At 72.1% G+C, this 56,168-nt stretch carries 52 protein-coding genes and 1 tRNA gene (1 of these 53 running past the window's edge); 32 read left to right on the forward strand and 21 right to left on the reverse strand.

The features are described from left to right. Positions 1-252 precede the first annotated feature (252 nt). Positions 253-819, reverse strand: a complete 567-nt coding sequence (gene dcd / locus LB823_RS13055) for a dCTP deaminase (RefSeq protein ID WP_224647672.1) — start codon at positions 817-819, stop codon at positions 253-255. Between the two features lie 80 nt (positions 820-899). Between dcd and LB823_RS13060 the strand changes: the two genes are divergently transcribed. The 3 genes from LB823_RS13060 to LB823_RS13070 all read left to right on the forward strand — a co-directional run bounded on the left by LB823_RS13060 (position 900) and on the right by LB823_RS13070 (position 1,845). Beyond that, positions 900-1,484: a hypothetical protein gene (locus tag LB823_RS13060; RefSeq protein ID WP_224647673.1), complete on the forward strand. Its 585-nt coding sequence runs from the start codon at positions 900-902 to the stop codon at positions 1,482-1,484. 75 nt (positions 1,485-1,559) lie between these two features. Beyond that, positions 1,560-1,633, forward strand: a tRNA-Gly gene (locus LB823_RS13065). Between the two features lie 29 nt (positions 1,634-1,662). Next, positions 1,663-1,845 carry a hypothetical protein gene (locus LB823_RS13070; RefSeq protein WP_224647674.1) on the forward strand — a complete coding sequence of 61 codons (183 nt, stop codon included), beginning with the start codon at positions 1,663-1,665 and terminating at the stop codon, positions 1,843-1,845. Positions 1,846-2,232: 387 nt separating this feature from the next. Here the strand turns inward: LB823_RS13070 and LB823_RS13075 are convergent, their stop codons facing one another. Further along, positions 2,233-3,093 (reverse strand): hypothetical protein, encoded by an 861-nt coding sequence (locus LB823_RS13075; RefSeq protein WP_224647675.1) that lies wholly within the window; start codon positions 3,091-3,093, stop codon positions 2,233-2,235. A gap of 20 nt (positions 3,094-3,113) precedes the next feature. After that, on the reverse strand, positions 3,114-3,485 hold the full coding sequence (locus LB823_RS13080; RefSeq protein ID WP_224647676.1) for a PLD nuclease N-terminal domain-containing protein: 372 nt from the start codon (positions 3,483-3,485) through the stop codon (positions 3,114-3,116). A 78-nt stretch (positions 3,486-3,563) separates the two neighbouring features. Between LB823_RS13080 and LB823_RS13085 the strand changes: the two genes are divergently transcribed. Both LB823_RS13085 and LB823_RS13090 read left to right on the forward strand, forming a co-directional pair. Further along, positions 3,564-3,887, forward strand: coding sequence for a hypothetical protein (locus LB823_RS13085; protein WP_224647677.1), 324 nt, complete (start codon positions 3,564-3,566; stop codon positions 3,885-3,887). Next, complete coding sequence (locus tag LB823_RS13090) at positions 3,884-4,663, forward strand: S-methyl-5'-thioadenosine phosphorylase (protein ID WP_374201318.1); 780 nt, start codon at positions 3,884-3,886, stop codon at positions 4,661-4,663. The genes LB823_RS13085 and LB823_RS13090 overlap by 4 nt, the downstream gene beginning before the upstream one ends. A 3-nt stretch (positions 4,664-4,666) precedes the next feature. Here the strand turns inward: LB823_RS13090 and LB823_RS13095 are convergent, their stop codons facing one another. The 4 genes from LB823_RS13095 to LB823_RS13110 form a co-directional block, all read right to left on the reverse strand. Continuing rightward, positions 4,667-5,005, reverse strand: coding sequence for a hypothetical protein (locus LB823_RS13095; protein ID WP_224647678.1), 339 nt, complete (start codon positions 5,003-5,005; stop codon positions 4,667-4,669). A gap of 72 nt (positions 5,006-5,077) precedes the next feature. Beyond that, the gene (locus LB823_RS13100; RefSeq protein ID WP_224647679.1) at positions 5,078-5,569 is read right to left on the reverse strand and encodes an SRPBCC family protein; all 492 of its coding nucleotides are present in this window, start codon (positions 5,567-5,569) and stop codon (positions 5,078-5,080) included. Positions 5,570-5,594: 25 nt separating this feature from the next. Beyond that, entirely contained in the window at positions 5,595-6,980 is a 1,386-nt protein-coding gene (locus LB823_RS13105; protein ID WP_224647680.1) for an aspartate aminotransferase family protein, read from the reverse strand. 149 nt (positions 6,981-7,129) lie between these two features. Beyond that, the gene (locus tag LB823_RS13110) at positions 7,130-7,864 is read right to left on the reverse strand and encodes an IclR family transcriptional regulator (protein WP_224647681.1); all 735 of its coding nucleotides are present in this window, start codon (positions 7,862-7,864) and stop codon (positions 7,130-7,132) included. A gap of 172 nt (positions 7,865-8,036) precedes the next feature. Between LB823_RS13110 and LB823_RS13115 the strand changes: the two genes are divergently transcribed. The 10 genes from LB823_RS13115 to LB823_RS13160 are packed head-to-tail and all read left to right on the forward strand — an operon-like array spanning position 8,037 to position 17,239. After that, complete coding sequence (locus tag LB823_RS13115; protein WP_224647682.1) at positions 8,037-9,071, forward strand: NrtA/SsuA/CpmA family ABC transporter substrate-binding protein; 1,035 nt, start codon at positions 8,037-8,039, stop codon at positions 9,069-9,071. A gap of 1 nt (position 9,072) precedes the next feature. Beyond that, a complete protein-coding gene (locus LB823_RS13120) occupies positions 9,073-9,921 on the forward strand; it encodes an ABC transporter permease (protein ID WP_224647683.1) in 849 nt (282 codons plus the stop codon). Next, positions 9,918-10,739, forward strand: coding sequence for an ABC transporter ATP-binding protein (locus LB823_RS13125; protein WP_224647684.1), 822 nt, complete (start codon positions 9,918-9,920; stop codon positions 10,737-10,739). Before LB823_RS13120 ends, LB823_RS13125 begins: the two co-directional genes overlap by 4 nt. Then, positions 10,736-11,764: an ABC transporter substrate-binding protein gene (locus tag LB823_RS13130; RefSeq protein ID WP_224647685.1), complete on the forward strand. Its 1,029-nt coding sequence runs from the start codon at positions 10,736-10,738 to the stop codon at positions 11,762-11,764. The genes LB823_RS13125 and LB823_RS13130 overlap by 4 nt, the downstream gene beginning before the upstream one ends. Further along, on the forward strand, positions 11,761-12,804 hold the full coding sequence (locus tag LB823_RS13135) for an LLM class flavin-dependent oxidoreductase (protein WP_224647686.1): 1,044 nt from the start codon (positions 11,761-11,763) through the stop codon (positions 12,802-12,804). The genes LB823_RS13130 and LB823_RS13135 overlap by 4 nt, the downstream gene beginning before the upstream one ends. Further along, positions 12,801-13,964 carry an LLM class flavin-dependent oxidoreductase gene (locus tag LB823_RS13140; protein ID WP_224647687.1) on the forward strand — a complete coding sequence of 388 codons (1,164 nt, stop codon included), beginning with the start codon at positions 12,801-12,803 and terminating at the stop codon, positions 13,962-13,964. The genes LB823_RS13135 and LB823_RS13140 overlap by 4 nt, the downstream gene beginning before the upstream one ends. Before the next feature lie 20 nt (positions 13,965-13,984). Continuing rightward, complete coding sequence (locus LB823_RS13145) at positions 13,985-14,689, forward strand: class II aldolase/adducin family protein (protein ID WP_374201319.1); 705 nt, start codon at positions 13,985-13,987, stop codon at positions 14,687-14,689. Between the two features lie 25 nt (positions 14,690-14,714). After that, on the forward strand, positions 14,715-15,653 hold the full coding sequence (locus tag LB823_RS13150; RefSeq protein ID WP_224647689.1) for an ABC transporter substrate-binding protein: 939 nt from the start codon (positions 14,715-14,717) through the stop codon (positions 15,651-15,653). 9 nt (positions 15,654-15,662) lie between these two features. Continuing rightward, positions 15,663-16,922 carry a glutaminase A gene (glsA, locus tag LB823_RS13155; RefSeq protein ID WP_224647690.1) on the forward strand — a complete coding sequence of 420 codons (1,260 nt, stop codon included), beginning with the start codon at positions 15,663-15,665 and terminating at the stop codon, positions 16,920-16,922. 2 nt (positions 16,923-16,924) lie between these two features. Beyond that, positions 16,925-17,239 (forward strand): cupin, encoded by a 315-nt coding sequence (locus LB823_RS13160; protein WP_224647691.1) that lies wholly within the window; start codon positions 16,925-16,927, stop codon positions 17,237-17,239. Positions 17,240-17,258: 19 nt separating this feature from the next. Here LB823_RS13160 and LB823_RS13165 read toward each other — a convergent pair whose 3' ends face one another. From LB823_RS13165 to LB823_RS13175, 3 genes are all read right to left on the reverse strand, one after another. Continuing rightward, positions 17,259-18,800 carry a molybdopterin-dependent oxidoreductase gene (locus tag LB823_RS13165; RefSeq protein WP_224647692.1) on the reverse strand — a complete coding sequence of 514 codons (1,542 nt, stop codon included), beginning with the start codon at positions 18,798-18,800 and terminating at the stop codon, positions 17,259-17,261. 132 nt (positions 18,801-18,932) lie between these two features. Then, complete coding sequence (locus LB823_RS13170; protein ID WP_224647693.1) at positions 18,933-20,576, reverse strand: long-chain fatty acid--CoA ligase; 1,644 nt, start codon at positions 20,574-20,576, stop codon at positions 18,933-18,935. A 45-nt stretch (positions 20,577-20,621) separates the two neighbouring features. Then, positions 20,622-21,392 carry an SDR family oxidoreductase gene (locus tag LB823_RS13175; RefSeq protein WP_224647694.1) on the reverse strand — a complete coding sequence of 257 codons (771 nt, stop codon included), beginning with the start codon at positions 21,390-21,392 and terminating at the stop codon, positions 20,622-20,624. Positions 21,393-21,554: 162 nt separating this feature from the next. Here LB823_RS13175 and LB823_RS13180 point away from each other — a divergent pair, with 162 nt between their 5' ends. Continuing rightward, on the forward strand, positions 21,555-23,012 hold the full coding sequence (locus tag LB823_RS13180; protein ID WP_224647695.1) for a sodium:alanine symporter family protein: 1,458 nt from the start codon (positions 21,555-21,557) through the stop codon (positions 23,010-23,012). Positions 23,013-23,037: 25 nt separating this feature from the next. Here the strand turns inward: LB823_RS13180 and LB823_RS13185 are convergent, their stop codons facing one another. Further along, positions 23,038-23,589 (reverse strand): TetR/AcrR family transcriptional regulator, encoded by a 552-nt coding sequence (locus LB823_RS13185; protein WP_374201320.1) that lies wholly within the window; start codon positions 23,587-23,589, stop codon positions 23,038-23,040. A gap of 93 nt (positions 23,590-23,682) precedes the next feature. Here LB823_RS13185 and LB823_RS13190 point away from each other — a divergent pair, with 93 nt between their 5' ends. Beyond that, positions 23,683-25,230, forward strand: a complete 1,548-nt coding sequence (locus tag LB823_RS13190) for an MFS transporter (RefSeq protein ID WP_224647697.1) — start codon at positions 23,683-23,685, stop codon at positions 25,228-25,230. 192 nt (positions 25,231-25,422) lie between these two features. On the opposite strand, the gene LB823_RS13195 is transcribed toward LB823_RS13190, so the two are convergent. Continuing rightward, complete coding sequence (locus LB823_RS13195; RefSeq protein ID WP_224647698.1) at positions 25,423-26,562, reverse strand: alpha/beta hydrolase; 1,140 nt, start codon at positions 26,560-26,562, stop codon at positions 25,423-25,425. Positions 26,563-27,013: 451 nt separating this feature from the next. Between LB823_RS13195 and LB823_RS13200 the strand changes: the two genes are divergently transcribed. The 6 genes from LB823_RS13200 (at position 27,014) to LB823_RS13225 (ending at position 34,419) form a co-directional block, all read left to right on the forward strand. Then, complete coding sequence (locus LB823_RS13200) at positions 27,014-27,784, forward strand: deoxyribonuclease IV (protein ID WP_224647699.1); 771 nt, start codon at positions 27,014-27,016, stop codon at positions 27,782-27,784. Beyond that, the gene (locus LB823_RS13205; protein WP_224647700.1) at positions 27,781-28,494 is read left to right on the forward strand and encodes a bifunctional 2-polyprenyl-6-hydroxyphenol methylase/3-demethylubiquinol 3-O-methyltransferase UbiG; all 714 of its coding nucleotides are present in this window, start codon (positions 27,781-27,783) and stop codon (positions 28,492-28,494) included. The genes LB823_RS13200 and LB823_RS13205 overlap by 4 nt, the downstream gene beginning before the upstream one ends. Positions 28,495-28,609: 115 nt before the next feature. Next, positions 28,610-30,442: an acyl-CoA dehydrogenase gene (locus LB823_RS13210; protein ID WP_224647701.1), complete on the forward strand. Its 1,833-nt coding sequence runs from the start codon at positions 28,610-28,612 to the stop codon at positions 30,440-30,442. Between the two features lie 177 nt (positions 30,443-30,619). After that, the gene (locus LB823_RS13215) at positions 30,620-31,288 is read left to right on the forward strand and encodes a hypothetical protein (RefSeq protein WP_224647702.1); all 669 of its coding nucleotides are present in this window, start codon (positions 30,620-30,622) and stop codon (positions 31,286-31,288) included. A 71-nt stretch (positions 31,289-31,359) separates the two neighbouring features. Further along, positions 31,360-33,318, forward strand: coding sequence for a YhgE/Pip domain-containing protein (locus LB823_RS13220; RefSeq protein ID WP_224647730.1), 1,959 nt, complete (start codon positions 31,360-31,362; stop codon positions 33,316-33,318). Between the two features lie 51 nt (positions 33,319-33,369). After that, the gene (locus LB823_RS13225; RefSeq protein ID WP_224647703.1) at positions 33,370-34,419 is read left to right on the forward strand and encodes an acyltransferase; all 1,050 of its coding nucleotides are present in this window, start codon (positions 33,370-33,372) and stop codon (positions 34,417-34,419) included. A 331-nt stretch (positions 34,420-34,750) separates the two neighbouring features. On the opposite strand, the gene LB823_RS13230 is transcribed toward LB823_RS13225, so the two are convergent. The 3 genes from LB823_RS13230 to LB823_RS13240 form a co-directional block, all read right to left on the reverse strand. Then, entirely contained in the window at positions 34,751-35,251 is a 501-nt protein-coding gene (locus LB823_RS13230; RefSeq protein ID WP_224647704.1) for a hypothetical protein, read from the reverse strand. Then, positions 35,248-35,670: a CoA-binding protein gene (locus LB823_RS13235; protein ID WP_224647705.1), complete on the reverse strand. Its 423-nt coding sequence runs from the start codon at positions 35,668-35,670 to the stop codon at positions 35,248-35,250. Before LB823_RS13235 ends, LB823_RS13230 begins: the two co-directional genes overlap by 4 nt. 76 nt (positions 35,671-35,746) lie before the next feature. Beyond that, entirely contained in the window at positions 35,747-37,030 is a 1,284-nt protein-coding gene (locus tag LB823_RS13240) for an acetyl-CoA C-acetyltransferase (protein ID WP_224647706.1), read from the reverse strand. A 105-nt stretch (positions 37,031-37,135) separates the two neighbouring features. Between LB823_RS13240 and LB823_RS13245 the strand changes: the two genes are divergently transcribed. The 3 genes from LB823_RS13245 (at position 37,136) to LB823_RS13255 (ending at position 40,183) form a co-directional block, all read left to right on the forward strand. Beyond that, on the forward strand, positions 37,136-38,494 hold the full coding sequence (locus LB823_RS13245) for a 3-oxoacyl-ACP reductase (RefSeq protein WP_224647707.1): 1,359 nt from the start codon (positions 37,136-37,138) through the stop codon (positions 38,492-38,494). 2 nt (positions 38,495-38,496) lie between these two features. Further along, entirely contained in the window at positions 38,497-39,387 is an 891-nt protein-coding gene (locus tag LB823_RS13250) for a MaoC/PaaZ C-terminal domain-containing protein (RefSeq protein ID WP_224647708.1), read from the forward strand. Between the two features lie 229 nt (positions 39,388-39,616). Beyond that, positions 39,617-40,183, forward strand: a complete 567-nt coding sequence (locus LB823_RS13255) for a hypothetical protein (RefSeq protein ID WP_224647709.1) — start codon at positions 39,617-39,619, stop codon at positions 40,181-40,183. 152 nt (positions 40,184-40,335) lie between these two features. Here LB823_RS13255 and LB823_RS13260 read toward each other — a convergent pair whose 3' ends face one another. The 3 genes from LB823_RS13260 to LB823_RS13270 all read right to left on the reverse strand — a co-directional run bounded on the left by LB823_RS13260 (position 40,336) and on the right by LB823_RS13270 (position 43,126). Then, positions 40,336-40,932 carry a TetR/AcrR family transcriptional regulator gene (locus LB823_RS13260; protein ID WP_224647710.1) on the reverse strand — a complete coding sequence of 199 codons (597 nt, stop codon included), beginning with the start codon at positions 40,930-40,932 and terminating at the stop codon, positions 40,336-40,338. A 79-nt stretch (positions 40,933-41,011) separates the two neighbouring features. Continuing rightward, positions 41,012-42,175, reverse strand: a complete 1,164-nt coding sequence (locus LB823_RS13265) for a glycoside hydrolase family 3 N-terminal domain-containing protein (RefSeq protein ID WP_224647711.1) — start codon at positions 42,173-42,175, stop codon at positions 41,012-41,014. A 27-nt stretch (positions 42,176-42,202) separates the two neighbouring features. Beyond that, on the reverse strand, positions 42,203-43,126 hold the full coding sequence (locus tag LB823_RS13270; protein WP_224647712.1) for an SMP-30/gluconolactonase/LRE family protein: 924 nt from the start codon (positions 43,124-43,126) through the stop codon (positions 42,203-42,205). Between the two features lie 143 nt (positions 43,127-43,269). On the opposite strand from LB823_RS13270, the gene LB823_RS13275 reads away from it, so the two are divergent. The 3 genes from LB823_RS13275 to LB823_RS13285 are packed head-to-tail and all read left to right on the forward strand — an operon-like array spanning position 43,270 to position 48,248. Beyond that, on the forward strand, positions 43,270-43,770 hold the full coding sequence (locus LB823_RS13275; protein WP_068524678.1) for a universal stress protein: 501 nt from the start codon (positions 43,270-43,272) through the stop codon (positions 43,768-43,770). Between the two features lie 10 nt (positions 43,771-43,780). After that, positions 43,781-43,981, forward strand: coding sequence for a DUF2613 family protein (locus tag LB823_RS13280; protein WP_068740648.1), 201 nt, complete (start codon positions 43,781-43,783; stop codon positions 43,979-43,981). After that, on the forward strand, positions 43,968-48,248 hold the full coding sequence (locus tag LB823_RS13285) for an alpha-(1->3)-arabinofuranosyltransferase (protein WP_224647713.1): 4,281 nt from the start codon (positions 43,968-43,970) through the stop codon (positions 48,246-48,248). Before LB823_RS13280 ends, LB823_RS13285 begins: the two co-directional genes overlap by 14 nt. A gap of 346 nt (positions 48,249-48,594) precedes the next feature. On the opposite strand, the gene LB823_RS13290 is transcribed toward LB823_RS13285, so the two are convergent. Further along, positions 48,595-49,830 (reverse strand): acyltransferase, encoded by a 1,236-nt coding sequence (locus LB823_RS13290; protein WP_224647714.1) that lies wholly within the window; start codon positions 49,828-49,830, stop codon positions 48,595-48,597. A gap of 165 nt (positions 49,831-49,995) precedes the next feature. On the opposite strand from LB823_RS13290, the gene LB823_RS13295 reads away from it, so the two are divergent. Continuing rightward, the gene (locus LB823_RS13295; protein WP_224647715.1) at positions 49,996-51,339 is read left to right on the forward strand and encodes a DUF3068 domain-containing protein; all 1,344 of its coding nucleotides are present in this window, start codon (positions 49,996-49,998) and stop codon (positions 51,337-51,339) included. Here LB823_RS13295 and LB823_RS13300 read toward each other — a convergent pair. Next, complete coding sequence (locus tag LB823_RS13300) at positions 51,269-52,468, reverse strand: polysaccharide biosynthesis protein (protein ID WP_224647716.1); 1,200 nt, start codon at positions 52,466-52,468, stop codon at positions 51,269-51,271. The two genes, LB823_RS13295 and LB823_RS13300, sit on opposite strands and share 71 nt — an antisense overlap. Before the next feature lie 29 nt (positions 52,469-52,497). Here LB823_RS13300 and LB823_RS13305 point away from each other — a divergent pair, with 29 nt between their 5' ends. Beyond that, entirely contained in the window at positions 52,498-54,210 is a 1,713-nt protein-coding gene (locus tag LB823_RS13305) for a hypothetical protein (protein ID WP_224647717.1), read from the forward strand. A gap of 200 nt (positions 54,211-54,410) precedes the next feature. Continuing rightward, complete coding sequence (locus LB823_RS13310) at positions 54,411-55,826, forward strand: condensation domain-containing protein (protein WP_224647718.1); 1,416 nt, start codon at positions 54,411-54,413, stop codon at positions 55,824-55,826. Here the strand turns inward: LB823_RS13310 and LB823_RS13315 are convergent. Beyond that, a protein-coding gene (locus tag LB823_RS13315; RefSeq protein ID WP_224647719.1) for a hypothetical protein crosses the window boundary here: on the reverse strand, positions 55,813-56,168 show its 3' portion. It continues 334 nt past the right edge of the window; only the last 356 of its 690 coding nucleotides appear in the window; its start codon lies off the right edge, out of view — the gene reads right to left on this strand; its stop codon occupies positions 55,813-55,815. The two genes, LB823_RS13310 and LB823_RS13315, sit on opposite strands and share 14 nt — an antisense overlap.

Consider the following 56,168-nt stretch of genomic DNA (forward strand, 5'->3'; position numbering starts at 1 on the left):
TCGAAGAACGGGTCGCGCGTACCGGCAACATTAGCACGGGCACCGTCGGCCGCGACGGGCCATCACCACCGGTCGAAACTCTGCGCCGAGACGAAGAATCCGCGCCCGCCGGTGCTGCCGGATCCGCCCGCGCAGGACCCCCCGTCGCGCCGGGGCCGGCACTCCGCCGACTGAGACGAGCACGTCCGGTCATTCGTCCTCACGATCGTGAGAACGGATGACCGGACATTCGGCGGCGAGCCCGCCGGGCGATCAGCTCTGGAAGTTGAGGTACGCCTTCGAGGGCGTCGGGCCGCGCTGGCCCTGGTACTTCGAGCCCACGGCGGAGCTGCCGTAGGGGTTCTCGGCCGGGCTGGTGAGCCGGAACAGGCACAGCTGGCCGATCTTCATGCCCGGCCACAGCGTGATCGGCAGGTTCGCGACGTTCGACAGCTCCAGCGTGATGTGGCCGGAGAAGCCGGGATCGATGAAGCCCGCGGTCGAGTGCGTGAGCAGGCCGAGGCGGCCCAGCGAGGACTTGCCCTCGAGGCGTCCGGCTAGGTCGTCGGGGAGGCTGCAGACCTCCAGCGTGGAGCCGAGGACGAACTCGCCGGGGTGCAGCACGAACGGCTCGTCCGGGTCCGGTTCGACCAGGGTGGTCAGCTCGTCCTGCCGCTGCTTGGGGTCGATGTGGGTGTAGCGGGTGTTGTTGAACACCCGGAACAGGCCGTCGAGCCGCACGTCCACGCTGGACGGCTGCACCATCTGCGGGTCGAAGGGATCGATCCCCAGGCGGCCGGATTCCACATGGGCGCGGATGTCGCGATCGGAGAGCAGCACGGGTTCAGCGTAGGGCAGGCCACACGGACCGCGAGCGTTGCCACGGGTAACGATCTCCGTGCGCGGACCGACCACAGGGCATGAAGCCCGCACGGATCGTGCTCCCCGCCCTCCTGGCCGCCGTCCTCACCGCGTGCGGATCCGGGTCCTACGGTCCGCCGACAGGCACCGTTCCGCCGCCGGTCACGGCGCCCGAGACCGGCGTATCCGTGCCGGTCACGGCCTCGGACACCGTCTCTCCCACGGCCACGGCCCCGCCGGCGGGGATCGTCGCCGATGCGCCCGAGCTCTACCGGCCCGCCAACGGCCAGGGCGTGTACTTCTTCACCCCGAGCCGCAACATCGCCTGCGGCCTCGACGCCTCGACGGTGGGCTGCCAGGTCTTCAAAACCAGCGTCATCCCGCCCGGCGCCGACTGCGACCACGGCACGATGCCCCGCGACCAACTGTCGAAGGGCTACGTGTCGGACAAGGGCGGCGCGTTCACCCCGTCGTGCTTCAACCAGGGCCTGTTCTTCATGGTCGTTCCCGAGCAGAAGACCCTGCAGTACGGGCACAGCGTCACCGCAGGCGGCATGACCTGCGTGTCCGAGGCCCGGGGCGTGACCTGCCGGCGCGGCGAGCGCGGATTCTTCGTCTCGGCGCAGAGTTTCGACCGGTGGTGATGGCCCGTCGCGGCCGACGGTGCCCGTGCTAATGTTGCCGGTACGCGCGACCCGTTCTTCGACGGTGCCGCGTCTGCCGATGTAGTTCAATGGTAGAACTCCTGCTTCCCAAGCAGGTAGCGCGGGTTCGATTCCCGTCATCGGCTCCACGAACCCGCGGTATGTATGATCGCGAATCATGGATAACGCGATGCTGCGACTCAATGCTGCGGTACTGGTGGGGATGGTCGTACTAGGCCTCGGCGTCGCAGCCTGGAACACCGCACACGAGCTGACGTTCGTCTTCCTCGTTCTCGCCGGCTCTGTACTGCTCGGCTGCGAGCGCATCGCCGTCGCGATCAGGGCGCGCGACCGTGACTGAGTCCGCGGAGAAGCCCGCGTTCCGTGACTTATTGAGGGCGTTCCTTCGGCGTCCTGGCGTTCTACCGGCATTGATCGTGCTCGTGGGTCTGCTGATGCACGGCCTCATGGTCTGGCAGCCGTGGGCATCGCCTCAGGGCGACAAGGTCGTCACTTGGAAAGATCCGTACGGGAAGAACGACGACACGGTGACGTGTGTTTCGTACAAGGGCGCGGTCACCTGCAATTGGCGGTGACCCGGCGTGGCCGCGCGTCACGCACGTCGAGCGCGACCTCCGACGATGCACATCGACGGCGGCTCCGATGACGGCGCGGATTTGAACCCCGGATCGTCAGTCCTCGTACGGATTCCACTGTGCGCCAGTGCCACCGGTTCGCACGTGATCTCCTACGCCGTCACGCCGGTCTCACACCGCGCCACCTGATCGGCGTAGAGCTGCGCATTGGTGACGATGAGGAAGGGCAGGACGACGATCTGCCCGACCACCCACCCGACGGTCGCGAACAGCAGGCTGGCGAGACTCTGGGAGGCGAGGTCGTCCCCCGGGCCCTGGACCCCGGAGGCGAGCGAGAACGGCAGGCTCACGACGGTCGAGACCACACCCAGCAGCAGGTAGGTGCACAGCACCCGGCCGAGCAGCCGCCAGTACCCGCGACGCTGGAGGGCGAAGGCGCCCCACAGCGCGTCGACGGGCCGCAGCTTCTCGATCACCAGCATCGGACCCGCGATCACCAGCGTCGGCAGGACGGCGAGCACGGCGACTGCGGCGAGCGCGAACAGCACCATCGTGGTCAGGTGCGCGGATTCCGGACCGGCCCGGACGGCGAGCGCGATCGCGGCCGCAGCAGCGACGACGATCGGCACAAGGACCACCACCACATCGAGGACACCCAGCCCCACGGCGGCCATGAGGCGCGGCCGGGCCTGCCGCCAAGCGAGGCGGAGCGGGGTCCGCTCGCCCGCGAGGTGCCGGACCGCAACGATGGAGCCGATCGCCGTCACGGCGACGCTGACCACCATCCACACGATCATCACGAGGAACGTGCCCGCAGGGTAGAGGCCGAGCGCCACCGCCACCTGGAGGCTGTCGCGGTCGGCCGTGGGCATCCAGCGCGGGTCCCCGATGAGCGGCAGGCGGGCGAGTACGCCGAGCGCCGCGATCGTGCTGATGAGCACGACCGAGAGCCCCAGCGTCGCGCCGGGGTTCGCGCGGAGCACCGCGAGGGAGGAGCGGTAGATGCTGCCCAAGCCGCGCGGCTGGGCGGCGTTCAGTCCTTGTCCTCGGGTGATTCCGAGTGGTTGCGGGCGTCCATCTCCTTGGCCCGGCGCCGCTGCTGCTCGGCGCGCTCGCGGCACTGCCGCAGGAACTCGTCGTCGTCGTCCGCGTACTGCGCGATGTGCCGGCCCGGACGCTCGTACTCCGGGAAACCCGTGGCGCGCGACGGTGCGCCCCCACCCGCGGGGGCGCCGACCGGCCGGCCCAGCAGGAACCAGATGAGCGAGCCGGCGAGCGGGATCAGGATGACGACGATCAGCCAGCCGCCCTTGGGCAGATGACGCACGCGGTACTCGTCCGAGACGATCACGTCGATGAGCGCGGCGACCCACATCAGCATCACGATCGCACCGAAGTACGGCATCTTGAACCCCCACCCTTAGGAAAACGGATAGCCGATGCTACCGCGAACCCCACAGCCGAATCGACCTATTGTGGCAGCGTGAGTGATCTCAGCCGGCAGGCGACCCGCGTCCTCCGAATCGGCAAGCGTTCCGGCGCCGTTCGGGGGCATCTCGAACTGACCGATACACACCTGAGGTTCCGCCCCGCGGGGGTGGCGTCGAAGCTGCAGGGCACGCCCTTCTCCGTCCAGCTCAAGCACGTCGCGGCGGTCGGCATCGTCGAGGAGACGGTCGGCCTGCTCAAGCGCACCCGGCAGCGGCTGTGCGTGACGCTCGGCGACGGCTCCGAGCAGTTCTTCGAGGTCGGGCGACCCGACGAGGTCGCCGAGGCCATCCGCGTCCGGCTCGGAGGCCGCGCGTGATCGGCGTGATCGGCGGCACGGGCCTGTACCGCTTCCTGCCCGCCGGGAGCGAACAGCGCACCGTCGACACCCCGTACGGGCGGCCGAGCGCGCCGATCACCGTCGGCGAGGTCGCCGGTCGCCAGGTGGCCTTCCTGCCCCGGCACGGCCGGGGCCACGAGTTCTCGCCGCACACCGTGCCCTACCGGGCGAACCTGTGGGCGCTGCGCAGCCTCGGGGTGCGCAAGGTGCTCGCGCCGTGCGCAGTCGGGAGCCTCGACGGTGCCGCCGGCCCCGGCACCATCGCGATCCCCGAGCAGCTCGTGGACCGGACGTTCTCCCGCCCGTCCACGTACTTCGACGGTGGCGGGGTGCACGTGAGCTTCGCCGATCCGTACTGCCCCGTGCTGCGCGCCGCGGCCGCGGCGCACGCGGACCGCGCCGATTCGACGATGGTCGTCATCGAGGGCCCGCGGTTCTCCACCCGCGCCGAGAGCCGCTGGTACGCGGCGCAGGGCTGGGACCTGGTGAACATGACGGGCCTTCCCGAGGCGGCGTTGGCCCGCGAGCTGAAGCTCTGTTATGCCTCGATCGCGCTGGTCACCGACCTGGATGCCGGCATCGAGGCCGGCGAGGGTGTGCGCACCGAGGACGTGCTCGCGCAGTTCCGCGCGAATCTGCCGCGGCTGACCGACGTGCTGACGAAGACGATCGCCGCGACCGATCCCGCCGCACCCTGCGACTGCGCCGCGGGCGATCACGACCTGCCGCCCGGCCTGGACCCGATCCGGGTCTGAGGCTCAGCCGTCCGCAAGGATCTTCGCGCGGGCGGCGGCGCGTTCGTCGGCGTCGATGACGCCGCGTTCCGCGAGGTCGTCGATCTCCGCGAGCCGCTCCTCGATCGATCGCTCACCGCCCAGCGCGCGGCTCTGCAGCGCCTGCACCTGCAGGTCGGTCTCCAGCGTGAAGTAGTCCTCGCCCCGGCTGGCCGCGGCGTTGTAGTTGCTCAGCCAGATGACCCCACGCACGACGAGGCTGATCACGGCGATGATCGCGATCGCCCCGAAGAAATAGGGGAACGCCGCGTCGAGGAAGGCGAAGAATCCGTCCTGCTGCGATTGCTGACCACCCGGGTTCATACGCCGACAGTAGCGGAAAATGCAGAATCCGCACGACCCGATTCGGCTGTGCGGATTCTGCAGTGCTGGTGGCTACGCCGAGCCGAGGTACCGCTCGGTGTCGCGCTGCAGCCACTTCACGACGAGCCCTACCGGGAGCCCGCTGAGGCCGATCACGCGGTCGCCGCCGACCGGCTCGATGAGCAGCGTCCAGGTGAACGTCGAGCCGCCGTCGGGGTGCGCCTCCACGCGGTACTTCTCCGCGAGCCGCGCCAGGCCGGGGGCGGTGGCGGACTGCACGTAGAAGGCCTTCTCGCACAGCGTCTCCGACTCCTCCCAGGAGTAGAAGAGCTCGTCGGCGCTGATGCCCGGGCCGAGGTGCACGCGGCGGGTGGAGCCGGCGGCGAAGGGCCGCGGGCTGGTCCACTCGATCTTGCGGATCCCCTTGCACCAGTGCAGGGGACGGTCCGAGGTCAGTTCACCCCACACCCACGAGACGGGGCGCGCGGAGCGCACCGAGAACTCGTACACGCCGGGACGCCCGGCCTGCAGTTCGGCGGGGAGGACGGGCTTGAGAGCGGGCATGTCGGGCTCCTGGCTTCTTCGGGGGTCAGACGGTGTGCGCGTCCGCGACGTTCAGCGCCTCGTCGATGATGGCGAGGCCCTCGCGGGCCTCCTCGGCGGAGACGTTGCACGGCGGCACGACGTGGATGCGGTTGTAGTTGGCGAAGGGCAGCATGCCGCCCTTCTTCAGCGCGGCGACGGTCTCGTTCATCGCGGGGCTGCTGCCGCCGTAGGGCGCCAGCGGCTCGCGGGTCTCCTTGTCGCGGACCAGCTCGATCGCGAAGAAGACGCCCTCGCCGCGGACGTCGCCGACCGACGGGTGCTTCGCCTTGAAGCCCTCGAGGGTGGGCCGGATGATCTCGTCGCCGATCGTCGCGGCGTTCTCGACCATGCCCTCCTCTGCCATGGCGTTGATCGTCGCGACCGCGGAGGCGGTGGCGAGCGGGTGGCCCGAGTAGGTGAGGCCGCCGGGGTAGGGCTTGTCGGCGAAGGTCGCGGCGATCTCGGCGCCGATGGCGACGCCGCCGAGCGGCACGTAGCCGCTGTTCACGCCCTTGGCGAAGGTCAGCAGGTCGGGGACGACGGGGCCGGCGGCGGTGGCGGCGTGCTCGATGGCGAACCACTTGCCGGTGCGGCCGAAGCCTGCCATGACCTCGTCGGCGATCATGACGATCCCGTACTTGGTGCACAGCTCGCGGACGCCGGCGAGGTAGCCGGGCGGCGGGACCATGATGCCGGGGGTGCCGGGGATGGACTCGAGGATGATCGCAGCGATGGTGTTCGGGCCCTCGAGCACGATGGTGCGCTCCAGGTGCTCGAGCGCGCGCTGCGACTCCTGCTCCTCGGTCTCGGCGTAGAAGGACGACCGGTAGAGGAAGGGTCCGTCGAAGTGGGCGACGGACTCGCCGCCGAAGTCGCTGGCGAACCGGCGGGTGTCGCCGGTGACGTTGATCGCGAGCTCGGTGCCGCCGTGGTAGCTGCGGTAGCGGCTGAGCACCTTGCGGCGGCCGGTGTGCACGCGCGCCATGCGAATGGCGTGCTCCACGGCGTCGGCGCCGCCGTTGGTGAAGAAGACCTTGTCGAGATCGCCCGGGGTGCGCTCGGCGATGAGCCGCGCGGCCTCGCTGCGGGATTCGTTGACGTGCTGGGGCGCGATGGTGCAGATCTTCGCGGCCTGCTCCGCGATGGCCGCGACGACCTTCGGGTGCTGGTGGCCGATGTTGGTATTGACCATCTGCGAGCTGAAGTCGAGGAGCTTGCGCCCCTCGCCGTCCCAGACGTAGGAGCCCTCGGAGGCGAGGATCGTCATGGGAGTGATCTGCGCCTGCGCCGACCACGAGTGGAAGACATGGGCGCGGTCGAGCTCGTAGGCGCGGGCTCCTGCGGCGACGGCGTCGTCGAGAGTCCGGCCGTCGGGCAGCGTGTTCGTCATAGCTGTTCTCCAAGAAATGTCTGCGGCAATGCCGGCTGGCGATATCCGCGGGTATGCGCTGCTCACCTGGTCACGTCACGGTGACTGCAACGATACTCGCCGGATCCGCGGCTCTCTCGGGCCGGTGATCGGCCCCGGCGACGCCGGGGTCAGGCGAGCGCGTCGGCGATGTCGCGGGCCGTGGACCTGGCGAGTTCCACGTACATCGGCACGCGCTCGGGGGTCATCAGCTCCACCGGGCCGCGCAGGCCGAGGGCGAACCGGCAGGTGCCGTCCGCGCGCAGGACGGGGAGGCCGATGGTGCGGAATCCCGCGTCCAGCTCCTCGTCGTTGAAGGCGTAGCCGCGGTCCCGGGTCCGCTCCAATTCGGCGGCCAGCTCGTCCGGCCCGGTCACGGAACGGTCGGTGCCGCCCTCGTAGGGCAGGAGCTCCAAGAGGTCGTCGGCGGCGTCGCCCCAGACGAGCAGCGCCTTGCCCAGCGCGCTCGCGTGCACGGGGAGCCGGATCCCTTGCAGCCGATCGCCGTCCGCCTCGCGCCAGCGGCTCGTCGCCACCAGCACCGCGTCCCCGGCCTGCCGGATCGCGATGGACGCGTTCGCCCCCACGGTGGTGGCGAGGAGTTCGAGGTGCGGCTCCGCGCGGTAGGCCCCGTACTGCCGGTGCGCGAGCTGGCCGAACTCGGTGAGCGCGCCGCCCACGCGGTACCGGTTGCCGTCCTTGTCGAGGAAGCCGGCGGCGACGAGGCTCCCCATCAGGCGGTGCGTGGTGCTCACGGCGAGACCGCACCGTCGCGCGACCTCCGAGACACCCAGCGCGTCGCCGTCGCGGAAGCAGGCGAGGATCTCGAACGCCCGCGCGACGGTTTGCACCCCTGAATTCTCCACGCCGCCACCCTAGCGACGACCCGCTGAATTTTCCATAGAGCGGGAAACTTCTTGCTCGTCCGCCGGAAATCGGTGTCAAACATTCCGATCACCGGAAGGCAATGTCTACGCCTGCCGCCTCTCGCCGCCTAGATTCACCAGTCATCCGTTCCCCTTCGTGAGGAGTTCGACCATGACCGCCAACCGGTTCCGCGCCGGCGCCATCGCCCTCGGCATCACCGCCCTCGTGGCCGTCGGAACGACCGCGTGCGGCGGCTCGTCCCAGGAGCCCGCCGCCGGCGACTTCGTGCTCAAGGTGACCGCGCCGCAGAACGCCGGTGCGCTCGCCGTCGGCAAGCGCGACCACGTCTTCGACGACGCCCTCAAGCCGCTCGGCGCCCGCATCGAGTGGGTGGAGGCCCCGCCCGCGTTCAGCGCGAACCTCAAGCTGTTCAACGCCGGCCAGCTCGACGTCTCGGAGGGCGCGTACAGCCCCGTCGTCGGGGCGCTGTCGAAGAACGTGCCGGTCCGGATCGTCGCCGTGGCGCACAACGAGGACCGCAGCCGCAGCGGCATCATCGTCCGGCCCGACTCCGGCATCCGCTCCGTCGCCGATCTCCCCGGCAAGCGCGTCGCCGTCAACGCCGCCGCCAAGGGCGACTACATCACGCTGAAGGCGCTGCAGCAGGCCAAGATCCCCGTCGACCGCGTCGAGCGGGTCGCCCTGCAGCCCTCCGACGCGACGGCCGCCTTCTCGACCGGCAGGGTCGACGCGTGGGCGTCGTTCAACGACCCGTACGAGGAGGCCCGGGCCCGCGGCGGCGTCGAGATCGCCACCGAGGAGTCCATCGACTCGCGCGACCACACGATCCTCGCCTTCCGCACCGCGGTGCTGGACGCCCGGCCCGACGTGGCCGCCGCCTTCCTCACCGCGCTCCAGGGCCTCAAGGAGCGGCAGCGCACGGATCCGGCCGCCTTCCAGAACGTCTTCGACCAGGCCGGGCCCCGCGCCGTGACCGGCGACCGGCTCGCCCGCGCCATCGCCTCCGACAGGGTCGTCGGCGTGCCGCGCTACCCGACGGCCGAGGACGAGGCCGACCTGCAGTCGGTGATCGACCTGTTCGCCGACAACGCCGTCATCAGCCGCCGCGTCCCCGCCTCCGAGGTGCTGTACCCGCTGCGGAGCAAGGCGGCCGAATACAGCGCGGCCGCCGGCAAGGGGCGCTGACATGGCGGTCCTCGACCTCCGACGCCAGGCGTCGACGGTGCCCGACGCCCTGATCGTGCCCGACGTCCGCAGCAGCCGGCCGCGCTCGCGTGCGCAGTCGATCGCGCTGCGCCTGCTCGTCCCGGCGCTGCTCGTGCTCGCCTGGTGGGCCGGCTCCGCTTCGGGGCTGCTCCGGCCCGAGATCCTCGCCTCCCCCGGTCAGGTCGGCTCCGCGTTCCTCGAGCTGGCGCGGACCGGGCAGCTGCTGGACTTCAGCATCGCCTCCTTCCGGCGTGCCGGGGCGGGCGTCCTGCTCGGCGTCGGCGTGGGCCTGACGCTGGGCGTGATCTCCGGGCTGTCGGCCCTCGGCGAGGAGCTCGTGGATTCGACGATGCAGATCGTGCGCGCGGTGCCCTTCCTCGCCCTGGTGCCACTGTTCATCGCCTGGTTCGGCATCGACGACGTCTTCAAGGTCCTGCTCATCGCGGTCGCCACCGTCGCGCCGATGTACGCCTACACCTACCTCGGCGTCCGCAACATCGACCGCAAGACCGTCGAGGCGGCCCGCGAGTTCGGGCTCACCGGGCCGCGATTGGTGGCCGAGGTGGTGCTGCCCGCGGCGCTGCCCGCGATCCTCATGGCCCTGCGGATCTGCCTCGCGATCAGCATCACCGGCCTCATCGCGGCCGAGCAGGTGGGCACCAAGGAGGGCATCGGCTACCTGGTGACGCTGGCGCAGGAGTACAACCGCACCGACTACATGGTGCTGTGCGTCGTGCTCTACGGCGCCCTCGGCCTGATCTTCGACGCGATCGTCCGCGTCGCGGAGCGGTACGGGATGCCGTGGCGGCGACAGGTGGCGTTCCGATGAGCGCGCCTGCCTCCGAATCCGCGCTGCCCCCGCTCGCCGAGCGCGGCCCGTCGCCCGCCACCGCCGCCGATCGCCGCGCCGGCGAGCCCGTGGCCGTCCGGCTGACCGGGGTGCGGAAGAGCTTCGACGACAAGACCGTCCTCGACGACATCGACCTCACCGTGCACCGCGGCGAGTTCGTGGTGCTGCTCGGCCCCAGCGGCACCGGCAAGACCACGCTGCTGCGCCTGTTGAGCGGGCAGCTGGCGCCGGACGAGGGCACCGTCGAGGTCCCTCCCGCCCGCACGTCCGTCTACCAGGAGCCGCGGCTCATCCCGAACAAGCGGGTGCTGCGCAACGTCACCGTCGGCCAGCCCCGCGGCCGCGACACCGACGAGCGTGCGCTCGCCGCGCTCCGCGAGGTCAACCTCGGCGAGGAGGCCCGGCAGTGGCCCGCCACCCTGTCCGGCGGCGAGGCCCAGCGGGTCGCGCTGGCCCGGGCCCTGGTGCGCGAGCCCCGGCTGCTGCTTCTCGACGAGCCCTTCGCCGCACTGGACGCACTCACCCGGCTCCAGATGCAGGACCTGGTGGGCGATCTCGTCGCGCGGCACCGTCCCGCGGTCCTCATGGTCACCCACGACGTCGACGAGGCCGTCCGCCTCGCCGACCGGGTGATCGTGCTCCACGGCGGCGCCTTCGTGCTGGACGAGGACATCGACCTCGTCCGTCCCCGCGACCGCGCCGACCCCGCGGCGCTCGACTACCGAACCCGCCTGCTCTCCCACCTCGGGGTGGGGCGCGGGCACACACCGTCCCCTCGAGGAGAGGCCAGGCCATGACCAGCACGCTCACCGACACCCTCTGGTACACCCGCTGCCCCGTGCCCACCGCGAGCGGCGTCGCGCACGCCCGCGGCTGGCTCGCGGACGCCGCCGTCGACGCCGGGCTCACGCTGAGGGTGCTGCAGGACAGTGCCCCCGACGTCGCGGCGCGGCACTTCGACCACGACCTCCCCGGCCTGATCCGCGAGGGTGGCAACGTCCCCGCGCTCGCGGCCCGGGCGGAGGGCTCGCCGACCCGCCTCCTCGGACTCACCTGGATCGACGAGGCGCAGGCGATCGTCGTCCGGCCGGACTCCCCCATCGCCGACGCGGCGGACCTGCGGGGCGCCCGGCTCGCGCTGCCGACCTGGGCGGCGGACCGCGCCCGCAGCTTCCCGCGCGCGATGGCCCTGCACGGCTTCCGGAACGCACTCCGGCTCGCCGGCCTCGACGTCGCCGACGCCCGCCTCGTCGAGGTCCCCGCGGAGGGCGACCCGCAGGTCGTCGGCGCGGCCCGCTCCACCACGTGGGGCGTCGACCGGCTGATCGCCGGCGACGTGGACGCGGTGTACGTCAAGGGCGCCCGCGCCCGCGACGTGGTGCGCGAGCACGGGCTGCGCACCGTCGTCGACCTGGACGCGACCGCCGACCGCGCGGCGCGGGTGAACAACGGCACGCCCCGCCCGATCACCGTGCACCAGGCGCTGCTCGATGAGCGGCCCGACCTGGTCACGGACTTCCTCGTGCGCAGCCTCCGCGCCGCGGACTGGGCTGCGGAGCACCCCGGTGAGGCCCGCGCGGTGCTGCAGCGCGAGACCGGCTCCGCGTCCGAGGGCGCCGCCGCCGCGTACCCCGACCACGTGATCGCCGGCCTGCACCCCTCGCTCGACGAGGACCGGCTCGAGCTGCTCGGCCGCCAGCAGCAGTTCCTGCTGGCGCACGGTTTCCTCGCGGCCGACTTCGACCTGGAGTCCTGGGTCGCGCCGGAGCCACTGCTGCGCGCCCGGGCGATCATCGCGGAGCGCGCCGGGGTCACCCGATGACGGGCGTGGACTGGCGGCTCTCCGTCCGCGGCGACGCCCGCCGCGCGGGAACGCCGCCCGCCCGCACCGCCTTCCGCGACCTGCTCGACGCCGTCGACGCCGCCGAGCTGGCGGGGGTCGACGGGGTCCTGGTGCCCCGCGACCCCGCCGGGGACGAGTCCTGGGTGGTCGCCGGCGCCGCCCTGCGCGCGACCCGGCACCTGCGGGTGACGGCGGAGTTCGACCCCACCTTCGGCAGCCCGGTGTACGCCGCCAAGGTCTCCGCGACCCTGCAGCGGCTCTCCCGCGGCCGGTTCGGCTGGCGGCTGCAGGCCGAGCCCGACGCGGACGAGGCTCGCACCCGCGGCGACGTGCTCGCGAGCGCGGAGCGGTACCGCCGCGCCGCCGAGTTCCTCGAGGTCGCACGCGGCGTGTGGAACAGCGACCCGGTGGGCGGGAACGGCTTCGAGGGCACGGGATTCGAGTACGACGGCGACCACTTCCACGTGGCGGGCGGCGGCTTCCGCGGCATCCTTTCGGGGTTGCCCTTCCCCCGCGTGGAGATCGCCGGGGACGACGGTGCCGCCCTCGCCCTGTCCGCCCGCCTCGGTGACGTGCACGTCTTCACCGAGCGACGGGACGCGCCGCTCGAGGACCGGCTCATCGCCCTGCGCTCCGCCGCCGCGGCGACGGGACGCACGGTGGGCGTCGCGCTGGAGGTGCCCGTCATCGCCCGCGAGACCGACGACGAGGCCTGGCACCGCGCCGACCGGCTGACCCGCCAGGCCGGCGCGGAGCCCGACGCGGCGGACCGCCTCGACGCCGTGCGCTGGGCGGGCTTCCGGGCCGCCGGTTTCGGCGACGAGATCGGTCTTGTCGGCTCGTATTCGACGGTGGCGCACCGCCTGCGGGAGTACGCCGAGGCGGGCGTCGACACGGTGATCCTCACCGGCCGCCCGCACATCGAGGAGATCCACCGCGTCGGCGAGCACCTGCTGCACCTGACCGACCCGTCGGCGCGCCTGCTCCGCGCGCCCCGTCCCGAGGAGGCGAACGCGTGACCGTCGACTTCTACTGGCGCATCGGCATGGAGGGCGACCACGCCTCCCTGCGCGAGCCGCGCCGCTACAACCGGGGCGAGGCGCAGGGCATCGGCCCCGGCAACATCGCCCCGGCGATCCGCGGCGGCGAGCCCGACGGCTACGCCTACATCGACCACGCCGCGGCGGTGGTGCGCGCCTCCGAGCGGGCGGGCTTCGTCGGCGGCCTGCTGCCGAGCTTCCCCGTCACCGAGGATCCGTGGGCCTTCGCGTCGGCCCTGGCCGCCGAATCGGAGACCTACCGCTTCATGGTCGCCTTCCAGCCGGGCTTCCTGCATCCCGTGCAGGCGGCGCGGATGTCGGCGACCCTTCAGCGCGCCACCGGCGGCCGGCTCGTCTACAACATCATCAGCGGGGGCGGCGGCCGCCCGCAGCTGTGGTGGGGCGACAAGGTGGACCACGACGACCGGTACGCCCGCACCAGCGAGTTCCTCGACGTGCTGCGCGGAGTCTGGCGGGGCGAGCCCCTCCACCACGACGGCCGGTTCTACCGCACCGACGGTGCCGCGCTGCCGCCGCTGCTCGCGGAGCAGTCCTTCCCCGAGGTGTACTTCTCCGGCTCCTCCGGCGCGGCCGTCGAGGCCGCGGGGCGGCACGCCGACTACTACCTCTCCTGGCTGGAGCCCTACGCCGACCTCCGCGCCAAGTTCGACGGGGTGCGCGCGCACTCGGAGAAGCTCGGCCGCACACCGAAGTTCGCGGTCCGGATCGACGTCGTCGCCCGGCACACGGAGGAGGCCGCCTGGGCCGAGATCGAGAAGGGCTGGGCGTTCGTCGACCGCGGCGCCGCCGAACGCGCCGCGCAGGGCGACTCCGTGGGCGCCGCCCGGATCGCCGGCTGGGTGCCCACCACCATCACCGGCTACCGCGACCTCGAGGTGCAGCCCAACGTGTGGTGCGGCTTCAGCCTGATCCGCGGCGGCCCGGCCTTCGGCCTCGTCGGCAGCTACGAGCAGGTCGCCGAGCGGCTCGACGAGCTCCGCGAGCTCGGCGTCGACGCCTTCATCCTGGCCGGCAATCCGCACCTCGAGGAGGCCTACCGGGTCGGCGAAGAGGTCCTCCCCCTGCTCCGGAGCAGCATTCCCACCGATCTGCGCGCGCCCGCCCTGCGCGCCGGATGACCACCACCGAAAGGACCGTCATGACCACCGTGCTCCCCCTCGACGACACGGCGCTCGCCTTCGTCGACGCCACCGCCCGCGACGCGCAGAAGGCCTTCCGCGTCTTCCGCGAGACCGGCACCGTCTCCGCCAACGGCACCGTCAACTTCGTCGAGCGCATCCCCGGCACCGAGGCCGCGGTCGCTCTCAACGAGCCCGGCCCGTGGGCCGACGCCCCGATCGCCCGCCCCGTCGTCGCCACGTTCGACGGCGAGGTCCTGCAGGGCGAGGGCGGCGCGGGCTTCGTCACCGCCTACGCGGACCTGTTCCGCGCGCACCCCGAGATCACCTCGGTCGTGCACGTGCACACCCCGTGGCTCGGCGGGTTCGCGCAGACGCACCGTCCGCTCCCGATCCGCTACGCCGCGTCCCAGCGGCTCACCCTCTCGCGCTCGATCCCGCCGCACATCGACCGCACGATCGGCGCCGGCGAGTTCATCCTCGGCGAGCTGGAGCGGGACCCCCACCTGGCGGCGATCTTCGAGGCCAACGGCGGCGTCAACGTGATCGGCCGCGATGGCCTCCTGGCGCTCGCGAAGTTCGTGGTGCTGCTGGAGGAGGGCGCCCAGTACCAGGCCATCGGCGAGGCGGTCGGCGGTACGCAGGAGTTCGATCCCAGCAACCTCGTCGCGCAGTGGGGCCGCAGCGGCCTCCTCGACCGCGCCCGCGCGCACGGCCTCGTCTGACCCGGAAATCCAAGGAGCACACACCATGACGCTGCGCGTCGGATACTTCCCGCACAACAACTCCCTGTTCGTCCTGCGCCACCGCGGCATCCTCGAACGGTCGATCCCCGACGTCGAGTGGGTCGACCTGCGCGACCTCCCCGAGCCGCCGGCCGTCGACCCGCGGTCGGGCCTGCCGACGCTGCACTCGGACTGGCTCTTCGCCGACGGCGGCTACGACGTGATCGGCACCGGCTTCACGCCGCCGATCACGGCGCTCGGCGCCGGGCACGACGTGGTCTACCTGGGCATCTCGGGGCCGCGCGTCGAGAACGGGCGGATCGTCGCGCTGGCCGGCAGCGGGATCACCTCCCCCGCTGACCTGCGCGGCAAGCGCGTGGGCGTGGCGCACGGGTCGTGGCAGACCACCCTCGTGCTGTTCGCGCTCGACGACGCCGGGCTCACCTGGGCCGACATCGAGCCCGTCGACGTCGACGTGCACGCGGGCGGCGAGGCGCTACTGGCGGGCGACATCGACGCCTGGGTCGGAGCCTACCCCGGCCTCGCCGCCGTGGAGTCGCGGGCGGAGCTGGTGACGCTCGTGGACACCGCGTCGGTGTTCAGCCACCCGTCGCTGTGGTTCACCTCCCGCCGGCTCGCCGAGGAGAACCCGGAGGCTGTGCGCGCCGTCCTGGCCGCGCTCGCCGAGTCCGACGCCTGGGTCACCGCGAACCCGCGAGAGGCGGCCGCGTACTTCGCCGACGACGCCGCGGCGCGCGGATTGCCCGCGGATCTCGACGCCTGGGAGGCCGCGGTGCGCGGGCGCCCCTTCGGCGTCGGCCCCGTGACCGAGGACTTCCTCGACGAACAGCAGCGCGCCGCCGACCTGTTCGTCGCCGGTGGCCTGCTGCCCCGGCGGGTCGACGTGCGCGCCGCGGTGCTGCCCTGGATCGGCGAGGCGGCGGGGGCGGTCACCGTCGGATAGCTTGGCGGTATGAGCGAGACGAGCACGGACCAGCGCCCCGGCGGCCTCACCGGGTTCACCGACAACCCCGTCAACGCGGCGATGGCCCGCGTGCTCGACGACGTGCGCCGCGAGGAGCACCCGGGCGCCGTCGCCGACTACATCCCCCAGTTGGCGACGGCGGACCCGGAGGCCTTCGGCGTGGCGTCGGTGTCCGTCCACGGGCACAGCTACGGCGCCGGCGACTACCGCGTTCCCTTCACCATCCAGTCGATGAGCAAGCCCTTCGTGTACGCGCTGGCCCTCGAGGCGCTGGGGACCGAGGCGGTGCTGGAGCGGATCGGCGTCGAGCCCAGCGGCGAGGCCTTCAACGGCATCAGCTTCGACCCGTCGGGCCGGCCGGAGAACCCCCTCATCAACGCGGGCGCGATCGTCTCGACGTCGCTGATCCCGGGGGCCGACGGTGCCGAACGGTTCGCCGCGATCCGGGAGGGACTGTCGCGCTTCGCCGGCCGCGACCTGGAGCTGGACGAGGCGGTCTACCGGTCGGAGTCGGAGACGGGCTTCCGCAACCTCGCCCTGGCCGCGCTCGCCCGGTCGACGGACGCGCTGCGCGTCCCCATCGAGGACGCGCTCGACCCGTACTTCCGGCAGTGCTCTCTCCTGGTGGACGCGCACGACGTCGCGGTGATGGGCGGCACCCTCGCCAACGGCGGCGTCAACCCCGTCACCGGCGAGCGGGTGGTGAGTGCGGCGGTCGCGCAGCACACGCTCTCGGTGATGACGGGCTGCGGCATGTACGACCGCTCGGGCGCCTGGATGGTGTCCGTGGGCATCCCCGCCAAGTCCGGCGTGGGTGGCGGCATCGTCGCCGCGACGCCGGGCGAGTACGGCATCTGCGTGTTCAGCCCGCCGCTCGACGAGGCCGGCAACTCCAGCCGCGGCGTCGCGGTACTGCAGCGGATGAGCAGCGAGTTCGGGCTGCACCTGCTGAACCGGTCGATCACCCCGGTGAGCGCCGTCGCGTCCGTCACCACCGACCCGTCGACCGGCCGGACGGTGCTGCGCCTGCGCGGCGAGGTGGACTTCGTCGCCGTGGAGGAGGTCGTGCACGAGGCCCTGAGCCTGGGCCGCGCGCAGAGCGGCAGCACCATCGTCCTCGACCTCACGGACGTCACCCGGATCTCGACGGTGGCCGCCTACCTGCTGACCCAGCTCTCCTCCGACGTGGGCTACGGCGTGCGCGTGGTGATGGAGGACCCGTCCAGCCTGTGCGTCGCTGGACGCTGACCATGCGATTCATCGCGAGTGACGAATTCACCCCCGATCGGCCGTGGGATGCGCTGCCCCTCGCCACGATCTCCCCCGCGACCGTGCGCCTGCACTGGACCGACTCGGAGTACGTGTGGCACCGGAACGACGGAACGGAGGTGTTCATCGTCGTCGCCGGCGAGGTCGACATGCACTACCGCGACGACTGCGGCGACGAGCACGTGCGGCGGCTCGCCCCCGGGCTCGTCTGCGTGGCGGAGATCGGCGACGAGCACAAGGCTGTGCCCGTCAGCGCCGCCAGCATCGTCGTCGTCGAGCAGGAAGGCTCCATCTAGATAGACGGCGCCGAGCGCCTCAGCGGGCGACGACGCTGACGCGGTGCCATCCGGTGGCACCGTCGGGGGCGGGCGGCGCCTTCGCGTCGGTCTGGACCCTGCCCTCGGCGTCGGTGGCGCGCACCTCGAGGGTGTGCTCGCCGCGGTCGAGCGGGAGGGAGACGCTCCACTGCCGCCAGGTGTCCGGGCCGACGGTGTCGGCGAGGCGGGTGGGCACCCACGCGCCGGAGTCGGCGCGGACCTCGACGCCGCCGATGCCGGTGTGCTGCGCCCAGGCGACCCCCGCCACCGTAACCGCGCCGGCGGAGACGGGGCCGCGCGGCACGTCGATCCTCGACTGCACCTTGATCGGTCCGAGCGCCGACCAGCCCCGCGGAGTCCAGTAACCCTGATCCTCCGCGAAGGTCGTGACCTTGAGCGAGGTCACCCACTTGGTCGCCGACACATAGCCGTACAGGCCGGGGACCACGAGCCGGGCGGGGAAGCCGTGGATCACGGGCAGCGGCGCCCCGTTCATGCCGATCGCCAGCAGGGAGGCGCGGGCGGGGTCGCGCAGCACCTCCAAAGGGGTGCCCGCGGTGAAGCCGTCGCTGCTGCGCGAGAGCACCATGTCGGCGCCGGCTCGGGGCCGCGCCCGCTCCAGCAGGTTCCGGATCGGGTGGCCGAGCCAGAGCGCGTTACCGATGAGGTCGCCGCCCACCTCGTTGCTGACGCACGCGAGCGTGGCGTGGTGCTCCTCCAGCGGCAGCGCGAGCAGCTCGTCCCAGGTGAGGGTGAAGGGAGCGTCGACCATGCCGTGGACGCGGAGCGACCAGTCCGCGGGGTCGAGTTGCGGGATGCGCAGGGCGGTGTCGATGCGGTAGAAGTCCGCCGTGGGCGTGACGTAGGGAGTGAGCCCGGCGATCGGCGGGTCGGCCGGGGCCGGTGGTGCGAGGGTCCGCGGCGCGGGCAGGCGGAGCGTCTCGCGCGCCGCCTTCACCGCCGTCGCGCCCGCCGAGAGCAGGCGGGCCCCGGCGAGGGCCAGCACCGTCGTCCCCGCGGCTGCGCCGGCGACGAGGAGGAAGCCGCGCCGGTCCATCCCGGCGGCGTCCTCCGGGGCGTCGGGCGCGGGGCGGAGGCGGAGGCGGCGGATCGCCAGGCGCAGGACGAGGATCGACGTCGCGATGCCCACGAGGCTCGGGACCGCCCAGGTCGCCGTGGCGTCCGGGCGCAGGATCGCGATCAGCGCGCCGACGATCCCGACGAGGCCGAACAGCCCTGCGCCCCAGGGCGGGCGGCGCAGTTCGAGCAGGCCCGCGGCCGCGGCCCCCAGAGCGAGCACCACGCCCATCGAGCCGAGCAGGACCGCCTTGTCGGCGGTACCGAAGGACTCGACGGCGAAGTCCTTGAGCCACGGCGGCGCGGCGTCGATGACCGCGGCCCCGCCCGCGAACAGCGTGCTGGCGCCGGGCGCGACGACGGCGGCGACGAGTTCCGCCACCGCCAGCCCGGCCGTCCCGGCCAGGACACCCGCCAGCGCGGCGGCCCAGGCGGTCGTGTGGCTCGCGGTCTCCTCGGTCATGGATCCAGCGTGGCACGCGGACAGCCCGCGGGCGAGGGTCGTCCGCATACCTCACGGAATCGTAAGAATCGCCGGAAAGAACAAGGGCCGCCGCAGCCTTCCGGCTGCGGCGGCCCCGTCGTCAGTGCTGCGTCAGCCGCGCGACTCCACGACGGTGTAGGTCCCGTCGGCGTACTCGGCGCGGATGAGCTTCTTGTCGAACTTGCCGACAGAGGTCTTGGGCACCTCGGTGACGAAGGCCCAGCGCTCGGGGACCTGCCACTTCGGCAGCAGATCGGTGAGGAAAGCGCGCTGCGCCTCGGCGTCCGCGTCGGCGGCGTCCTTGACCACGGCCAGCACGAAGGGACGCTCGTCCCACTTCTCGTCGGGCACGCCGACGACGGCGGCCTCGGCGATGGTGGGGTTGCTCATGACCGTGTTCTCGAGCTCGACGGAGCTGATCCACTCGCCGCCGGTCTTGATCATGTCCTTGGTGCGGTCGCGGATGGTCATGAAGCCGTCCGGGCTGATCGACGCGACGTCGCCGGTGCGGAGCCAGCCGTCGTGGAACTTCGACTCGTCGGAGACGTTGCCCTCGGGCGAGTAGTAGGCACCCGTGATCCAGGGCCCGCGCACCTCGAGCTCGCCGGCGGCCTCGCCGTCCCAGGGCTGCTCGTTGCCCTCGTCGTCGATGAGGCGGGCTTGCACCGACGCGGGGAAGCGGCCCTGCGTGACGCGGTAGGCGAACTCCTCGGTCTCGTCCTCGATGCCGAAGGGCGGGCGCGAGACCGAGCCGAGCGGCGAGGTCTCCGTCATGCCCCAGGCGTGCACGATGCGGGTGCCGAGCTTGTCGAAGGCGCGGATCATCGACGGGGGCACGGCCGCGCCGCCGACGACGACCTCGCGCAGGTGCGAGATGTCCTGCGGCTTCACGGCGAGCTGCGCGGCGACGCCGGCCCAGATGGTGGGCACGGCCGCGGCGAAGGTGGCCTTCGTGGCGTCGAGGATCTGCAGCAGCGGCTCGGGCTGCAGGAAGCGGTCGGGCATGATCAGCGTGATGCCGCCCATCATCGCCGCGAAGGGCAGGCCCCACGACATGACGTGGAACATCGGCACGATCGCGAGCACGGAGTCGGCATTGCCGAGCGCCATGCCCGACGACGAGTTCACCTGCATCGAGTGCAACCAGATGCTGCGGTGGCTGTAGACGACGCCCTTGGGGTCGCCCGTGGTGCCGGAGGTGTAACACATGACGGCCGCGTCGCGCTCCGAGATCTCGGGCCACGCGAACGTGGTCGGCTCGCCCGCGATGAGCTCGTCGAAGGAGTGCACCGTGATGCCCTCGGGCGCCTCGAGCGCCTCCTTCGGGCCGTTCGCGACGATGACGTGCTGCACGTTCGGGGTCGCGGCCAGGTACTTGCCGAGCAGCGGCGCGACGGAGGCGTCGACGAGGATCACCTTGTCGTCGGCCTGGTTGATGATGAACACGGCCTGCTCGGGCGAGAGGCGCAGATTCAGGGTGTGGAGCACGGCGCCCATCGCGGGCACGCCGGCGTAGGCCACCTGGTGCTCGTTGTTGTTCCACATGAACGTCGCCACACGGTCGCCCCGCTGCACGCCCAGCTTGGTCAGGGCGTGGGCCAGCTGCGCGGCCTTGTCGCCGACCTCGGCGAAGGACAGATCGCGCAGGCCCTCACCGGTCCACGTGGTGATCTTGGCCTCGGGGAAGACGCGGCGGCTGTACTCGACGAGACGGGCGATAGTCAGCTCGCCGTCCTGCATCGTGGTCTGAATCACGGTGGTGGAGACTCCTTCTCGGATGGGAAATGCAGCCGGCGGGTACTACTGGCTGGTGATCTGGTTGATCAGCCGCACGACCGACCTCGGGGCGAATTTACTCGAATTGGACAGCAGCGTGGTCAGGGTTCCGACGGAATAGTGGACCCGGGGCAGGAAGGGCACCCGGATTCCGGGGTGCACGGAGTTCCACACCTGCTCTGCGACCTCTTCGGGCGTGATGTTCACGCCGAGGGTGCGCGTGCTCTTGGCGTCGGTCTCGGCGAGCGCCGTCTTCGCCCACAGCGGCCAGATCGCGACGACGCGGATGCCGTGCTTCTCCCACTCCAGCTCCAGCGCCTCGGTGAAGCCGGAGACGTAGAACTTCGCGGCGCTGTAGGTCGCGATGCCGGGCTGGCCGTAGATCGCCGACGCCGAGCTGATGTTCACCAGGTGCGCGCCCGGCTGCCCCCTGAGGTAGGGCAGCGCCGCCTTCGCGCCGTAGGTGACGCCGAGCGCGTCGATGTCGATCTGCAGCTTGATCTGCTGCGGCGTGATCTCGTCGAGGTCGCCGCCGAAGAGCACGCCCGCGTTGTTGTCGAGCACCGTCAGGCCGCCGCCGGTGTGCTGCGTGAAATCGGCGAGCGCGGCCTCCCACTGGTCGTAGTCGGTCACGTCGAGCGTGCCGGTCACGATCGCGGGGTGCTCGGCCTTCAACTCCTCCAGCGCGGCGGCGTTGACGTCGTAGACGCCCACCGTCCACCCCTCGGACAGGAAGCGCAGGGCAGTGGCCCGGCCGATGCCCGAGGCACCGCCGGAGATGAAGATCGATGGCATGGCGTCCAACCTACCCGCTGGTCAGGCCGGGGTAAAGACCCTACTGAGGGTCACTCAATTAGCAGTGCGTAGCGGCGCCCGGCCCGCGCACGGGAGGCCCGACGGTGCCGTCGCCGCGCCCGTGAAACCATCGTTTCACCGCACGCTTCACGAGAGGAACGGATGACCTCGCTCTTCGACCACGTCAACACCGGCATCGGTTGGCTCAGCACGAACCTGTACAACTACGTGCTGATCTACCTGCTGCTGGGCGTCGGCGCCTACATGACGATCCGCACCCGGTTCGTCCAGGTCCGACTGCTGCCCAAGATGATCCGCGCGATCGGCTCGTCCCGCTCGGACGCCGAGGGCGGCATCTCGTCGTTCCAGGCGTTCTGCGTGGGCCTCGCCTCGCGCGTGGGCACCGGCAACATCGCGGGCGTGAGCGTTGCGCTCGTCCTCGGCGGCCCGGGCGCGGTGTTCTGGATGTGGGTCGTGGCGCTGGTCGGCATGGCGACGGCGTTCGTCGAGGCGACGCTCGCGCAGATGTTCAAGGTGCGCAACGCGGACGGCAGCTTCCGGGGCGGGCCGGCGTACTACATCCAGCGCGGACTCGGCTCGCGCCGCTGGGGCATGGTCTTCGCCGTGCTGCTGATCTTCGCTTTCGGTTTCGCCTTCAACATGGTGCAGGCCAACACGATCGGCGGCTCCCTCGCCGCCACGTTCCACGTCGACACCGCGTGGATCGCCGTGGGCCTCATGGTGATCACGGCACCGATCCTCTACGGCGGGGTGCGACGGATCGCGAGGGTCGCCGAGGTGATCCTGCCCGTCATGGCGCTGATCTACGTCGCCATCGCACTGGTGATCGTGGCCCTCAACATCACGGCCTTCCCCGAGGTGATCCGGCAGATCGTGGCCGGCGCGTTCGGGCTCGACGAGGCCCTCGCAGGCACCGCCGGCGGCATCCTGGCCGCCCTGCTCAACGGCGTGAAGCGCGGCCTGTTCTCCAACGAGGCCGGCATGGGCAGCGCGCCCAACACCGCGGCGACCGCGACCGTCTCGCATCCGGTGAAGCAGGGTCTGATCCAGTCGTTCGGCGTCTTCGTCGACACCATCGTCGTGTGCACCGCGACCGCCTTCATCGTGCTGGTCTCCGGCGTCTACACGCCGGGCAGCGAGCCCGAGTCCGGCGGCGCCGTGCTCACGCAGGACTCGATCTCGGCCGTCCTCGGTACCTGGACGACGGTGCCGATGGCCCTGCTGGTCTTCGTCTTCGCGTTCTCGTCGATCATCGGCAACTACTCCTACGCCGAGATCAACCTCAACTTCCTCGGCCTGGAGGGACAGCGACTGCGCGTCCTGCAGACCCTCGTCCTCGCCGCCGTCGGCGTCGGCACCCTCGCCGAGCTCGACACCGTCTGGATGCTCGCCGACGTCGCGATGGCGCTCATGGCGACGGTGAACCTGATCGCGATCGCCCTGCTCGGCAAGTGGGCCTTCGGTGCGCTCCGCGACTACGACGCGATGACCAAGCGCGGCGTCGATGACCGGTTCGTCGGGCGCGGCAACCCGAACCTCCCCGGCGACCTGCCGGGTGATGTGTGGGACCCCGTCGACGAGACGGCGTCCACCCGCTGACCTACTCCCGACGGCCGGTCCGCCGTCAGGGCGCCCCGTCGACCATGCGGGCGACGACGGCCAGCAGTCCGGCCATCTGCTCATCGGTGGCGCGGCGGCGGCCGCCGCTGAGGGCGGCGTCGTAGTAGAGGCCGTCGCCGAGGAGCAGGACCGCGCGGGCGGTGGCCTCGTCGGGCACCTGGTCCTGCACCGTCGCGAGGAAGCGGTCCTGCATCGAGCGGATCGCGCGCTCGGCGCGATCGTTCGCCGCCTGGCTCAGCCGCAGCACCGCGACGATCGCGCGGTCGAGCTGCGAGTCGTCGTAGTTCGACGTGCGCACGTAGTACTCCACCGCTCCCTCGGGCGCGGCGGCCATCAGCTCGACGTCGGCGGCGACGAGCTCGTCGAGCCAGTCGCACAGCCCGTCGACCAGGGCCTTCTTCGACCCGAAGTGGTAGAGCAGCCCGCCCTTACTGACGCCGGCCTCCGCGGCGACGGCCTCGAGCGTCGCGGCGCGTTCGCCGTGCTCGATGAGGATCTTCACGAAGGCGTCGAGCAGTTTGGCGCGGGCGGCGGGAGGGGGTGGCACACCTCGCATCGTAGGGGTGATCGCGGTCTCTCGTTTCTGTACCGTCCAGCTGGTACAGTAACGACGAACTCGAAAAGCCACGACACCTCAGGAAGTGCCGCCATGACCACCACGCTCCCCACCACGACCGCGTCCCCGCGCGCCACGGTGCGCGACTGGGGTGCGCTCGCGGTCCTGATGCTCCCCGTCCTCCTGGTCTCGATCGACGGGACCGTGCTCGGCTTCGCGCTGCCCTCGATCGCCGCCACGCTCGGCCCGACGGCGGCGCAGCAGCTGTGGATCATCGACGTCTACCCGCTGGTGCTGGCCGGCCTGCTCGTCTCCATGGGCAGCCTGGGCGACAGGCTGGGCCGGCGCCGCCTCCTCCTGCTGGGCGCGACGGGTTTCGCCGCGATGTCGGTCGTGGCCGCGTACGCCCCCACCGCGGGCGCGCTCATCGCCGCCCGCGCGGGCCTCGGCTTCTTCGGCGCGATGCTGATGCCGTCCACGCTCTCGTTGCTGCGCAACATCTTCACCGATCCGCAGCAGCGTCGGCTCGCGATCGCCGTGTGGGCGTCGTGCTTCGCCGGCGGCGCCGCGCTCGGCCCCATCGTGGGCGGCTTCCTGCTGGAGCACTACTGGTGGGGCTCGGTCTTCCTCATGGCCGTGCCCGTGCTGATCCCGCTCCTGGTGCTGGCGCCCATCTTCGTCCCCGAGTCGCGCGACCCCAATCCGGGCCGCATCGACCCGGTGTCGATCGTGCTCTCGCTGCTCGCGCTGACCCCGATCGTCTACGCGGTGAAGACCCTCGCCAAGGGCGGCGACCTCGCGATCGTCGCGGTGGCGCTGGTCGTCGGCGTGGTGTCCACCGGACTGTTCCTGCGCCGGCAGCTGCGCCGCCCGGACCCGATGCTGGACGTGCGGCTGTTCGCGGACCGTCGCTTCTCGGGCGCCGTCGCGGTGAACCTGCTCAGCGTCTTCTCGCTGGTCGGCTTCATGTTCTTCGTCTCGCAGCACCTCCAGCTGGTGGTGGGGATGAGCCCGATGGACGCCGGCTGGGCGCTGGTCCCGGGTCTGATCACGATGATGGTCGCGGGCCTGTACGTGGTGCGGGTCGTGCGGTGGATCGCCCCGTCGACCGTGGTGGTGGGCGGCATGCTCGTCTCCGCCGCCGCGTACGCCGTGGTGATGGCCTTCGCCTCGCCGGAGTCCACGCTCGCCGTGCTCATCGCCTTCGCGATGCTCGGCGTGGGCATCGGCGCCGCCGAGACGCTGTCGAACGACCTCATCGTCTCGTCGGTGCCCGCCGAGAAGGCGGGCGCGGCCTCGGCCGTCTCGGAGACCGCGTACGAGCTCGGCTCCGTGCTCGGCACCGCCGTCCTCGGCTCGATCCTCGCCGGGGCCTACGCCGCGAAGCTCGCGCTGCCCGCCGGCCTCACCGCCGAGCAGGCGGCCGACGCCGGCGAGACCCTCGCCGGGGCGCACCACGTCGCCACGCAGCTGCCGGCCGAGGCTGCCGACGGCCTGGTCCGGGCCGCCGGTCAGGCCTTCGACGCGGGCGTCTCGGTGACCTCCGCGATCGGCGTGGTGCTCATGCTGGCCGCGGCCTGGATCGCGCACCGCACGCTGCGGGCGCCGTCCTCGTCCGCCGCCACGACCGTCGCGCAGTAGTCCCGCAGCCGCCGCGCCGCGGCGCTCGCCGCCTCCCCATGGGCGGTGAGCGTCGCGGCCGCGCGGGCCGCGAAGGCCAGCACCTCCGGCGGCCCCGTCGCCGCCCGCCACCGCGCGGCCTGCTCGGCGAACCCCTCGGCCGCGTCCTCCCACCCCGCGGCGACGCGTTCCAGCTCCCCGATGTCCACCTCGTCACCGGACATCCGCTCCCCCTCCCGTCAGGATCGTCGCGAACGCGTCCAGCGCCCGCGAGCCCTCATCGAAGTACCCCGAGTGCGCCCCCATGCCGAATCCGGTGGGCCCCTCGGCGTCCACCGCCGTCGCCCCGAACGACGGTGCCGCCGGGTCCATCCCGAGCCCCAGCTCCACGCCGAACCACCGGCGAAGCCCCTGCGCGGCGCCGTCCGTCGCGCCGACCCGAGGGATCGGATCGTCGGAATCGCGGGCCACGAAGACCGGCATCCCCAGCTCCGACGCGGACCGCACCGGGCCGGCACCCGGGGAGCCGAGCAGCACCATCGCGTCGACGGTGCCCGCCAGCGCCCCGCCCGCGCCCGCCGTGGTCGCCGTGGTCGCGCCGTAGCTGTGGCCGAACACCACGACCCGCGGATCGTCGGGCCGCATCCGCGCGAGGTCGTCGAGGTCTGCCCGCAGCTCGGCGGCGCCCCGTCGGGCGTGGGCACCGGTGAGGACCTGCGCGACGGCCGCCCGGCCCGACGGGGCGTCGTACCCGATCCACGCCAGGGTCGCGGTCGACGTCGCCGGGTCCGCGCGCCGGGCGGCGACCTGCAGGTTCGCGGCGTTGCGGGTGACCGCCCCGATCGACACCGCCGTGGTGCCCATGCCCGGGACCACGACGCCGATGGTGCGGGCGGTGTCGAGATCGCCGATCGCGACCGCCACCGCGCCGTCGCCGCCGAAGGCGTCCGGGTCGTACTCGAACAGCTGCACCGTCTCGCCGCCGCGGCCCAGCTCGCGCAGCCGCGCGTCGATCGTCTCGAGCAACCGCCGCCGCGGACCGGGCGATGCGGCTGCCAGATCCGCGGCGAGGCGGGCGCGGTTCTCCCGGTCCCGCTGCGCGGCGGACGCCGGCCGGCCCGGCCCCCGCACCGGGGTCGACGGTGCCGGCACCCCGCCGCCAGGCGGCACGGCGGCGGGGAGCTCGATCGTGGCGAGACGGGCCGCGAGTTCGCCACCTCCACTGCGGATTTCCGCCGCCGCGCGGTCGAGCGCCGCGTCGAGCTCCTCCGCGGCGCGTGCCTCGAGTCCCGCCCAGCGCTCGTACGCGTCCGCGGGTTCGCCCCTCCACGCCGTCGTCCGCACGACCATCATGGCGTCACGCTAAGCCGCCGCCCTCCCGCGCTCGGACCGCGAACCGGGTGCGCGGGCACCGTCATCCACAGGACCGCGGTCCTCCACAGGCACGCCGAGACAGCGCGGCCACAGCGATCATCCCCCGCGCCGCGTCGACGGGGCGTGGGGGACGGTTCCTCCCCCACCGAACGCCGCTCCTCCCGTGGGGGAGCGGTTGTCCCCCACGCGGCGTCGACGTCCCCCGCGCGGCGCTCGTGGTCGCTCCACGGAGGCGATCTCCGTCGCCGGGTCGCCGCACGACCGGGCACGACGGCGGACCACCGAGACCGGGACATGCGTCCGACGCATGGCATTCCTCACGGATTCGCCTTCTACCTGCGAAGACCGGGCCATGCGTCGCACGCATGGCTCCCGCAGGAGAGACACCGACCCGCCGACCCGCGGGCGGGCGAGCCACTACGCTGGACGCATGCGCATCGGAGCCCATGTCCGCAGTGACACCCACCCCGTCGAGACGGCCGAACAGCTGGGGGTGGACGTGATCCAGATGTTCGTCTCCGACCCTCAGAGCTGGAAGAAGCCGGAGCCGCACCCGCAGACACAGGCGCTCAAGGATTCGCCGCTGGAGATCGTGGTGCACTCGGCCTACGTCATCAACGTCGCGAGCCTGAACAACCGGCTCCGGATGCCGAGCCGCAAGGCCGTCGAGCAGCAGGCCGCGGCGGCCGCCGACCTCGGCGCCTTCGGGCTCGTCGTGCACGGCGGACACTTGCGCGACGGCGAGGACCTGCTGGCCGGAATCGACAACTGGCGCAAGCTCTTCACCCGCCAGGAGGAGAAGGGCGGCTTCGGCGTGCCGATCCTCATCGAGAACACCGCGGGCGGCGACGGGGCGATCGCGCGCCAGCTCGAGACCATCGACCGGCTGTGGGACGCGGTCGGCGACCAGGGCGCAGGCTTCTGCCTCGACACCTGCCACGCCTGGGCGGGCGGCGAGGAGCTGATGGGCATCGTCGAGCGGGTCAAAGCGATCACCGGCCGCATCGACCTCGTGCACCTGAACAACTCGCGCGACGAGTTCGACTCCGCCCGCGACCGGCACGCCAACCTGCAGGACGGCACCATCGACCCCGATCTGCTGGCCGACGTCGCCCGCGCCGCCGGCGCCCCGATCATCCTCGAGACCCCGTCCGAGGGCCTCGCCGACGACGTGGCCTACCTCAAGGAGGCCCTGCTGTGAGCACCCCCGACACCACCCCGGACGGCATCGACCGCACCGATCAGGAGCGGGAGGAGGGCGGCATCGGGCCGCTCTCCCCCGCCGCGCTGGCACGCGAGGAGAAGCAGGTCCGCGGCGCGCAGGAGTGGGACGACCGGTACCGCGCCACCGAGCTGGTGTGGGGAACGCCACCCGACCCGTGGATCGTCGAGCAGGTGACCGTGCTGCCGCCCGGCCGGGCCCTCGACGTGGGCGCCGGCGAGGGGCGGCACGCGCTGTGGCTCGCGACCCGCGCGTGGGACGTGACCGCGGTCGACTTCTCGCGCGTCGGGCTCGACAAGGCGGCGACGGTGGCCGCCCGCTCGCCGCGCACCGTCCGCGCCCGGCTGCACTGGACCCCGCTCGACATCACCACCGACGACATCCCCGATCAGCCCTACGACCTGGCCGTCTGGGCGTACCTGCACCCCGATCCGGAGGACCGGGCGGCGGCGATCGCGAAGGTCGCGCAGTCACTGGCACCGGGCGGGCTGCTGCTTCTGTTGGCCCACGAGAAGGCGGACTCGCACCCCGGCCTGCCGACCTTCGGCGCCGCCGAGCTGTCGGAGGCGCTCCCCGAGGACATGGTGGTGGAGCACGTGGAATGGCGCGAGAGTGATCCGTACCACGGCACAGGTACTGACCTGGCCGTTCGCGCACGTCGTCGGCGCGGGGAGGCGATCGCACCCTAGGGGTGCTTGCACTTGTTCGCACGCGGCGAGCGCGTTATCCTATGGATATTACCGAGCGGTAACTTACCGAGAGGTAACAGTCCGACAGCCTGATCTGAGAAGGTGGAACAGCCCCATGGGCCATTACAAGAGCAACGTCCGCGACATCGAGTTCAACCTCTTCGAGGATCTCGGCGTCGGCGAGGTGCTGGCTTCCGGTGCGTACGGCGACCTCGACGAGGACACCGCCAAGGAGATGCTGCGCGAGGCGGCCCGTCAGGCCGAGGGCCCCATCGCGGAGTCCTTCGCCGAGGCCGACCGCAACCCGCCGGTCTTCAACCCGGAGACCCACGAGGTCAAGATCAACGAGGCCTTCAAGAAGTCGCAGGCGATCTTCGCCGACGGCGGCTGGGCCTACCTGGGCCTGAACGACGAGCTGGGCGGCACCGACGTCCCCCGCAACCTGTACTGGGGCATCGGCGAGCTCTTCCTCGGCGCCAACCCGCCCGTCTTCATGTTCGCCGCGGGCCCCGGCTTCGCGCAGATCCTCTTCGACGAGGGCACTGACGAGCAGAAGAAGTGGGCGAAGATCGCCGCCGAGCGCAACTGGAACGCCACCATGGTGCTCACCGAGCCGGACGCCGGCTCGGACGTGGGCGCCGGCCGCACCAAGGCCATCAAGCAGGAGGACGGCTCCTGGCACATCGAGGGCGTGAAGCGCTTCATCACGTCCGCGGTGATGGACGGCATGTTCGAGTCGACCTTCCACCTCGTGCTCGCGCGCCCCGAGGGCGGCGCCCCGGGTACCAAGGGCCTGGGCCTGTACTTCGTGCCGAAGCACCACTTCGACGAGCAGGGCAACCTCGGCGAGGAGAACGGCGTCTACGTCACCGGCGTCGAGCACAAGATGGGCATCAAGACCTCCACCACCTGTGAGGTCACCTTCGGCGGCCACGGCAAGCCCGCCAAGGGCTGGCTCGTGGGCGAGGAGATCAAGGGCATCGCGCAGATGTTCAAGGTCATCGAGCACGCCCGCATGATGGTCGGCACCAAGGCCATCGGCACCCTCTCGACCGGCTACCTCAACGCGCTGGACTACGCCAAGCAGCGCGTCCAGGGCGCCGACCTGACCCAGATGGCCGACAAGACCGCGCCGCGCGTGACCATCACGCACCACCCGGACGTGCGTCGCTCGCTGCTCACGCAGAAGGCGTACGCCGAGGGCCTGCGCGCCGTGTACCTGTACACCGCCGCGCACCAGGACGTCCGCACCGCGACCCCCGTCTCGGGTGCCGACGAGGAGATGGCGTTCAAGGTCAACGACCTGCTGCTCCCGATCGTCAAGGGCGTCGGCTCCGAGCGCGCGTTCACGCTGCTCGGCACCGAGTCGCTGCAGACCTTCGGCGGCTCCGGCTTCCTGCAGGACTACCCGATCGAGCAGTACGTCCGCGACTCTAAGATCGACTCGCTGTACGAGGGCACCACCGCCATCCAGGCGCAGGACTTCTTCTTCCGCAAGATCCTCCGCGACCGCGGCGCCGCGCTCGGCCACATCGCCGGCCAGATCACCGCGTTCATCGAGGCCAACGCCGGTGGCGCCTTCGCCGCCGACGTCGCGCTGCTGAAGACCGCCGCCGAGGACGTGCAGGCCATGGCCGCCACGCTCACCGGTTTCGCGCTCGCCTCGCAGCAGGAGCCGTCGGAGCTGTACAAGGTGGGCCTCGGCTCGGTGCGCTTCCTCATGGCCTTCGGCGACCTCATGATCGGCTGGCGTCTGCTGCACCAGGCCGTCATCGCGCAGGCCGCGATCGACGGTGGCGCCGCCGGTGCCGACAAGTCCTTCTACGAGGGCAAGGTCGGCGTCGCGAAGTTCTTCGCCGCCAACATGCTGCCGCTGCTGACCTCCGTCAAGGACGTCGTCGCGGCCGTCGACAACCAGGCGATGGACCTCGACGAGGCCGCGTTCTGATCGTCGCTTCGTAGCAACGAGCACCCGAGGGCGCTCCGACCACCGGTCGGGGCGCCCTCGCCCGTTCCCGGGGTCGACCGTGCGGCCACCGCGCGCCCGACGGTGGGCGCGGCACCGTCGGGCAGCCACCGTAGGATTGCTACCGACCTGCGCCGACGACCCTCCGGAGAGCCCCGCATGGATGACGACCAGCCGAACGACGTACAGCTCACGGCGGTGAACATCGGCGTCGACGGGGAGCACGGTCCCCTGTTCCAGGGCATCGACCTGCAGTTCGGCCCCGGCCTGCACGCCGTGCAGATGCCCGCCGGCCGCGACCAGGACGCGCTGCTCCTCACCCTGGCCGGCCGGCTCAAGCCGAGTCACGGCACCGTCGACGCGCTCGGTGCGACCACCCCGGGCGCGATCCGGAAGAAGTGCGCCATCGCCGCCTTCGAGGACATCGACGACCTGGACGAGTCGGTCACCGTCGAGACGGTGCTCGCGGAGCAGCGGCGCTGGCTGGCGCCCTGGTACTCGATGGTGCCGCTCAGCGCGGGCAGCCTCGAGATGGATCAGGTCTTCGGCGATCTGGACCGGCCCGGGGCGAAGACCCGCATCGTCGAGCTGACAGACCTGCAGCTGTTCCTGCTGCGGATCACCCTGGCTCTGCTGGGGAACCGGCCGATCCTCATCGTCGGCGACCTGGAGCAGGTCCGCGACAACCCGGGACGCGCCGAGGCCGTACAGCGGCTCGGCGCGATCTCCACCCGCTACACCGTGATCGTCGGGGTCACCAACCCCCTCGGCGGCACCGCCCCGGAGCACACCCTGCACGACCGCCGCGCCCTGACCCGGAAGGACTGATCCCGATGTCCGAGAAGAACTCCGACGACACGTCCGCGAAGAAGAGCTCCTCGAAGGGCAGCCTGGTCCCCATCGCCGCCGGCCTCGCCTTCGGCTCCGAGATCAAGCGCTTCGGGCGCAGTCGGCTCACGCGCGCCGCGATCGTCGTGATGATGCTGCTGCCGCTGGTCTACGGCGCGCTGTACCTGTGGGCCTTCTGGGATCCGTTCGGCCACGTCAACAAGATGCCGGTCGCTCTGGTCAACGCCGACAAGGGGACCGAGGTCAAGGGCCAGAAGATCAACGCGGGCGCCGAGGTGGAGAAGTCCCTCGCCGACGACAAGAGTCTCGACTGGAACATCGTCTCCCCCGCCGAGGCGCAGCAGGGCGTCAAGGACGGCACCTACTACTTCATGCTGGAGCTGCCGGAGAACTTCTCCTCCGCCATCGCCTCCCCCATGACCGGCAAGCCCGAGAAGGCGCAGCTGCGCGCCGTCTACAACGACGCCAACAACTACATCAGCTCCACCATCGGCCAGACCGCGATGTCGCAGGTGCTCAACGCCGTCTCCACCCGCATCTCGGGGCAGGCCGTGAACCAGGTGCTGTCGATGATGATCACCGCCGGGTCCGGGATCGAACAGGCCGCCGACGGGGCCGGGAAGCTCCACGACGGCCTGGTCACCGCGAACGACGGTGCCGCCCAGCTCGCCTCGGGCCTCGGGACCGCGAAGACCGGTTCGGCGCAGCTGCGCGCGGGCTCGCAGCAGCTCTCCGACGGCATCACCCAGGCCACCGATCCGCTTCTCGCCGTGACGAAGGCGCTGTCCGGGCTGGGCGGGAACACCGCGCAGCTGCAGCAGAGCGCGGCCGCGCTGGTCGAGGCCGCCGACAAGGCCGGCGTCTTCGTCAAGACGCAGGACACCGCGCTGGCCGGGATCGATGCCGCGATCAGGCAGCTCGCCGTCAGCCCCGACCCCGCGGCGCGACAGTCCGCCGAGGGCCTGCGCGCCGTGCGGGCACAGCTCGCCCAGGCGTCCGTGACGCCCGCCGCGAAGCAGCAGATCATCGCCGCGACCGACGCCGCGGCCACCCTGACCGAGCAGCTCCGCACGCCCGGCAGCCCGCTGCAGACCGTCCTCGCCCAGGTCGGCGCCACCGGCGGCGACCTCACCGCCAAGCTCACCGAACTGCGGTCGGGCGCGCAGCAACTCGCCGCGGGCAACGCCACCCTCGACGACGGCATCACGCAGTTGTCCGACGGTGCCACCCGGCTCTCCGCCGGCACGGTGCAGCTGCGCGACGGCAGCCAGGAGCTGTCCACCAAGCTGCGCGAGGGCGCGGGCGCCGTGCCCAAGTGGTCGCAGGAGCAGACCTCGCAGGTCGCGCAGACCATCGGCGGCCCCGTCCAACTGGACGCGCAACACGAGAACCGCGCCCCGAACTTCGGCACCGGCATGGCGCCGTTCTTCCTCACGCTGGCGCTGTTCTTCGGCGCACTGGTGCTGTGGATGGTGTTCCGGCCGTTGCAGAACCGCGCCATCGCCGCCGAGGTGCTGGCGATCCGCGTGGTGATGGCGAGCTACCTGCCCGCGGCCGCGATCGGCCTGTTCCAGGCCGCGATCCTGTACTGCGTGGTGCGCTTCGGATTGGGCCTCGAGGTGGCCCATCCCATCGCGATGGTCTTCTTCATGATGGGGGTGTCGCTGTCCTTCATCGCGTTCACCCAGGCGGTGAACGCCTTCGTCGGGCCCGCCGTCGGCCGCGTGCTCATCATGGCGCTGCTGATGCTGCAGCTGGTGAGCTCCGGCGGCATGTATCCGGTGGAGACCACCGCCAGACCCTTCCAGATCCTGCACAAGTACGACCCGATGACGTACGGCGTCAACGGATTGCGGCAGCTGATCCTGGGCGGCATCGACAACCGCCTGTGGCAGGCGATCGCGGTGCTGGTGTTCCTGTGGGTCGCGTCGGTCACGGTGTCGTGCCTGTCCGCCCGGCGGAACCGGCTGTGGAACCTCGACCGGCTCATCCCCGCGATCAAGATCTGAGCCGCCATCGACACCGCCCCGCGCTCCGGCCACGTCCCCGCCCTCACCGGGTTGCGGGCGCTGGCGGCGTTCGGGGTGTGCGTCACGCACGCCGCGTTCTGGGGCGGCGACTTCACCCCGGACGCGCTCGGCGCCGCCTACGCGCGGCTCGAGACCGCGGTGCCCGTGTTCTTCGCACTGTCGGGGTTCCTGTTGGTGCGGCCGTGGATTCGCGCGCGGGCCGGAGGCGCGTTGCCGGACGTGCGGCGGTACCTCGTCGCGCGGGCCTGGCGGATCCTGCCGGCGTACTGGGTGGTGGTCACCGTCGTCTACGCGATCTACCTGTGGCGGCCCGACGGTTCGCCGCACGGGCACGGGTGGTTCGGATACCTGCGGCACCTGACCTTCACGCAGATCTACAGCGTGGGGTACGTGCACACGGGGCTGACGCAGATGTGGTCGATGTGCGTGGAAGTCGCCTTCTACCTGGCACTTCCACTGCTGGGGCTGTGGCTGGTGAGCGCCCGTCGGGCGTGGGCGGTGCCGGCGGCGATGGTCGCGCTCTCGGTCGGTTGGCTGCTGGTGGCCACGGCGACGGAGGTCTTCGGGAAGACGGCACGCTCGTGGCCGCCGGCGTTCGCGGCCGCCTTCGCCGCGGGGATCGTGGTGGCGCTGCTCGTGGACCGGGTGCGGCTCCCGCGGCTGCCGCTGCTGCTGGCGGTCGCGGCGGCCTACGCCGTGCTGCTGACACCGCTCGCCGGGCCGATCGACCTGCGGCTGCCCACGCCGGCGCAGGGGGTCACGAAGTTCCTGCTCGAGGCGCTGATCGGCGGGCTTCTGGTGGCGGCGTTCGCGACCGGGCCCTCGCGCGTGCTGGGTTCGCGGCCGATGGTCTGGCTCGGCTCCATCAGCTACGAGTTCTTCCTCATCCACGTGATCGTCATGGAGTTCGTGGTGCTCGACCTCTTCGGCTGGTCGCTGTTCACCGGATCGACGTGGCCGATCGTCGCCGTGACCACCGCGATCACCATCGTGCTGTCGTGGGGGCTGCGCGTGGGTGTGGAGCGGTTCCGCGCGGCGGTGAGGCGGCAGCGGGCAGCGGCGGTCGCGGGCGGTCGCTGATTCCCGGAGCGGCGGCACCGCGGGCACAGCTCGCGCCGTAGGCGATCCTCGCACCGGGTCCGTGTTGTTCCATGGAACCGATGCGTCCCGCGCATACCCTCGAAACCTCCAGGTCAGAGACGCTTTTCCACGATCAGGTGATGCGCCTGACGCATAGCCCTGCCAGGACGTACACGGCGACGGGGCGGCGGACCGTGGAGCTGGAAGACGGGGGTATGCGCCAGACGCATGGCCCGGCCCGAAGAAAATAGCGTCTACCTGCGGGTTTCGGGGGTATGCGTGGGACGCATGACTGCTCCGAACAACACACCGCCCCGCGCGGGCGACGAGCTCAGCGGAGGAGCGTGGCGGCGGCGTCGTCGAGGATCGGGCGGCGCTGGGCGGACGGGGCGTCCCAGAGCTTGCCGGTCAGGCCCTCCAGGGCCACGACCTTGGGCTCGAGCTCGCCGAGGGCCTTCGTGCGCTCCTCGCCCGACAGCTGGGCGGCGGCGATGATGCGGTCGTCGAGGGCGAAGACGGCGTCGTCGAGGGCGGCGAGATCGGACTCGGGGCCGTCGATCGCGGAATCGGCGGGCGGCGGGACGGCGGGCGCGAAGGCGCCGCGGTGCACGTCGGCGATGGCGTAGCGGGTGCGCTGATGCAGCAGCGCCTCGGTGGAGGTGGCGTTCGCCCACTCGGCGGGCGCGCGGCCGGGCCGCCCGGGGATGAGGTCGCCGGAGTTGGCGAAGTCCTGGATCCGTTTGTTGGAGTCGCGGAGGAACCAGATCACGCCGACCAGCAGGAGAACCGCCACCACCGCGATCCCGATGACGATCACGATGCCGAAACTCATGCGGTCCTCCTCGAGATGCGGGTGCGACGCTGTTCGATGATGAGGCAGCGGTCCTCGACGTAGAGCAGCCCCGCGGCCTCGGCGATCTCGCGCGCCTCCGCGGAGCGGATCCCCAGCTGCAACCAGAGCGCCGTCGCCCCGGCGGCGACGGCCTGCCGGGCGATGTCGGGCGTGAACTCCGAGGGCCGGAAGACGTCGACCAGACCGACCTGTTCGGGCACGTCGGCCAGTGTGCGGTACACCGGCTCGCCGAGGATCTCGTCGGCGTGCGGGTTCACCGGGATGATGCGCCAGCCCCGGTGCTGCATGTAGGCGGGCACGTCGTGCGCCGCCTTCGCCGGATCGACGCTGGCCCCGACCACCGTGATGGTGTCGTAGTCGCGCAGGATCCTGTCGATCAGATCGTCCGTCGCGCTCATGACACCAGCTTAGGCGGCCGGGGCCGGCTGCATCAGTCCTCGGGGGCGTCAGCCCTGAGACATCACGCCTGGGGCATCAGCCCTCGATGATGGCGGTGATGCCCTGGCCGCCGGCGGCGCAGATCGAGATCAGCGCGCGACCGCCGCCGTTCTCCTTGATCTGCTTCGCGGCCGAGGCCACGATCCGGCCGCCGGTCGCGGCGAACGGGTGGCCGGCCGCGAGCGACGAGCCGTTGACGTTGAGCTTGCTGCGGTCGATGGAGCCGAGCGGCTTGTCGAGGCCGAGGCGGTCCTTGCAGTACTCGGGCGACTCCCAGGCCTGCAGCGTCGCCAGCACCACGGAGGCGAAGGCCTCGTGGATCTCGTAGAAGTCGAAGTCCTGCAGCGTGAGGCCGTTGCGGGCCAGCAGCTTCGGCACCGCGTAGGTCGGCGCCATGAGCAGGCCGTCCTTGCCGCCGACGTAATCCACGGCCGAGTACTCGACGTCCTTGAGGTACGCGAGCACGGGCAGGCCGCGCTCGGCCGCCCACTCGTCGGAGGACAGCAGCACCGTCGACGCGCCGTCGGTGAGCGGCGTGGAGTTGCCGGCCGTCATGGTCGCGTCGCCCAGCGAGACGCCGAAGACGGGCTTGAGGGTCGAGAGCTTCTCGACGGTGCTGCCCGGGCGCAGGTTGTCGTCGCGAGTGAGGCCGAGGTACGGGGTGACCAGGTCCTCGAAGAAGCCGCGGTCGTAGGCGGCGGCCATGTTGGTGTGGCTGAGGTAGGCCAGCTCGTCCTGCTCGGCGCGGGAGACGCCCATCTCCTTGGCGGTGATGGCGGCGTGCTCGCCCATCGACATGCCGGTGCGGGGCTCGCCGTTGCGCGGGATGTCGATGCCGAGGTTCGCGGGGAGCTTCCCGAGCAGCTTGAGGCGGTCGACGGTGCTGCCCGTGCGGTTGAGCTCGAGCATCACCTTGCGCATGCCCTCGGAGACGCCGATCGGGGCGTCGGAGGTGGTGTCGACGCCGCCGCCGACGGCCGCCTCGTAGCGGCCGAGCTGGATGCCCTGGGCCGCGGCGTTGATCGCCTGCAGACCGGTGGCGCAGGCCTGCTGCACGTCGAAGGCGGGGGTGTACGGGCTCAGGGGGCTGCCGAGCACCGACTCGCGGATCAGGTTGAAGTCACGGCTGTGCTTGAGCACGGCGCCGCCGACCACGGCGCCCAGCTGCTCGCCCTGCAGGTTGAAGCGGCTCACGAGACCATTGAGGGCAGCGGTGAACATGTCCTGGTTGCTGGCCTTCGCGTACGCACGGTCCGAACGCGCGAAGGGGATCCGGTTTCCACCGAGGATGGCGACCGGACGGGTTTCGATGTTTGCCACGGGTTTCTCCCAGTGATCGAGGGTTGCTACTACCGAGTATTCTTACTCTGGAGTAAGTTGCTTGTCGATAGCCTATCGGAACCCCACACGGATGAGGTACCTCACATGCCTGATGCACCCAGCACGGACTTCTACGCGGCCTTCGTGAAGTCGGGCCCCGGCTCCTTCCTGGCCAGCCGCCTCGGCCTGCCGCAGCCGCCCGTCCTGCGCCGCTACCAGGCCGGCAAGCCCGCGCTCGCCGGCCCCGTCCTCCTCGGCGGCAAGGGCCGCCTCGTCGAGCCCGTCCGCGAGCTGCTCGCCGACTACGACCTCGTGGTCAACAACGGCGGCGCCCGCGGCGCCGAGAAGCTCGGCGGCGCGGTCTTCGACGCCACCGGCATCACCAACATCGACGACCTCAAGGGCCTGTACGAGTTCTTCGGCCCGCAGATCCGCTCCCTGGGCAACAGCGCCCGCCTCGTGGTGCTCGGCACCACCCCGGAGCTGATCGAGGACCTCGACGAGCACATCGTCCAGCGCTCCCTCGAGGGCTTCACCCGCTCCGTCGCCAAGGAGCTGCGCGACGGCGCCACCGCCCAGCTCGTCTACGTGCACCCGGACGCCGCGACCGGCGCCTCGGGCCTCGCGTCGACGCTGCGCTTCCTCCTGTCGGGCAAGTCGGCGTACGTCGACGCGCAGGTCATCCGCATCACCGACAAGGACGCCGCCGCCCCGGCCGACTGGGACAAGCCGCTCGCCGGCAAGGTCGCGCTCGTGACCGGCGCCGCGCGCGGCATCGGCGCCACCATCGCCGAGGTCCTCGCGCGCGACGGTGCCCACGTCATCGCCGCCGACATCCCCGCCGCCGGCGAGGCCCTGTCCGAGGTCGCGAACAAGGTCGGCGGCACCGCGCTGCCGCTGGACGTGACCGCGGCGGACGCCGGCGCGAAGATCGCCGAGCTGGTGAAGTCGCGCCACAGCGGCCTCGACATCGTCGTCAACAACGCCGGCATCACCCGCGACAAGCTGCTCGCCAACATGGACGAGGGCAAGTGGAACTCGGTCATGGCCGTCAACCTCAAGGCCCCGAAGCAGCTGGTCGACGACCTGCTCGCCGCCGGCGCGCTGAACGAGGGCGGCTCCGTCGTCGACGTCTCGTCGATCGCCGGCATCGCGGGCAACCGCGGCCAGACCAACTACGGCGCGACCAAGGCCGGCGTCATCGGCATCGTCGACGCCTACACCCCGGTCCTGGCGAAGAAGAACATCACCATCAACGCGGTGGCGCCCGGTTTCATCGAGACCGCCATGACCGCCGCGATCCCGCTGGCCACGCGCCAGGCCGGCCGCCTCATGAACTCGCTGCAACAGGGCGGCCAGACCGTCGACGTCGCGGAGACCATCGCCTACTTCGCCGCGCCCGCCTCGGCCGCCGTGACCGGCAACGTCGTGCGCGTCTGCGGTCAGAGCCTGCTGGGGGCCTGATCATGGCGAAGAACGTGACCGTGCTGCAGGCGCCGCCGTCGAGCCTGTCCGTGCTCACGCGCGGGCTGCGCGGCGTCCTGCCGGTGGTCGGTAAGCAGGGGAAACTCACCCCGGAGACCGCGCTGCCGGACCGGACCGTCGAGCTCACCGTCGACGTGGATCCCGCGCGAGTCGGCGAGTACTGCGAGGCCGTCGGGCTGAAGAACACCGGCGAGGTGCCCGTGATGTACCTCTACGTGCTCTCCTTCCCGCTGATCATGGACCTGTTCCTCTCGGACGACTTCCCCGCCGCGGCGGTGGGGTCGGTGCACGTGGAGAACACGATCACGCGCCGCCGCCGGGTGGAGCCGGGCGAGAAGCTGACGCTGCGCACGTCCGTCGGCAACCTGCGCGAGCACCGCAAGGGCATGCTCATCGACTTCACGACGGAGTTCACGGACGCGTCCGGCGCGTCGGTGGCGTCCGAGGTGTCGACGATGCTGATCCAGCAGCGGACCTCGCTCTCCGGTGAGCCGTCCGGTCCCGCGCCGAAGGAGGGCCGCCCCGGCGCTCCCGACGCGCTGCTCTCGGCCGACGGCGGACTGATCCGCCGCTACGCCGGCGTGAGCGGCGACCGGAACCCGATTCACATGTCGCCCATCGGCGGCAAGGCGTTCGGTTTCCCGTCGTCGATCGCGCACGGCGCGTGGACGGCGGCGGCGATGCTGCGCGTCGTCGAGGGCCACATCCCCGACGCGGTCGTGCACCACGTGCGCTTCGGCAAGCCGGTCATCCTGCCCGCGAAGATCGGGCTGTACGTCTCGCGCGACGAGGCGACCGGCGGCACCGAGATCGTCGCGAAGGACCTGAAGAAGGGCTTCCCGCACGTGACGGCCACCGTCACCCCGCTGTAAGTCCAGTTCTCCGACGGTGCCCGCCCGGCTTCGGCCGCGGCGGGCATCGTCGTCTCCGGGCTCGGGCGGTGGCTCTGGCTGCGGCTCGCGCACGCGACGGCAGAAGGGCGGTGTAGTCGTTCGGAGAAGCTATGCGCACCACGCATACCCCCTGTATGTGCAGGTCAGGCACATATTCGATCGCTCGAGCGATGCGCCACGCGCATTGCGCTTGCCGTACTCTCGATTCATGTCGACAGATCGCGCAGTCGAGCGGCGCAATTGGACCCACTTCGGGTACGGACTGGCGCTGTTCGTACTGCTCGACGTCACGGCATTACTCTGGGCCGGAACCTTCCCCGGTGACCCCGGCCTGGGACTGCTGTCGTTCCTCGGCGGTGCGTTTCTCGTCGTGGCTTGGCTGGTGTATCTGGCGGCGTGGGCGCGGACGATCCGCCGCTTCGTGTGGCAGTTGCTGATCATTCCGCTCATCGGGGCGACCGCCATCGCACTGTTGTGGACGAACGCCGTACCCGACACCCGGTGGAACTACGACGAACCCCGGCTGCGAGCCGCCGCCGAAAGAATGCTCGCCGACCCGCGGGCGGACGTCGACGACTACGCAGCACGGTCGATCGGCACGCAGGACGTGTATTCGGCGTCCAAGAGGGAAGGTGTCGTGCGATTCCACATCGCAGGTCCGTCGATCAGCACCACCTCCCTGGCATACCACCCCGACGGCGCGATTCCGACCGATGCGACTCGAACCAGGGTCACGCACCTCTCCGGCCGGTGGTGGCTGGAACTGTCGGACTAGCGCATAGGCGATGCGCAGCACGCATCGCCCCTATCCGAAGATCGGCTTCTGACCTGGCACTACCGGGGTATGCGTCGGACGCATCGCTTCGCGGAGCGACTACACCCGCCGTGCCCGGGCACCCGCCCACCGGGCCGGGCACCGTCGGACGATTACTCCGGGCGCTCGCCGCGGATGCCGCCCCAGAGGAACGAGGTCATGATCTCGACGGCGCGGTCGAGTTCGACCTTGCCGGTGGCCAGACGGTCCGCGATCGCCTCACCGGAGCCGACGAGGGCGACGGCGTAGAGCTCGAAGTCGGTGTCCTCCGGCGCGTACTTGGCGGCCTCGCGGAGCAGCACCGCGGTCATCTCGACCACCCGCTCGCGGTTCACCTCGGTGAGCGCGGCGAACGCCGCCTGGCCGGTCGCCTCGCGGTAGATCACGCGCCAGGCGTCGCGGTTCTCGTCGACGTACTTCAGGAAGCCGGCGATCACCGAACGCAGGCGCTGCAGGGGCGGCAGCGTGGGGCTGGCGTCGAACTCGATGCTGCGCATGAACCGGCCGGCCTCGCGGGTGACGCACGCGGCGAAGAGCTCGTCCTTCGACCCGTAGTACAGGTACAGCATCGGCTTGCTGATCTGCGCCTCGCGGGCCACCGCGTCCATCGACGTCTCGTAGAAGCCGTTGCGCGAGAACACCTTGATGGCGGCGTCCAGCATCTGCTGCTCGCGCACCGCGCGCGGCAAACGCTTCGTCCCACCGGCCATCGGCGTCCTCCTTACTCTCGAGTCAGATCCTAGCCCACGAGGTTACTCGCAAGTAAGTTCCGGTGAAATCCGTTCGGAATCAGCAGCGTACGGCGTGCTTCGCGCGCGCCACTCGCAGCACCGAATCGTCGAGCTGCTTCGCCGTGATCCGCTTCGCCTTCACCGACGCCTCCACCGCATCGATCGCCGCGCTCAGCTGATCGGTCGAGATCCACAGCGCCACGTCGGCGCCGGCCTCGAGCGACTTCGCGACGGCCTGCGGCACGCTGAACCGGTCGGTGATCGCCTTCATGCCCGACAGGTCGTCCGTGAAGATCGGGCCGTCGAAGCGCTTCGCCCCGTACCCGACACCGTCGCGCAGGAGCCGCATCGTCGCGGGACTGAGGCTGGTCGGCAGGCCCGGCTCGGTGAGCCCCGGCACCGTCAGGTGGCCGACCATGACGCCCGCATCCCCGGTGTTCACCGCGGCGCGGAACGGGATGAGGTCCTTCTGCTTGAGCTGATTCAGCGGCGGCACGCTCACGCCGCCCTGATGCGAGTCGCCCGACGAGCTGCCGTGCCCCGGGAAGTGCTTGAACACCGGGTACACGCCGCCGTCGCGCAGGCCCGCGGCGAAGGCCTGCGAGTACTGCACCACCACAGTGGGATCCGCGGAGTAGGAGCGGTCGCCGATCACGGAGTCGTCGGGTTGGGCGGAGACGTCGGCGTCGGGCGCGAAGTCCACGGTGATCCCCTTGGACTTGAGCAGCTTCCCGATCCGTGCGCCCTCGGCGCGCGCCTGCGGCACCGTCATCGTCTTCGCCAACTCGCGCGCCGAGACGAGGTCGGCGCCGGGCACGCGCGAGACGCGGCCGCCCTCCTCGTCGACGGAGACCATGGCCGGCACCTTCCCCGCCTTCGCGACCGCCTGCAGGGTCCCGCCCGAGAACACCGCGCGATCGGTCCAGCTGCCGATGAACACGCCGCCCACGCCCTGCTGCACGGCACGCCGGGCGTCGGCGGCGTCGCGCACGCCGACCATGAGCAGCTGCCCGACCTTCTCGCGCACCGAGAGCTTCGCGAGGAAGTCCGTACCGCACGTCGCAGGGCGTCCCGCACCCGACGACGGTGCCGTCGACATGGTCGCCGACGGGGCCTGCACCGCGGTCGTCGTGGACGGCGGGGCGTCGGGAGTGGACGGGCCGCACGCCGCGACGCCGGCCGCGGCGATCACCAGGATCGTGAGGTTCCGAAACTTCTGCATCGGGGCCAGTCTGTCAGATCGGGTCGGCTATCGGGACAGTCGAAGCAGCTTGCCGGTGAGGGTCGTCGCGTACAGCGCGGCGCCGTCCCATCCCGGGCCGCGGCCGAACCGCACCGACGTCACGCCGCGGTGGCCGGTCGCGATCGTGCACTGCGCGCCGGTCGCCGGATCGAGCCGCACGACGGTCCCGGGCAGGTCGAGCGCGACGTAGACGGCACCGTCGGGCCCCACGGTGAGGTCGTCGGCGAAGTGCCCCGGCCCGAACCCGGGCACCTCGTAGCGGCGCGGCCGGTCGGGCCGCGCGGGATCGATGGCGTAGAGCCGCGTGGTCGCGGTGGTGGCCGTCGAGGCCCACAGGCGGCCGGAGGCACCGTCGAACCAGAGGCCGTTGACGGGCTCGCCGCGCAGCGCGAAGGGCACGGCCGCGCCGCCGGGCGCGGTGGCGACGATCCCCTGCCGCGGGCCGAGGACGGTGCTGGTCACGGCGCGGCCGTCGGGCAGGAGCGCGAGGCCGTTGGGCATGGTCAGCCCGGACGCGACGACGCGAGCCGCGCCGGTGGCCGGGTCCACGACAGTCACCGTGCCGTCCGTCCTCCCCAGCAGCCCCGACGGTGCGCTGTTCGCCGTCGCGACGTGCACCGCGCCGTCGCGCACCACGATCCCGCCGGGGTTCGGCAGGTCGACGACGGTGCGCAGCGCGCCGGGCGCGGCGCCCGCGAGCAGGCTCCCCTTCCCTGTCACCACGTTCTGCCGGGCCAGGTAGACGGTGCCGGCACCGTCGAAGGCGAGGTTCTCGAGCGTGCCCATCCCGGACCGCAGGACCGTCGTGCGCCAGCCTCCGCAAGCCTGGTTCGACGGTGCCGCTCCCGCCGTCGCGGGAGTCACCGCGAGCGCGGCGATCGCGGCGGAGGCGAGGGCGGCGGCGCGGAGCGGAGTGCGGCTTCTTCGCATGCGCGCAGTCTGGCAGGCGGGGGAAAACCAGCCCGGGGGCGCGTCCGCGACGCGCCGGACTCGCCCGGACTTGCATCTTGCAACCGAGGCGTTTCGGCGTAGCCTGGAGGCATCAGGTAACCGTGAAGATCGAGGTGATCCGCATGAGTGTCCCCGTCAAGGTTCTGATCGCGTACGACGGCTCCGAGTCCTCCCAGCGCGCCGTCAAGTACGCCAGCAAGGTGCTCGCGCAGGGCCGCGACGCCGAGGCGATCGTCGTCACCGCGTGGGAGTCCACCATCCACCAGGCCGCCCGGCTGTCCGCCATGTCGGGCGTCGCGGGGGCCGGAGCCGCCGAGACCGCGCTCACCCGCGAGAGCGACGTGGTGCACGCCGAGGCGAAGAAGACGAACCAGCAGGGCGTCGACCTGGCGGCCGCGGCCGGCTTCACGGCGCACGGCGAGCTCATCGAGGTCTCCACCACCGTGTGGACCGCGCTCATCGCCGCGTCGGACACCTTCGACGTCGACGTCATCGTCTCCGGCAGTCGCGGCGTCTCGGGCATCCGGTCGCTGTGGCATTCGTCCGTTTCCGAGCACGTGCTGCGCGGATGCAAGCGGCCGGTCATGATCGTGCCGTCGGGCTGCGCGGAGCTGGACCTGTAGACTTTCCCGCATGGACCGCACCTCGATCATCGCCAGCGCCACCGCAGCGCTCGCCGGCATCGTCGTCGCCGTGGCCCTCGCACTGGTGAGCGGCGCGGCCGTCGCGCAGACGTCGCCGACCACGGATGTCAACACCGTGTCGAAGGACAAGGGCTTCCTGCAGGGCTCGTCGAACTACGGCGAGCGCGACGACTCGGGTGCCAACAAGTAGCCCCCACTTCTCCGACGAACCCCTGACCCGCCGCGCAGGCGCGTGGGCGTTCGTCGCCCTGCTCGCGCTGAGCTTCCTCAGCGCGCCCGGGAAGGTCGTCGCCGACACCAAGCTCGACCTCACGGCCAACCCCATCGGCTTCCTCGCCCGCGCGGCCAACGTCTGGTCCAGCCAGTCCCCGCTCGGCCAGGTGCAGAACCAGGCCTACGGCTACTTCTTCCCGCACGGCGCGTTCTTCGCGCTGGGCCAGTTCCTGCACGTCCCGCCGTGGATCACGCAGCGCCTGTGGTGGGCTCTGCTGCTGTTCGCGGGCTTCTGGGGCATCGTCCGGCTCGCCGAGGCGCTGGGCACCGGCTCGCGCGGCAGCCGCGTCGTGGCCGCGGCCGCGTTCGTGCTGGCCCCGCAGGTGCTCACGACGCTGGGCGCGATCAGCTCCGAAACCGCGCCGGTGATGCTCGCGCCGTGGGTGCTGCTCCCCCTGGTCCTGCTGTTGCAGGGCGCGGACGTGCCGCTGCGGAACCTGGCCGCCCGCTCGGCGGTTGCGGTCGCGCTGATGGGCGCGGTGAACGCCGTGGCCACGGGCTTCGCGTGCGCGGTGGCCGCGCTGTGGTGGCTGCTGCACGTGCGCTTCGGCGCCGGGACCGGCCGGTTCTGGCGGTTCAGCGCCTGGTGGGCGGTGTGCGTGGCGCTGGCGACCACCTGGTGGATCGTGCCGCTGCTCATCATGGGCCGCGTCAGCCCGCCGTTCCTCGAGTTCATCGAGTCCTCCCGCGCGACCACGCAATGGGCGTCGGTGCCGGAGGTGCTGCGCGGCACCACGTCGTGGAGCCCGTTCATCTCCGACGAGCGCGGCGCCGGCGCCATGCTCACCACCTCCCCCGCCGCGGTCGTCGTCACCGGCCTGGTCGCGTGCGCCGGCATCGCCGGGCTCACCATGCGGCGCATGCCCAAGCGCGGGGTCTGGGCGACGGTGCTGCTCGTGGGGCTGGCGGGGATCGGCGCGGGCTACGCCAGCGGCCTGGGTTCCCCGGTGGCCGAGCCGGTGCGGGTCTTCCTCGACAGCGTCGGCGCGCCCCTGCGCAACGTCTACAAGCTCGAGCCCTTCCTGCGGTTGCCGCTGGTCCTGGGCATGGCGCACCTGCTGGCCCGGGCGCCGCTGCCCGGCACCGTCGGCCTGGCGAAGGTGCGGCGGGCGCTGGCGCACCCCGAGCAGGACCGCCTCGCCGCGGGCGCCCTCGCCGTGGTCGTGGTGCTCGCGCTAGCGGGCGGCATGGCGTGGACGGGCAAGCTCGCGCCCCGCGGGCCGTACGACAAGATCCCCGACTACTGGTCGCAGGCCGCGGACTGGCTGTCCGCGCACGCCGCCGGGACCGCGCCCGGCCAGGCCCGCGCCGAACGCGCCCTCGTCGTGCCGGGCGCGCCCTTCGGCGCGCAGCTGTGGGGCCTCACGCGCGACGAGCCGATCCAGCCCCTGGCCGAGACGCCGTGGGCCGTGCGCGACGCGATCCCCCTCAACCCGCCCGGCGCGATCCGCGCCCTCGACTCGGTGCAGCGGCTGTTCAGCGCGGGCACACCGTCGGCGGGGCTGGCCGCGACGCTGCGCCGCCAGGGCATCTCCTACCTCGTGCTGCGGGCCGACCTCGACCCCGGCACGTCGCGCTCCGCCCGGCCCGCGCTGGCCCGCGCCGCGATCGAGGGCTCGCCCGGGATCAGCGAGGTCGCCCGGTTCGGCGCGGACATCGCGCCGCCGACCGTCGAGAAGGTGGTCGTCGACTCCGGGTTGCGGCCACCGCTGCCGGCCATCACGATCTACCGCGTCGACGGCGGCGCCCCGACCGGCCCGTACGTGGCCGACCTGGCGACGATGCCGCGCGTCGCGGGCGGGCCGGAGGCGCTGCTGGGGCTGCAGGCCGACGCCGCCGCGTCGGGCCGGCGCGAGCTGGGCGCGGCGCTGCTCGCCTCGGACGCGAAGGACGCGGGCCTGCCCGACGGTCCGCTGACCGTCACCGACACGCCCAAGCGGCGCGAGACCGACTACGGCCGCGTCGACGACCACAGCTCCGCGATCCGCACCGCCTCCGATCCCCGCCGAACGCTGAACCGGCTGCCCGACTACCCGGCGGCGGGGCTGGTCGACGGGACGTGGCAGGGCGCGACGGTATCCGCGTCCAGCTCGGCCGCCGACGCCACGCAGCTCGGCACCGTGCTCCCCGGCGCGGGGACCGCCGCCGCGGTGGACGGCGACAAGAACACCGCGTGGGTCTCCTCCGGGCTGGACCATGCGATCAACCAGTGGCTGCAGTTCACGCTGCCCGAGCCGCGGGCGGACCTGTCGGTGACGGTCACCGTCGGGCGCGCACTGGGCCCCGCGGTCACGCGCCTGCTCATCACCACCGAGGCGGGCACCGTCTACTCCGATCCCGTCACGGCGGGCACGCCTATCACGCTGGTCGCGCCGTCGGAGCCGACGCGCTGGGTGCGGATCACCGCCGCCGAGACCGCGGACCGCACCTGGGGCAACCAGTTCGCCATCACCGAGGCCGAGCTCACGGACACCCGGTCGAAGCAGTCGATCCCCGCGCGGCACGACGTCGCGCTGCCCGCGTCCGGGCCGGCGCAGCGCTGGGTCTTCGGTCAGGACACGATGGGCCGCTCCGGCTGCGTCGTCACGCCCGGCGAGAACGGCGCGCCGGGACCGGTCCAGTGCGCCGACATCGCCATCGGGCCGGAGGAGCCGGGGCCCCTGCGGCGCACCGTCGACGGTCCCGGGGCAGCTGCGGTGACGCCGTCGCTGACGGTCCGCGCCCGCCCGGGCCAGGCGCTGTCGGCGCTGCTCGGGGCGGCGGGCGCGCCGTCGGCGTTCGCGGAGTCGGCGGTCGGCGACGGCCGGGCGAGCTCCGCCGCGGCCGTCGACGGGGATCCGAACACGGTCTGGTCGGCGCCGCAGTCGGTCACCGAGCCCACGTCGCCGAAGCCGGTGCTGCGGCTGCGGCTGCCGTCGCCGCAGGTCGTCGGCGGCCTGACGCTGCGGCTGCCCGGCGGCGAGGCGCCCGCGCGGCCGACGCGGATCGGCGTCGACCTGGGGACGGGGCGGCAGGTACGCGAGCTGCCGTCGGGCGATTCCGTCACCGTGAAGGTCGAACCGGCCGTGACGGATTCGATCTCGATCTCGCTGCTCGACTGGGACGAGCGGATCAACATCAACGACTTCGGCTTCCCGGAGAAGATGGCGCCCGGGCTCGCCGAGGTGCGGGCCGTCGGCCCCGACGGGGCGCCCGTCCCCGGATCCGATCCCGCGCCCGCGGACCGTCCGGTCGTGGTGCCGTGCGAGACCGGCCCGACGGTGCGGATCGGCGACCGGCTGCTGCGCTTCCGGATCGAGGCGGGAGCGCGGGAGCTGCGCGACGGTGCGCCCGTCCGCGCCGTGGCCTGCGACCCCGCGCCGGTGCCGCTGCCGGCCGGGAAGGCGCAGGTCGTGGCGTCGCCGGGGCTCGCCTTCAGCGTGGACTCGCTGTCGTTGGACACGCCGGCGGCCGCCGAGGCATCGCCCCGGGACGAGAGCGTGAAGGTGCAGAGCTGGACCCCAGACCGCCGGGTGGTGACGGTCAGCCGCGCCGACGCCGATCAGGTGCTCGTCGTCCCCGAGAGCCGCAACTCCGGCTGGGCCGCGACGGGGCCGGACGGCACGCCGCTGCGCGCCGTGACGGTGAACGGCTGGCAGCAGGGTTGGGTGGTGCCCGCCGGGACCGACGGTGCCGTGACCCTGCGGTTCGCGCTCAACGCGCCGTACCGGATCGGGCTCTTCGGCGGGCTCGCCCTGCTGGTGATCCTCGCGGCGCTGGCCCTGGTCCCGGGCTCGCGGCCGCGTGCCGACGGCGGGCCGGTGCGCGCCTGGCAGCCGGGGGTCGCGGCGGGCCTGGGGATCGGCGCGGTCGCCTTCGTGCTCAGCGGCTGGCCCGGGCTCGCGCTGTGGGCGGCCGCCGGTCTCGCGACGTGGGTGGTCTCCGGGCTGCACGTCTCGGCGGACCGTCGGGCGGCGATCCGGGTGTTCGGCGCCTCCGGCTTCGTGCTGGCGGGGATGCTGCTGCTCGCGACCGGCCCGTGGCACGCCGAGGCCGGTTACGTGGGCCACGGCCCCTGGCCGCAGGGCCTGGCCCTGGTCGGCGTGCTGCTGATGGCCTGGTCGACGGTGCCGCCCACCCGATTCCTCCGCCGGCGCGGCGGCGCGTCCGGCGAGGACGAGCGCGAGGCCGGCGGCGCGAAGTAGGCCTGCGGGCTGGGTGTTGTCTCGCAGAGAAGCGATGCGCGCCACGCATACCCCATGAACCTGCAGGTCAGTGGCTCATTTTGCTGTTCGAGCGATGCGTCCGGCGCATACCCCCGCAGCTCCCCACGATTCCGCAGTGCTCGTTCGACGTCCCCACGCGGCGTTCCTTCCCCCACGCCGCACCGAATCCCCCAGGAAACGCCGTGGACCGGTGCGCAAGGCACACGCTCGGACGTCCCCGGGCAGACTCCGGGTGATGCGCCGCGCGCGTCACCCGCTGCCGAAATGCGCCTCTGACCTACAACGACGAAGGGGCATGCGTGGCACGCATCGCTTCCGTGCAGAACTACCCCACCGGCGCGACGGGCTCCGCGGCCGGCGGCTCGATCCGCGCCTGCGCGGCCTCGGCGGGCGAGGAGGCGGCGGACCGTCGGGCCTCGCGGCGAGCCAGCCAGCGACGGGCCGGCTCCTCCACCCAGGCGTAGCTCAGGGCCGCGACGGCGACCGAGAAGACCAGCGTCAGCAGGGTCACCTTCAGGAAGGCGCCGTTGAAGGGCACGATCGCGAACAGCGGGAAGATCGCGGTGAGCACCACGAGGTGCCAGATGAAGATGCCGTACGACCAGCGGCCGAGCGCCAGCATGAACCCCGAGCCGAGCCACCGCGAGGGCTCCGAGGCGGGCGCCAACACGAGCGGCGCCAGCAGCAGGAAGCCCAGCACCCCGCCGAGTCCCATGCGCAGGGCGAACTGCCAGGCCTCGGGGGTGTCGAGCGTGACGGGCCCGCCCAGCGGCGTGCAGATCACGGCGAACACCACGAGCGCCGCCGGCCAGCACACGCGACGGCGCGCCAGGCGCCGCACCGGAGCGAACCAGGCGACCGGAGCGCTCACGATCTCGGCGAGGACGATGCCCGCGACGAACCACGGCACGTACGAGGGCAGCCAGTTGTGGTGGTTCACCCCCGGCGGCAGGGGCAGCGCCGCGCCGACCCACGCCCAGCTCAGCGACACCGCCGCCACGGCGAGTAGCGCCGGCACCCGCCACCGCGCGGCCGAACCGCGCAGCCGCACGAGTGCCAGCGCGGCCAACGGCAGCAGCAGGTAGAAGAGCATCTCCACGGAGAGCGACCACATCTGGGTCAGCCCGTCGGTGAGGGAGTAGGGCACGAAGACCTGGGTCAGCGAGAGGTTGGCGAGCCAGGTGGAGCCCGACGGGGCCGTCGACCGCGGGAGCAGGGCCAGCGCGACCACGGCGACCAGGAGATACGCGGGCATGATCCGCACGAATCGCGACCGGTAGTACCGCCCCGTCGGCGGGCCGTCGGAGGACGTCCAGGCGGCCCGGGCGTGCGCGCGCCACAGCAGGAACCCGGACAGCCCGAAGAACAGGGCGACCGCCATGTCGAACCGGCCCCACACCCGGCCCATCACCGAATGACCCACCTGACCGGTCTGGAAGGCGGTGTGGGTGAGCATCACGGCGATCGCCGCGCACGCGCGCATGCCCTCGAGTGCGGGCACGAAACCGGCCGCACCCGCAGGCTTTGCAGATGCGAATTCGCTGGTCCCGACGGTGCTCATCGTCCACCGAATCTACCCGGGATCCGGGCGCCGCCCGCGCGCGTGGCCCATGCCACCCCGGCACCACCTGTAGGCTCGGGTACTTGTAAGGGAGCGCGACCGCGTGCCCCGACGGCGTGTGCGAACCCCGTACGCGCTCCACGAGAGCTGTGAGGAGACACTTCGATGGCGGTAGGCCGTAGCCGGCTGGCGCGCGTTATCGGTCCGATCCTGATCTTCTTGGGCGCGCTGCTGATCACGGCCGCGATCGCCGGACCGGCGTACGTCGCGGGCAAGCTGACGACGATCCCGCTGGACATCGACACCACGACGGTGGCGAAGTCCGAGAAGGTCGCGGACTCCCAGGCGGATGCCGACTTCCCCGCGAAGTCGCTGGACATGTGCTCGATCAACCGGGACAAGGCCGTCGTCAACGACGTCTCGGTGACGACCCAGACCCGCACGCTGGTGACCACTCCGTCGGACGAGTCGACGATGACGGTGCAGTCCGGCAGCTCGATGGTCGTCCCGTCGATCAAGACCAAGGGCGAGCCGCGGCACCCGCAGCTGACCGGCGCCGTGCAGGACAAGCGTCCCTGCGACGACGGCCTGGTGCAGGCCTGGCTCGACCGTGTCTCCCTCGACCGCGAGACGGGTGAGCCCACCGGCAAGACCTCGGAGGCGACCTACCAGCCCGGCGAGAGCACCCCGGCCGTGAAGATCGCCGACCGCAAGGGCCTGCAGTACCGCTTCCCCGCCGGCACCACGCAGGACGGCAAGTACGAGTTCTTCGACCTCATCACGCGCAGCAACGTGGGCCTGAAGTTCGTCGAGGAGAAGGAGGTCAGCGGCACCAAGACGCTGCACTTCCAGGGCCAGCAGAGCTGGGTGGACCTCTCCACGATCCGCGACAGCAACGACCCGACGCTGGGCACCGTGCTCACCATGCCCGCGAGCTGGTGGGGCATCGGCGGCGTCGATCCCAAGGACGACATCACGCTGAACCGCTGGGCGAAGACCGACGTGGACCTGTGGGTCGACCCGACCTCGGGCGTCATCGTCGACCAGTCGCTGCACTACACGCAGCAGTTCCGCCTCCCCGGCCAGGTCGCCCCGAACACGCCGAAGCAGGTCCGCGACTTCAAGCTCGACGTCTTCGACGCCAAGCAGCGCTGGGTCGATGCGACGGTCCGCTCGCAGGCGGAGGTCGCGAAGTCGGCGCAGAACAAGATCGCTGTCGCCAAGTACGTGGCGCCCGTCGCGGGCGGCGTCCTCGGCCTGATCGCCCTGGGCCTCGGCGTCTTCGCCCTGTTCCTGGGCCGCAACCCGGCCACCGCGGGCGGACCGGGCACGGGCCGGGCGGCCGCCGCCGGTTCCGGCGATGCCGCTCCCACCGCACCGCTCGACGAGGACCCGATCACCACGCCCGACGTCGGCGGCGATCCGGCGACGGAGGCGTTCAGCGCCCAGCCCCGGCCGGACGAGTCGCAGACCGAGGCGATCGACTTCCGGAAGCGCGACGAGCGCTGACGGTCACGACCGCACCGATCACCATCACCGCCGCGAGCGCACACAGCGCCGCGGCGGTGATCATTTCGGCGGGGGTGCGCGGCAAGGTGAGCAGTATCGCCGCCTCGGCCGCGACCACCGCCCACGCGAACAGCGCCATGCGGGTGCGTTCGATCGCGATGGCGTAGAGCAGCAGGCCCTGCAGCAGCGCCAGGAGCGCACCCTGCGCCGCGAACAGCCACAGCAGCCCCTGCACGGGCCGGTAGTCCTCGCCGGCGAGCAGCGTCGCGAGCGGGGCGCACACCGCCGCCCCGGCGACGCACGCCAGGCCCAGGGCCGTCAGCAGCCCCACGACGGTGCGCAGCGCGCCACGGGCCCGGCCCGGGGTCGCGAGCTGCGGGTAGAAGACGACGCCGACGGCCTGCGGCAGCCAGAACGCGACCTTCGACGCCACGGCGCCGAGGGCGTAGGTGCCGGCCGCGGCCGCGCCGAGGACGGGCCGCGAGAGCAGCAGGTCGAGCGAGGCGAAGACGACGAGCACCAGCTGCACGGAGCTGGCGCCGAGCACCGCGCGCACCCCCGCGTCGGGCCCGGCCTCGTGCCCCGCCGGGGCCCCGGCCAGCGCCCGGCCGACCGCGGCGGCGACGAGCGCGCCCACCGTCGTACCGAGGAGCGCCGGCCCCGGGCCCAGCAGCAGTCCGGGCACGGTGAAGATCAGCTTGCCCAGGCCGGCCAAACCGAGCAGCGCCGCGAGCCGGCCGAAGCGCCGCTCGCCCTGCAGCAGGCCCTGCTCGACGGCCAGCAGCACGAGCGCGGGCGCGGCGGCCAGCGCGGCTGCGGCCGTGATCGCCCGGGTGTGCAGGCCGGCGGCGGCCAGCGGCACCGCGATCGCGGCGAGCACGCCCGCGCCCAGCGCGATCCGGTAGCCCAGCGCCCGCATCTGGGCGGCCCCGGCGCCGCGGACCACCTGGCGCGCGACGACGGTCTGCAGCGCGAGCGCGGGCACGGCGAGGATCAGCGTCAGCTGCAGGAGGGAGGCGAACTCGCCGTATCCGGCGGGCCCGAGCCAGCGGCTCGCGGGCAGGTGCACCAGGTACGAACAGAGGTTGGCCAGCATCGAGCCGATCGTGACCCACGCCAAACCTCGCACCCGGCCATTGTGTCAGTAGGCTCGGGTCGATGAGATCGCGCGACCTGGCCCTCGCCGCCTGGTCCGCCGTGCTCGCCGCCGTGATCCTGGGCCCGCTGGCCGTCGGCGGCCGCTACCTCCTGCTGCGCGACGCGGTCTCCACGCCCCGCTCGTACCTCACCGACACCGCGCTCGGGCTCGGCGACAACGCCGCCCGCGCGACGCCGCAGGACTGGCTCCTGGCCGTCGGCTCGCAGGTGGTCGACGGTGGCCTCCTGGTGACGGCGCTGCTGTTCGTCGCGCTGGTCGCGGCCGGCTGGGGCTTCGGGCGGTGCGCGCTGGCGATCCTCGCCGCCGTGGGGCGCGAGGCCGGCCTCGGGGCGGGCCTGGCCGCGGCGACGGTGGGCCTGTGGAATCCGTTCGTCGCCGAGCGGCTGCTGCAGGGGCACTGGAGCCTGCTGGCCGGGTACGCGGCGATCGGCTGGGCGGTCGTCGTGGGATTGCGGCTGGAGGGCCGGGCACAGCTCGGCGGCTTCGCGGCGTGCCTCGCCGCGGGCGGCCTGACGCCGACGGGTGCGGTCCTCGCGCTGATCGCTGGCCTGGTGGCGGCGCCGCGGCGGTGGGCCTGGCAGCTGGGGCTGTTCGTGTGCGCGGCCGCGCCGTGGCTGTACCCGTCGCTGGTCTCGGGCAGCGGGGTGCGCGCCGACCCGGCGAGCGTCGCCGTCTTCGCCGCCCGGGCCGAGCCGGGCCTGGGGACGCTGGGCTCCCTGCTGGGGCTCGGGGGCATCTGGAACCGGCAGGCCGTGCCCGACGGTGCCCCCTGGCTCTGGACCGCGCTCGCCCTCGCGCTGGTGGTCGGCGGGCTGCTCGTGCTCCGCGCGCGGGTGTTCTCCCCGCCCCTGGGCCGGTTCGCGCTGCTCGCGCTGTGCGCGGTGGTGCTGCCCGCGCTGGCGGCGACGGGCCCGGGGACGGCGCTGCTCGAGGCCGTGGTGCAGGCGATCCCCGGCAGCGGGCTGCTGCGCGACGGGCAGAAGTGGGTGGCGCTGGCCCTGCCGCTGTACGCGACCTGCACCGCGGCACTGGTCGCCGCGGTGCCCGCCGCCGCGCGGGCCGCGGGCGCCGTGATGGCGGTGGCGGTGCCGATCGCGGTGCTGCCGGGCCTGGCGTGGGGCGTGGGCGGGGCGCTCGCCCCGGTGACCTACCCGGAGTCGTGGCGGACCGTCGCCGAGGCGGTGCCCGCGGACCGCGGATCGGTCGCGGTGCTGCCGCCGGGCATGTTCCGGACGTACGCGTACGGGCCCGGCGCGCCGGTCCTCGACCCCGCGCCGCGGATGCTGCGGGCGCCCGTCCTGCAGACGGGTGAACTCCGCGTCGGCGGGCGCTCCGTCGACCGGGTGCCCGGCGCGGCGTCCGACGCGGAGGACGCGCTCGCCGCCGGCGGCGACGCCCTGGCGGGCCGCCTGGCGGAGCTGGGCGTCGGCTGGGTTCTCGTGGAGGCCGTGCTCGTGGACGGCGAGACGGCCTTCCCGGCGGTGCCGCTCCCCGGTCTCACGCTCGCCGTCGATACCCCCGACCTGCGGCTCTACCGGGTGCCCGGCGAGATCGCGACCGTCTCCGCGTCAGCGGCGGAGCGGGCCGGGGCGTGGACCGCGCACCTGCTGTGGGCGACGGTGCTGCTGGGCGGGGCGACGGTGGCCGCGACGGGCCGCGCGCGGCGGATCTCGGGGGCCGACGGTGCCGGCGCGCCGACCCCCTCGCAGTGACCCGAATTCCCGTACGGCGTGTAGGAAATCTGCTGTTCATTTGCATTCCGCATGGCACGACACCCCCCATTACTTCGTTCTGTAATTAGCGATGCACATGATGCGTCATGCACGACGAAATGTGAACCCCCGACAATTGTCGGGTTTCTCACTGTTCGTGCGTCTTTTGCCGCGCTATGGACTTAGTCATCATGTTCTTCATGATCTCGGGTTTCTCAGAGCAGTGGCAGTGCCCGGCGGGAGAGTGGACCGTCTGGGCTCCGGACGCGACCACCAAGGAGGCGATGCGCACCGCCCCTGACCTGGACGTCTGCACGTCCTACGTGCAGGCCGACCACCTGCGCAGCGGCATCGACGGCGAGGCCTGCACCCGGCGTCTCGTCTTCACCACATTCACGATCCACGATGTTTTCGATGAAAGAACCGTCGAATCGGTCTTCACCGAATTCGTGCGCGGGCACGGCGTCTTCCACACCGCATTTCCGGTGTCGACGGATCCGAATCCGCGCGGACGCACGCTTTCTCCGGAGCAGATCGCTCTCGCCGTCGAGGCCTCGTCGGAAACGCATCCCGGCGCGACAGTCAAGGACTACCTCATGTCGTCGGTGCCGGAGCTGCACGAGTGGGCGGCCTTCGCCTTCGCCGTGACCGGCGTCGAGCACGCGCGCCCCGGCACAGCCGACCCGCACTTCCAGGTGGTGGTCTGCTCGGACCACCTGTACACCGACGGGGTCTCGCAGGCCGTGAGCTTCTTCGAGCTCGTCTCGCGGTACACCGCGGCCCGCAGCGGCACCCCGTACGTGCCGGTGCCGGTGCGCCCGCACCGCGAGTTCACCCGCGAGCAGCGCACGCTGGCCGCCACCCTCACGCCCACGCATCCCGACGTGGTGCAGTGGCGCGAGACGCTCAGGCGCGCGGGCGGCATGCCGCGCTTCCCCCTGCCGCTGGGGCTCGCCGACGGCGAGGCGGCACCGGGCCGCATCGCCGTGCACGCCTCGTTCATCGACGCCGACCGCACCGCCCGCTTCAGCGCGGCGGCGAAGCGGGCCGGCGCGAACATGAGCAGCGCGCTCCTCGCGGTGCTCGGGCAGGTCCACAACAACCTCACGGGCGACGAGCTGTTCACCATGCTCATCCCGCGCGCCGACCGGTCCGCGACGGGCGACGCGATGGCCGTCGGCTGGTACGTCACCCTGGTCCCGGTGCAGTTCTCGGCCTCGGGGACGTTCGACGAGGTCGCGCGCAACGCGCACGAGGCGGTCGCGACGGCGAAGCAGCTGGACCGCACCCCGGTCTACCCGGTCATCGACCTGCTGGCCGACGATCCGGGCTTCCCCGTGCAGCACGGCTTCACCGCGCCGATGCTCTCCTACATCGACGTCACGCGGGTTCCGGGCGCGGAACTGGCTCGGCAGCACGACTTCTCGGTGTTCGCCAACGCCACGCCCTCGCGCGAGGTGTTCACCTGGATCAACCGCGACGAGTCGGGCCTGGACTTCAACGCGATGCATCCGGACACGACGCAGGCGACCCGCTCGGTGGACACGGTGTTCCGCCTCCTCCGCGACCGCATCGTCGAGGTGGCCGACCACTCCCCCGCCCTCATCTCGGCGTAGCGGTCTCCGCCCGCGCGGGCGGGACGGTGCGGGCGGGGCGGAGATCGGCGGGGAAGCCGCCGACGCGGGCGTGCAGCTCGGCCTGCAGGGTGCCCCGGGCGCGGCTGTCGAGAGCGGGCGCGTAGGCGGCGGGCGCGACGCCGAAGGCGATCCACGGGCCGGCGGGATCGACGGCCACCGACGTCACCACGAGCCGGGCGCGGCGGTCGGCACCGTCGGGCAGCGGACCGAAGGGGACGGGCACGAGGACGGGCGCACCGAGATCGCCCGGCTGACGGTCGCGCGGGTAGCCGAGCAGCCGCTCGGCCTGCGGCACCGTGCGGCCGACGAGTTCCTCGGTGC

This window comes from Tsukamurella sp. M9C (assembly GCF_020169415.1).
Lineage (GTDB): Bacteria > Actinomycetota > Actinomycetes > Mycobacteriales > Mycobacteriaceae > Tsukamurella.

Coding starts and splice junctions, on each gene's coding strand:
- LB823_RS13060 (WP_224647673.1), top strand. CDS start 900: ATGAAGCCCGCACGGATCGTGCTCCCCGCCCTCCTGGCCGCCGTCCTC.
- LB823_RS13070 (WP_224647674.1), top strand. CDS start 1,663: ATGGATAACGCGATGCTGCGACTCAATGCTGCGGTACTGGTGGGGATG.
- LB823_RS13080 (WP_224647676.1), bottom strand. CDS start 3,485: ATGCCGTACTTCGGTGCGATCGTGATGCTGATGTGGGTCGCCGCGCTC.
- LB823_RS13095 (WP_224647678.1), bottom strand. CDS start 5,005: ATGAACCCGGGTGGTCAGCAATCGCAGCAGGACGGATTCTTCGCCTTC.
- LB823_RS13100 (WP_224647679.1), bottom strand. CDS start 5,569: ATGCCCGCTCTCAAGCCCGTCCTCCCCGCCGAACTGCAGGCCGGGCGT.
- LB823_RS13105 (WP_224647680.1), bottom strand. CDS start 6,980: ATGACGAACACGCTGCCCGACGGCCGGACTCTCGACGACGCCGTCGCC.
- LB823_RS13115 (WP_224647682.1), top strand. CDS start 8,037: ATGACCGCCAACCGGTTCCGCGCCGGCGCCATCGCCCTCGGCATCACC.
- LB823_RS13120 (WP_224647683.1), top strand. CDS start 9,073: ATGGCGGTCCTCGACCTCCGACGCCAGGCGTCGACGGTGCCCGACGCC.
- LB823_RS13125 (WP_224647684.1), top strand. CDS start 9,918: ATGAGCGCGCCTGCCTCCGAATCCGCGCTGCCCCCGCTCGCCGAGCGC.
- LB823_RS13130 (WP_224647685.1), top strand. CDS start 10,736: ATGACCAGCACGCTCACCGACACCCTCTGGTACACCCGCTGCCCCGTG.
- LB823_RS13135 (WP_224647686.1), top strand. CDS start 11,761: ATGACGGGCGTGGACTGGCGGCTCTCCGTCCGCGGCGACGCCCGCCGC.
- LB823_RS13145 (WP_374201319.1), top strand. CDS start 13,985: ATGACCACCGTGCTCCCCCTCGACGACACGGCGCTCGCCTTCGTCGAC.
- LB823_RS13150 (WP_224647689.1), top strand. CDS start 14,715: ATGACGCTGCGCGTCGGATACTTCCCGCACAACAACTCCCTGTTCGTC.
- glsA (WP_224647690.1), top strand. CDS start 15,663: ATGAGCGAGACGAGCACGGACCAGCGCCCCGGCGGCCTCACCGGGTTC.
- LB823_RS13160 (WP_224647691.1), top strand. CDS start 16,925: ATGCGATTCATCGCGAGTGACGAATTCACCCCCGATCGGCCGTGGGAT.
- LB823_RS13165 (WP_224647692.1), bottom strand. CDS start 18,800: ATGACCGAGGAGACCGCGAGCCACACGACCGCCTGGGCCGCCGCGCTG.
- LB823_RS13175 (WP_224647694.1), bottom strand. CDS start 21,392: ATGCCATCGATCTTCATCTCCGGCGGTGCCTCGGGCATCGGCCGGGCC.
- LB823_RS13180 (WP_224647695.1), top strand. CDS start 21,555: ATGACCTCGCTCTTCGACCACGTCAACACCGGCATCGGTTGGCTCAGC.
- LB823_RS13185 (WP_374201320.1), bottom strand. CDS start 23,589: ATGCGAGGTGTGCCACCCCCTCCCGCCGCCCGCGCCAAACTGCTCGAC.
- LB823_RS13190 (WP_224647697.1), top strand. CDS start 23,683: ATGACCACCACGCTCCCCACCACGACCGCGTCCCCGCGCGCCACGGTG.
- LB823_RS13195 (WP_224647698.1), bottom strand. CDS start 26,562: ATGATGGTCGTGCGGACGACGGCGTGGAGGGGCGAACCCGCGGACGCG.
- LB823_RS13200 (WP_224647699.1), top strand. CDS start 27,014: ATGCGCATCGGAGCCCATGTCCGCAGTGACACCCACCCCGTCGAGACG.
- LB823_RS13210 (WP_224647701.1), top strand. CDS start 28,610: ATGGGCCATTACAAGAGCAACGTCCGCGACATCGAGTTCAACCTCTTC.
- LB823_RS13215 (WP_224647702.1), top strand. CDS start 30,620: ATGGATGACGACCAGCCGAACGACGTACAGCTCACGGCGGTGAACATC.
- LB823_RS13230 (WP_224647704.1), bottom strand. CDS start 35,251: ATGAGTTTCGGCATCGTGATCGTCATCGGGATCGCGGTGGTGGCGGTT.
- LB823_RS13235 (WP_224647705.1), bottom strand. CDS start 35,670: ATGAGCGCGACGGACGATCTGATCGACAGGATCCTGCGCGACTACGAC.
- LB823_RS13245 (WP_224647707.1), top strand. CDS start 37,136: ATGCCTGATGCACCCAGCACGGACTTCTACGCGGCCTTCGTGAAGTCG.
- LB823_RS13250 (WP_224647708.1), top strand. CDS start 38,497: ATGGCGAAGAACGTGACCGTGCTGCAGGCGCCGCCGTCGAGCCTGTCC.
- LB823_RS13255 (WP_224647709.1), top strand. CDS start 39,617: ATGTCGACAGATCGCGCAGTCGAGCGGCGCAATTGGACCCACTTCGGG.
- LB823_RS13260 (WP_224647710.1), bottom strand. CDS start 40,932: ATGGCCGGTGGGACGAAGCGTTTGCCGCGCGCGGTGCGCGAGCAGCAG.
- LB823_RS13265 (WP_224647711.1), bottom strand. CDS start 42,175: ATGCAGAAGTTTCGGAACCTCACGATCCTGGTGATCGCCGCGGCCGGC.
- LB823_RS13270 (WP_224647712.1), bottom strand. CDS start 43,126: ATGCGAAGAAGCCGCACTCCGCTCCGCGCCGCCGCCCTCGCCTCCGCC.
- LB823_RS13275 (WP_068524678.1), top strand. CDS start 43,270: ATGAGTGTCCCCGTCAAGGTTCTGATCGCGTACGACGGCTCCGAGTCC.
- LB823_RS13280 (WP_068740648.1), top strand. CDS start 43,781: ATGGACCGCACCTCGATCATCGCCAGCGCCACCGCAGCGCTCGCCGGC.
- LB823_RS13290 (WP_224647714.1), bottom strand. CDS start 49,830: ATGAGCACCGTCGGGACCAGCGAATTCGCATCTGCAAAGCCTGCGGGT.
- LB823_RS13295 (WP_224647715.1), top strand. CDS start 49,996: ATGGCGGTAGGCCGTAGCCGGCTGGCGCGCGTTATCGGTCCGATCCTG.
- LB823_RS13305 (WP_224647717.1), top strand. CDS start 52,498: ATGAGATCGCGCGACCTGGCCCTCGCCGCCTGGTCCGCCGTGCTCGCC.
- LB823_RS13310 (WP_224647718.1), top strand. CDS start 54,411: ATGATCTCGGGTTTCTCAGAGCAGTGGCAGTGCCCGGCGGGAGAGTGG.